The sequence below is a fragment of the Streptomyces araujoniae genome (assembly GCF_050871195.1).
Classification (GTDB): Bacteria; Actinomycetota; Actinomycetes; order Streptomycetales; family Streptomycetaceae; genus Streptomyces; species Streptomyces bacillaris.
Genome location: NZ_CP194070.1, coordinates 2689537 through 2746660, shown reverse-complemented (window position 1 = coordinate 2746660; position 57124 = coordinate 2689537). Strand labels below are relative to the sequence as shown.

At 73.4% G+C, this 57124-nt stretch carries 47 protein-coding genes, 1 tRNA gene, 1 other RNA gene and 1 pseudogene (1 of these 50 cut by a window edge); 36 read left to right on the top strand and 14 right to left on the bottom strand.

The window, feature by feature from the left end; translation table 11 throughout:
- On the bottom strand, positions 1-323 hold the start of the coding sequence (locus tag ACQ9ZG_RS11645) for an ABC transporter substrate-binding protein (RefSeq protein ID WP_018488547.1). The gene continues 1039 nt to the left of window position 1, outside the view; 323 of the gene's 1362 nt are visible here — the first part of the coding sequence; it begins with the start codon at positions 321-323; its stop codon lies off the left edge, out of view.
- Positions 324-713: 390 nt separating this feature from the next.
- On the bottom strand, positions 714-5036 hold the full coding sequence (locus tag ACQ9ZG_RS11640) for an FHA domain-containing protein (RefSeq protein WP_499280431.1): 4323 nt from the start codon (positions 5034-5036) through the stop codon (positions 714-716).
- A gap of 681 nt (positions 5037-5717) precedes the next feature.
- Between ACQ9ZG_RS11640 and ACQ9ZG_RS11635 the strand changes: the two genes are divergently transcribed.
- From ACQ9ZG_RS11635 to ACQ9ZG_RS11620, 4 genes are all read left to right on the top strand, one after another.
- Complete coding sequence (locus ACQ9ZG_RS11635; RefSeq protein ID WP_165273626.1) at positions 5718-7421, top strand: protein kinase domain-containing protein; 1704 nt, start codon at positions 5718-5720, stop codon at positions 7419-7421.
- A 158-nt stretch (positions 7422-7579) separates the two neighbouring features.
- Positions 7580-8830 (top strand): serine/threonine-protein kinase, encoded by a 1251-nt coding sequence (locus ACQ9ZG_RS11630; RefSeq protein WP_499280430.1) that lies wholly within the window; start codon positions 7580-7582, stop codon positions 8828-8830.
- 93 nt (positions 8831-8923) lie between these two features.
- Complete coding sequence (prfB, locus tag ACQ9ZG_RS11625; RefSeq protein ID WP_026237614.1) at positions 8924-10030, top strand: peptide chain release factor 2; 1107 nt, start codon at positions 8924-8926, stop codon at positions 10028-10030.
- 377 nt (positions 10031-10407) lie between these two features.
- A complete protein-coding gene (locus tag ACQ9ZG_RS11620) occupies positions 10408-11406 on the top strand; it encodes an LPXTG cell wall anchor domain-containing protein (RefSeq protein WP_109914430.1) in 999 nt (332 codons plus the stop codon).
- 207 nt (positions 11407-11613) lie between these two features.
- Here ACQ9ZG_RS11620 and ACQ9ZG_RS11615 read toward each other — a convergent pair whose 3' ends face one another.
- Positions 11614-11814: a hypothetical protein gene (locus ACQ9ZG_RS11615; protein WP_028418327.1), complete on the bottom strand. Its 201-nt coding sequence runs from the start codon at positions 11812-11814 to the stop codon at positions 11614-11616.
- A gap of 258 nt (positions 11815-12072) precedes the next feature.
- Here ACQ9ZG_RS11615 and ftsE point away from each other — a divergent pair, with 258 nt between their 5' ends.
- From ftsE to ssrA, 5 genes are all read left to right on the top strand, one after another.
- Positions 12073-12762 carry a cell division ATP-binding protein FtsE gene (gene ftsE / locus ACQ9ZG_RS11610; protein WP_018488554.1) on the top strand — a complete coding sequence of 230 codons (690 nt, stop codon included), beginning with the start codon at positions 12073-12075 and terminating at the stop codon, positions 12760-12762.
- 57 nt (positions 12763-12819) lie between these two features.
- Complete coding sequence (gene ftsX / locus ACQ9ZG_RS11605) at positions 12820-13740, top strand: permease-like cell division protein FtsX (protein WP_018488555.1); 921 nt, start codon at positions 12820-12822, stop codon at positions 13738-13740.
- Between the two features lie 69 nt (positions 13741-13809).
- Complete coding sequence (locus ACQ9ZG_RS11600; protein WP_109914431.1) at positions 13810-14997, top strand: S41 family peptidase; 1188 nt, start codon at positions 13810-13812, stop codon at positions 14995-14997.
- A gap of 18 nt (positions 14998-15015) precedes the next feature.
- The gene (gene smpB / locus ACQ9ZG_RS11595; RefSeq protein ID WP_026237616.1) at positions 15016-15504 is read left to right on the top strand and encodes an SsrA-binding protein SmpB; all 489 of its coding nucleotides are present in this window, start codon (positions 15016-15018) and stop codon (positions 15502-15504) included.
- Positions 15505-15657: 153 nt separating this feature from the next.
- Positions 15658-16044: a transfer-messenger RNA gene (ssrA, locus tag ACQ9ZG_RS11590) on the top strand.
- A 75-nt stretch (positions 16045-16119) separates the two neighbouring features.
- On the opposite strand, the gene ACQ9ZG_RS11585 is transcribed toward ssrA, so the two are convergent.
- From ACQ9ZG_RS11585 to ACQ9ZG_RS11570, 4 genes are all read right to left on the bottom strand, one after another.
- Positions 16120-16995, bottom strand: a complete 876-nt coding sequence (locus ACQ9ZG_RS11585) for a hypothetical protein (RefSeq protein ID WP_258311969.1) — start codon at positions 16993-16995, stop codon at positions 16120-16122.
- A gap of 90 nt (positions 16996-17085) precedes the next feature.
- Entirely contained in the window at positions 17086-17292 is a 207-nt protein-coding gene (locus ACQ9ZG_RS11580; RefSeq protein ID WP_109914432.1) for a DUF397 domain-containing protein, read from the bottom strand.
- A gap of 31 nt (positions 17293-17323) precedes the next feature.
- Entirely contained in the window at positions 17324-17524 is a 201-nt protein-coding gene (locus ACQ9ZG_RS11575) for a DUF397 domain-containing protein (RefSeq protein ID WP_109914433.1), read from the bottom strand.
- The gene (locus ACQ9ZG_RS11570; protein ID WP_109914434.1) at positions 17521-18390 is read right to left on the bottom strand and encodes a helix-turn-helix domain-containing protein; all 870 of its coding nucleotides are present in this window, start codon (positions 18388-18390) and stop codon (positions 17521-17523) included. Before ACQ9ZG_RS11570 ends, ACQ9ZG_RS11575 begins: the two co-directional genes overlap by 4 nt.
- A 226-nt stretch (positions 18391-18616) precedes the next feature.
- Here ACQ9ZG_RS11570 and ACQ9ZG_RS11565 point away from each other — a divergent pair.
- The 3 genes and pseudogenes from ACQ9ZG_RS11565 to ACQ9ZG_RS11555 all read left to right on the top strand — a co-directional run.
- A pseudogene (locus tag ACQ9ZG_RS11565) lies at positions 18617-18991 on the top strand (ATP-binding protein); the annotation flags it as partial.
- Between the two features lie 64 nt (positions 18992-19055).
- Positions 19056-19262 carry a hypothetical protein gene (locus ACQ9ZG_RS11560; protein WP_028418331.1) on the top strand — a complete coding sequence of 69 codons (207 nt, stop codon included), beginning with the start codon at positions 19056-19058 and terminating at the stop codon, positions 19260-19262.
- 56 nt (positions 19263-19318) lie between these two features.
- Entirely contained in the window at positions 19319-19531 is a 213-nt protein-coding gene (locus ACQ9ZG_RS11555) for a hypothetical protein (RefSeq protein WP_018488563.1), read from the top strand.
- Positions 19532-19547: 16 nt separating this feature from the next.
- Here ACQ9ZG_RS11555 and ACQ9ZG_RS11550 read toward each other — a convergent pair whose 3' ends face one another.
- Both ACQ9ZG_RS11550 and ACQ9ZG_RS11545 read right to left on the bottom strand, forming a co-directional pair.
- Positions 19548-21542 carry an ABC transporter ATP-binding protein gene (locus ACQ9ZG_RS11550; protein ID WP_499280428.1) on the bottom strand — a complete coding sequence of 665 codons (1995 nt, stop codon included), beginning with the start codon at positions 21540-21542 and terminating at the stop codon, positions 19548-19550.
- Positions 21539-23260, bottom strand: coding sequence for an ABC transporter transmembrane domain-containing protein (locus ACQ9ZG_RS11545; RefSeq protein WP_499280426.1), 1722 nt, complete (start codon positions 23258-23260; stop codon positions 21539-21541). The genes ACQ9ZG_RS11550 and ACQ9ZG_RS11545 overlap by 4 nt, the downstream gene beginning before the upstream one ends.
- Positions 23261-23315: 55 nt before the next feature.
- Between ACQ9ZG_RS11545 and ACQ9ZG_RS11540 the strand changes: the two genes are divergently transcribed.
- From ACQ9ZG_RS11540 to ACQ9ZG_RS11515, 6 genes are all read left to right on the top strand, one after another.
- A complete protein-coding gene (locus tag ACQ9ZG_RS11540; protein ID WP_258312383.1) occupies positions 23316-24221 on the top strand; it encodes a helix-turn-helix domain-containing protein in 906 nt (301 codons plus the stop codon).
- Between the two features lie 150 nt (positions 24222-24371).
- Positions 24372-25415: an ABC transporter substrate-binding protein gene (locus tag ACQ9ZG_RS11535; protein ID WP_109917168.1), complete on the top strand. Its 1044-nt coding sequence runs from the start codon at positions 24372-24374 to the stop codon at positions 25413-25415.
- Positions 25412-26293 (top strand): siderophore-interacting protein, encoded by an 882-nt coding sequence (locus ACQ9ZG_RS11530; RefSeq protein ID WP_109917167.1) that lies wholly within the window; start codon positions 25412-25414, stop codon positions 26291-26293. Before ACQ9ZG_RS11535 ends, ACQ9ZG_RS11530 begins: the two co-directional genes overlap by 4 nt.
- Positions 26294-26451: 158 nt before the next feature.
- Positions 26452-27528, top strand: coding sequence for a FecCD family ABC transporter permease (locus ACQ9ZG_RS11525; RefSeq protein ID WP_499280424.1), 1077 nt, complete (start codon positions 26452-26454; stop codon positions 27526-27528).
- Entirely contained in the window at positions 27525-28616 is a 1092-nt protein-coding gene (locus ACQ9ZG_RS11520) for a FecCD family ABC transporter permease (RefSeq protein ID WP_499280423.1), read from the top strand. Before ACQ9ZG_RS11525 ends, ACQ9ZG_RS11520 begins: the two co-directional genes overlap by 4 nt.
- A gap of 26 nt (positions 28617-28642) precedes the next feature.
- Complete coding sequence (locus ACQ9ZG_RS11515; RefSeq protein ID WP_146225376.1) at positions 28643-29512, top strand: ABC transporter ATP-binding protein; 870 nt, start codon at positions 28643-28645, stop codon at positions 29510-29512.
- Here ACQ9ZG_RS11515 and ACQ9ZG_RS11510 read toward each other — a convergent pair.
- A complete protein-coding gene (locus ACQ9ZG_RS11510) occupies positions 29457-30833 on the bottom strand; it encodes an MFS transporter (protein ID WP_499280422.1) in 1377 nt (458 codons plus the stop codon). The two genes, ACQ9ZG_RS11515 and ACQ9ZG_RS11510, sit on opposite strands and share 56 nt — an antisense overlap.
- A gap of 102 nt (positions 30834-30935) precedes the next feature.
- Here ACQ9ZG_RS11510 and ACQ9ZG_RS11505 point away from each other — a divergent pair, with 102 nt between their 5' ends.
- Entirely contained in the window at positions 30936-31904 is a 969-nt protein-coding gene (locus ACQ9ZG_RS11505) for a LysR family transcriptional regulator (protein WP_165273629.1), read from the top strand.
- Positions 31905-32320: 416 nt separating this feature from the next.
- Complete coding sequence (locus ACQ9ZG_RS11500) at positions 32321-33463, top strand: uroporphyrinogen-III synthase (RefSeq protein WP_499280419.1); 1143 nt, start codon at positions 32321-32323, stop codon at positions 33461-33463.
- 35 nt (positions 33464-33498) lie between these two features.
- Here the strand turns inward: ACQ9ZG_RS11500 and ACQ9ZG_RS11495 are convergent, their stop codons facing one another.
- The gene (locus ACQ9ZG_RS11495) at positions 33499-34131 is read right to left on the bottom strand and encodes a GNAT family N-acetyltransferase (protein ID WP_109914703.1); all 633 of its coding nucleotides are present in this window, start codon (positions 34129-34131) and stop codon (positions 33499-33501) included.
- A gap of 92 nt (positions 34132-34223) precedes the next feature.
- Here ACQ9ZG_RS11495 and ACQ9ZG_RS11490 point away from each other — a divergent pair, with 92 nt between their 5' ends.
- Together ACQ9ZG_RS11490 and ACQ9ZG_RS11485 are read left to right on the top strand one after the other, a co-directional pair.
- A complete protein-coding gene (locus tag ACQ9ZG_RS11490; RefSeq protein ID WP_499280418.1) occupies positions 34224-34913 on the top strand; it encodes a CGNR zinc finger domain-containing protein in 690 nt (229 codons plus the stop codon).
- Positions 34914-34994: 81 nt separating this feature from the next.
- Positions 34995-35582 carry a sigma-70 family RNA polymerase sigma factor gene (locus ACQ9ZG_RS11485; protein WP_026237617.1) on the top strand — a complete coding sequence of 196 codons (588 nt, stop codon included), beginning with the start codon at positions 34995-34997 and terminating at the stop codon, positions 35580-35582.
- Positions 35583-35700: 118 nt separating this feature from the next.
- On the opposite strand, the gene ACQ9ZG_RS11480 is transcribed toward ACQ9ZG_RS11485, so the two are convergent.
- Positions 35701-35952, bottom strand: a complete 252-nt coding sequence (locus tag ACQ9ZG_RS11480) for a hypothetical protein (RefSeq protein WP_181398053.1) — start codon at positions 35950-35952, stop codon at positions 35701-35703.
- A gap of 409 nt (positions 35953-36361) precedes the next feature.
- Here ACQ9ZG_RS11480 and ACQ9ZG_RS11475 point away from each other — a divergent pair, with 409 nt between their 5' ends.
- From ACQ9ZG_RS11475 to ACQ9ZG_RS11460, 4 genes are all read left to right on the top strand, one after another.
- Complete coding sequence (locus ACQ9ZG_RS11475; RefSeq protein ID WP_499281591.1) at positions 36362-37090, top strand: anti-sigma factor family protein; 729 nt, start codon at positions 36362-36364, stop codon at positions 37088-37090.
- 165 nt (positions 37091-37255) lie between these two features.
- The gene (locus ACQ9ZG_RS11470) at positions 37256-39631 is read left to right on the top strand and encodes a HelD family protein (protein ID WP_187330478.1); all 2376 of its coding nucleotides are present in this window, start codon (positions 37256-37258) and stop codon (positions 39629-39631) included.
- Between the two features lie 490 nt (positions 39632-40121).
- The gene (locus ACQ9ZG_RS11465; RefSeq protein ID WP_028418344.1) at positions 40122-41558 is read left to right on the top strand and encodes an NAD-dependent malic enzyme; all 1437 of its coding nucleotides are present in this window, start codon (positions 40122-40124) and stop codon (positions 41556-41558) included.
- A gap of 377 nt (positions 41559-41935) precedes the next feature.
- Positions 41936-42217: an HU family DNA-binding protein gene (locus tag ACQ9ZG_RS11460; RefSeq protein ID WP_003968811.1), complete on the top strand. Its 282-nt coding sequence runs from the start codon at positions 41936-41938 to the stop codon at positions 42215-42217.
- A 340-nt stretch (positions 42218-42557) separates the two neighbouring features.
- Here ACQ9ZG_RS11460 and murA read toward each other — a convergent pair whose 3' ends face one another.
- Complete coding sequence (gene murA, locus ACQ9ZG_RS11455; RefSeq protein ID WP_018488574.1) at positions 42558-43898, bottom strand: UDP-N-acetylglucosamine 1-carboxyvinyltransferase; 1341 nt, start codon at positions 43896-43898, stop codon at positions 42558-42560.
- Positions 43899-44184: 286 nt separating this feature from the next.
- Between murA and ACQ9ZG_RS11450 the strand changes: the two genes are divergently transcribed.
- From ACQ9ZG_RS11450 to ACQ9ZG_RS11405, 10 genes are all read left to right on the top strand, one after another.
- Complete coding sequence (locus tag ACQ9ZG_RS11450; RefSeq protein ID WP_018488575.1) at positions 44185-44745, top strand: YqgE/AlgH family protein; 561 nt, start codon at positions 44185-44187, stop codon at positions 44743-44745.
- A gap of 30 nt (positions 44746-44775) precedes the next feature.
- A complete protein-coding gene (locus tag ACQ9ZG_RS11445; RefSeq protein ID WP_003968816.1) occupies positions 44776-45069 on the top strand; it encodes a DUF3039 domain-containing protein in 294 nt (97 codons plus the stop codon).
- 271 nt (positions 45070-45340) lie between these two features.
- Positions 45341-46645: an extracellular solute-binding protein gene (locus ACQ9ZG_RS11440; protein WP_109916020.1), complete on the top strand. Its 1305-nt coding sequence runs from the start codon at positions 45341-45343 to the stop codon at positions 46643-46645.
- 2 nt (positions 46646-46647) lie between these two features.
- Entirely contained in the window at positions 46648-47634 is a 987-nt protein-coding gene (locus ACQ9ZG_RS11435; protein ID WP_028418347.1) for a carbohydrate ABC transporter permease, read from the top strand.
- Positions 47631-48479, top strand: a complete 849-nt coding sequence (locus tag ACQ9ZG_RS11430; protein WP_028418348.1) for a carbohydrate ABC transporter permease — start codon at positions 47631-47633, stop codon at positions 48477-48479. The genes ACQ9ZG_RS11435 and ACQ9ZG_RS11430 overlap by 4 nt, the downstream gene beginning before the upstream one ends.
- 4 nt (positions 48480-48483) lie before the next feature.
- Positions 48484-50211: a beta-N-acetylhexosaminidase gene (locus tag ACQ9ZG_RS11425; RefSeq protein WP_499280414.1), complete on the top strand. Its 1728-nt coding sequence runs from the start codon at positions 48484-48486 to the stop codon at positions 50209-50211.
- A gap of 283 nt (positions 50212-50494) precedes the next feature.
- On the top strand, positions 50495-51391 hold the full coding sequence (locus ACQ9ZG_RS11420; protein ID WP_028418350.1) for an FAD binding domain-containing protein: 897 nt from the start codon (positions 50495-50497) through the stop codon (positions 51389-51391).
- The gene (locus tag ACQ9ZG_RS11415; protein ID WP_499280413.1) at positions 51388-53493 is read left to right on the top strand and encodes a (2Fe-2S)-binding protein; all 2106 of its coding nucleotides are present in this window, start codon (positions 51388-51390) and stop codon (positions 53491-53493) included. The genes ACQ9ZG_RS11420 and ACQ9ZG_RS11415 overlap by 4 nt, the downstream gene beginning before the upstream one ends.
- Before the next feature lie 70 nt (positions 53494-53563).
- Positions 53564-55921 (top strand): xanthine dehydrogenase family protein molybdopterin-binding subunit, encoded by a 2358-nt coding sequence (locus ACQ9ZG_RS11410; protein WP_018488583.1) that lies wholly within the window; start codon positions 53564-53566, stop codon positions 55919-55921.
- Positions 55922-55969: 48 nt separating this feature from the next.
- Positions 55970-56731 (top strand): hypothetical protein, encoded by a 762-nt coding sequence (locus ACQ9ZG_RS11405; RefSeq protein ID WP_028418352.1) that lies wholly within the window; start codon positions 55970-55972, stop codon positions 56729-56731.
- Positions 56732-56815: 84 nt separating this feature from the next.
- Here the strand turns inward: ACQ9ZG_RS11405 and ACQ9ZG_RS11400 are convergent.
- A tRNA-Cys gene (locus ACQ9ZG_RS11400) sits at positions 56816-56887 on the bottom strand.
- Between the last annotated feature and the right edge of the window lie 237 nt (positions 56888-57124).

Below are 57124 nucleotides of genomic sequence, written 5' to 3'. Positions count from 1 at the left end.
TCGCCGCCCGCGATCTTCGTACCGAGGAAGTTGACGATCGGGTCCTGGGCCGGGACGAAGCTGACCTTCGCCCCCGTGCGCTTCTCGAACTCGCCCAGCACCTTGGTGAAGTTGGCCTGCTCGGGCCCTGTCCAGACCGCGGCGACGGAGATGTTCTCGCCGTCCAGCTTCGGCAGGGTGACGGTGGGGGCGCTGTCCGTGCCCTTGTCCGTCCCGCCGTCCGACTTCTTCGTATCGCCGCCGTCCCCACAGCCCGTCAGCGCCAGCGCGCCGACCGCCGTGAAGACGAGGGCCGCCCTGCGCAGGGAAAGGGTTGTCCGCATCACTGTCCCGTCTCTTCCGTACGCGCCCGACCACGCTGTCGTCGCCCCGGGCCCGCGCCGTCCGTGCGCACAGTCCTACGCCCGGCGCACGGGCCCCGCAATACCGCCGGAGGGCCCAACGCGAAGATCGTGATGGCCTCGTGACGTCACGTCAGCAAATGCCGGAGGATGTGGCGGAATGAGGTGAGGAAGGGGCGGGCAGGGGCAGGAGTGGCAGCTTGAGAGCCGGGCCGGGAGGGTGCGTGGCGAGGCCCGGGGCGAGTGTGATTCGCGGGGTTACTGGTTCCGTGGTGTACGGGCTTCCGGTTACGGGCTGTGGGTGTACGGGCTACGGGTGTGCGGGCTTCCGGCTATGGGTTACGGGGTGTACGGGCGCCGGGCCCCGGGCGGTCACGTCGGGAACGGGATCAGCGGGGGCAGCCGCTCGGCGTTCACCGAACGGGCCGCGCGCTCCAGGGCGCTGGCGAGCAGGGCCAGGTCCGTCGGGCCGTTGCCCAGCTCGCGGACCGGGCGGCGGGTCGGCGGATCGCCCATCCGCTCCCACTCCAGCGGCACGACGGTGGGCCGCAGCGTCGCCGTACGCGGGATGCGCCCCGTGACGCGGCCCCCCTGGAACGGGGTCACCCGGCCGTCCGGGTGGCCCAACCTGCCCCGGCCCGGGGCGGGTTCGTCCGGAGAGGGCGGCAGGACCGGCGCGTCGAGCACGATGCGCAGCCTCGCCCCCCGGGCCAGCTCGGTGTCCTCCGTGCGGTCCGGGCGCGCCGAGGTGGCCACCAGGTGCACCCCGAGCCGGCCGCCGTCCCGGGCCACGGCCTCCAGCGCCCGCACCACGGAACCGGCGGCGGGGCGGCCGGGGCTGCCGAGCCCCGGGGCGACCAGTGCGTCGAAGTCGTCGGCCAGCACCACCAGGCGCGGCAGCGGGGAGGGTCCCGGGTCCGACGCCCGGGCGGCGACCTGGCGCAGCCGCAGGGTGCCGCTGGCCGGGGAGTCCAGGTCGCCCCGGCGCTCGGCGCCGCTCGGCGGACGCTGGCCCACGACCCGCCGGGGCTCCGCCTGCTCGGCCGCCTCCGCGTGGCGGGCGTGCCAGGTGGCGAAGTCCAGCGGGCCCAGCAGTTCGGCCCGGCGCTTCAGCTCGCCGCCCAGGGCCTGCGCGAACTCCCGCATCCGGACCGGGTCGGAGGCGACGAGGTGGGTGAAGACGTGCGGCAGCTCCGTACAGGGGAGCAGCCCCTCGCCCCGCTCCTCGGGCTTCCCGCCCGCACCGTCGACCAGCAGGATGCCCAGCCGGTCGGGCCGGGCGGAGGCGGCGAGCGAGGCCGCGACGGCCCGCAGCAGCTCGGTGCGCCCGCTGCCCGCGGGGCCCTCGATGAGCAGGTGCGGCCCCTCGTCGGCGAGATCGACGCTGAGGGGTCCCCGGGGCCCGGCACCGAGCACGAGCACGGGCCGCCCGGAGTCACCCGCCTGCGGCACGGGCCCCGGAGCCTCCCCGCCCTGCGGGCCGCCCCGGGGCGTGCGGCTGGAGTCGCGCCCATCGGCACCCGGGTAGGGCGTGCGCTCCGGGTCCCGGCTGTGGCCGCCCGGATACGGGGTGCGGCTGGGGTCCCTGGCGTCGGCGCCCGGGTACGGGGTGCGGCTGGAGTCCCTGCCCTCCGTGCCCGGGGAGGACGTGCGGGCCGAATCGCGGCTGTCCGCCCCCGGGTACGGCGTCCGGCCGGAACCCCGGGGCTCGGAGGCCGGGTACGGGGTGTGCCCGTAGTCCAGGTCGTCCGTGTCCGGGTACAGCGTGCGGCTGGAGTCCCGGCTGCCGGCCCCGGGGTACGGGGTGCGGCCGGGGTCCCTTGCGTCCGCGCCCGGGTACGGCGTACGACCGGAGCCGCGGCTGTCCGTCCCGGGGTACGGCGTGCGCCCCGCACTCCGGCTCTCCGTACCCGGATACGGCGTGCGGCCGGAGTCCTGACGTGCGGCCGGGGGGTACGGCGTACGGCTGGAGTCCCGGGCGTCCGGCCCCGGGTACGAGGTCCGGCCGGTGTCGCGGTCGCCTGCCGCCGGGTACGGCGTACGGCCCGTATCGGGGTCACCCGGATACCGAGTGCGGCCGGTGTCCCGGTCGCCCGCCCCCGGATGCGGCGTACGCCCCGAAGCCGGGTCACCCGGGTACGCGGTGCGCCCCGAGCCCCGGTCCTCCGCGCCCGGGTACGGCGTACGGCCTGTGCCGGGGTCGGCCGGGTACGGGATGCGTCCCGACGCCGGGGTGTCCGGGGAGCGGCGGGGCTCGGCTGCCGTGCGCTGGGGGCCCACGCGGGGGCCGGCGCTCAGGGTGCGGCCCGAGCCGGGGGTCTCCAGGTCCGCCCGGGAGGGGGCGGTGGCGGGGCGGGGTACGGAGGCGCCCGGCTGGTCGTCCGCCGTGGAGGCCCAGCGGGCCATGAGGGAGGCCGGGGTGGCGCGGGCCAGGCCCAGCTCGTCCAGCAGCCGGGCCGAGGGCGGCAGGGCGGCCGTCGTCGGGCGGCCCGCCAGTGCGGCCGAGCCCTCGTCGCGCAGGGGTGCCAGCGCCCGCCCGAACCGCTCGGCCCAGGCCGCCGACACCGCGTCCACCGCCGCCACCGTGCCGTGGCCCGCCGCCTGGCCGCCCGCCGTGCGCAGCAGCCGCAGCGCCGTCGCCACATCGCCGCTCAGCATCGCGACCGCCCCGCACTCGCGGAAGGCGATCGAGGCCCGGCAGGCGGCGTCGTACGTCGCGGCCACCGGGGAGGTGGGGGAGGCCGCAGGGGTCTCGGCCAGACAGATCAGATGGATGCCGGACGCGGCCCCCGCACCGGCCAGCCGGGCCGTCGTCTCGCGCAGCGCCGCCGTACCGGGGTCGCCGTCCAGCACGACCACCGTGTGCGGGCCCTTGTGCGCGCGGGCGGCGTCGGCCACCTCGGTGCGGTCCAGGTTCGGCCAGCCGGGGCCGAGCGGCCCCTCGTCGAGGCGGCGGACCAGCTCGGCCGTCCGGGCGTCCGCCTGCTCACGGTCGTACGCGAGGAGGAGCCGGCAGTCCTGCCCGTGCAGGGGGCGCAGATGCGGCAGCCACCCCAGCCAGGACCACTCGCGCCGCCGCTCCTCCAGGGAGCGGGAGCGGTCCGTGGAGATGAGGACGATCTCCAGGTCGAAGGGGGAGTGCAGCGCGGCGAGCTGGGCCACCGTGGCACGGGCCAGCCCCGCCAGCCGGGCGCGCGGCCCGGCGAGCCCGAGCGAACCGGCCTCCCGCAGCCCCACCGTCACCGGCACCGACGGCACACCGGCCCGGTCGGTGGTCCCGAGCCGCACCACCAGCGCCTCCGGGTGCCCGTCGTGGCGCTCCCACAGGCGGGGCCCCGGGCCCAGCGCGGTCAGCAGCACCGCCGCCGGGTCCGGCCAGGTGCCCTCGGGCGCGGACGGCACGGCGGAGAAGGGGGAGAGCGGCGATACGGGCGTGGCCAGATGGCCGGAGTCGCCACCGGCACCGAAGGAGCCCGCGGAACCGGAGGAGTCGAAGGAGCCGGAAGCCCCGGCGGCACCGGCCGGGGAAGCGGCGTACGCACCCGCCCCCGGGGCCCCCGCCGGATGGCCGTGGCCGTGGGCATCGCCGTACGCGTGTCCGTACGGCTCTCCGTACGCGTGGCCGTCCGGCGAGGCCCCTGTCTCCGGCCGTCCCGCCCGACCCGGCCGCTCCGCCCCCTGCTCGCCGCCCCTGCCACCGCCCTTGAGCCGTCGGGCCCAGGCACCTATGCCCCCACGCCGGGGCGCCTCCCCGCCTTCGGGTGCGCGCCGGGCCGGGACCGTGCCGGGGACACCGTGACCGGGGCCGGGCTCCTGGGTCTCGTACCCGTACGCCACCGGCTCCGCGCTGGACGCTCCGGAGCCGGTGGCCCCCGTCTGCCCGCCGTACGCCTGCCCCGCCCCCTCGCCGGGCCCCGCAGGCCCACCGGACCCGTCGAACCCTCCGGACCCGGACCCGGGCCCGGACCCGGACCCGGAGCCGGAGTCGGTGCCGAGGGCCGTGGACGGCCCCGGACCCCCGTGCACCGGTCCGTGCGCGGCCTGGTCCGCGCGGCTCACCCGCAGGTGGCCCTCGCCGTCCGGGGCCGTCGGCAGGGCCCCCGGGCGCGGGCCCGCCGTGAGGCGCAGGGTCGATTCACCGAGCCGCAGCAGGGCGCCGGGCGGGAAGCGGACGGGCCGGTCGCGGACCTCCGTACCGTCCAGGGACGTGCCGTTGGTCGAGCCGAGGTCCGCGACCGAGACCCGGCCGTCCTCCGCCACCGTCACCGCGCAGTGCAGCCGGGACACGTCAGGGTCGTCCAGCGGGACGTCGGCCTCGGCGGAGCGGCCGATCCGGATCTGCCCGCCGTGCAGCAGGTGGACCCCGCCCGCGTCCGGCCCGGCGACCACGTGGAGCTGGGCCGGAACGGCGTCGTCCGTCGCCTCGTCCTCGCCGGGGACCTGGAGCGAGAGCACCGCCCCGTCCACCAGCGGCGGCTCACCGAGAGCGATCCGCTGGGCGTCCAGCCGCTCCCGGCCGGCGAAGAGGACCACCGCCCCGCCGCCCTGGGACCCCTCGGGCCCGGAGACCGCCTGGGCGAGGCCGGAGGCGACCGCGGCCAGCGCCGTCCCGGCGGGGGCGGTGACGAGCACATCGCAGGCGCGCGCCGGGGTCTGGCCGCTGCGCGGCGCGAGGACGGTCAGCCGGATCTGCATCGCCGTCGGCGGTCCCTTCTGCGCGGGGTGCCCGGCAGGGGAAACGCCCTGTGATTCCCCCCACCCGGCACGGACAGGTCGTCCGTACAGGTCGTCACGGACCCCGGGCTCCCGACCCGTCAGATCCGTGCTTGGAGGCATCCTCGCACCTGCCACTGACAACACGCCCGCCGGTCACCTTCAAATGATCTTGAATGGTCGGCTGTGGGCGCAAAAGTGCCTGCTTGCGTCCGGTTCCCGCCCCTCCGCCCGGCTCTTCCCGCCGCCCCGGAGCGCGAGCGCACCCCCGCGCTCCACCTCGCGCCGGTCGCGCTCCCGCCGCCCCCGGCAACCCGTCCCGCCCGCCCCGGCGATCCGCCCCGCCCGGCTCCGGCGCCCGGCTCCGCCCGCCCCGGCGATCCGCCCCGGCCGTCCGCGACACCTGGCTCCGGCTGTCGCGGCGATCCGCCCCGGCCGTCGCGGCGACCCGCCCGCGCCGTCGCGGCCAACCGCCCCGCCCGCCGTGGCAACCAACTGTCCGGTCTGCGCGTCTTCCCCCGAAACGCGACCCTCGGAACCCCTCCCCGAGAGCCATCCCGCCCCCTTGTCCAGCGGCATTAGAGTGGGCCGGAACATCGGGCCGGGAACATCCGGGCAGGCCCGGGGGACCGCGAGCACCACGATCAGCAGGGAGTGCAAGACGTGCGGCCTGTAGGCAGCAAGTACCTCCTGGAGGAGCCGCTCGGACGCGGCGCCACGGGCACCGTCTGGCGAGCCCGCCAGCGGGAGACCGCGGGCGCCGAGGCGGCCGTCGCCGGGCAGCCCGGCGAGACCGTGGCGATCAAGGTCCTCAAGGAGGAGCTGGCCAACGACGCGGACGTCGTGATGCGGTTCCTGCGGGAGCGCTCGGTCCTCCTGAGGCTCACGCACCCGAACATCGTGCGCACCCGCGACCTGGTCGTCGAGGGCGACCTCCTCGCCCTGGTGATGGACCTGATCGACGGTCCCGACCTGCACCGCTACCTCCGCGCTAACGGCCCGCTCACCCCGGTCGCCGCCGCCCTGCTCACCGCGCAGATCGCGGACGCGCTCGCCGCCAGCCACTCCGACGGCGTCGTCCACCGCGACCTCAAGCCCGCCAACGTGCTGCTCGACGAGCGCGACGGCGGGATGACCCCGATGCTCACCGACTTCGGCATCGCGCGGCTCGCGGACTCCCCGGGGCTGACCCGGACGCACGAGTTCGTCGGCACCCCCGCCTATGTGGCCCCGGAGTCCGCCGAAGGCCGCCCGCAGACCTCCGCCGTGGACATCTACGGCGCGGGCATCCTGCTGTACGAGCTGGTCACCGGCCGTCCGCCGTTCGCCGGGGGCACCGCCCTCGAAGTCCTGCACCGGCACCTCAGCGAGGAGCCCCGCCGCCCCTCCACCGTCCCCGAGCCGCTCTGGACGGTCATAGAGCGCTGCCTGAGCAAGGACCCCGACCGGCGGCCCAGCGCCGAGAACCTGGCCCGTGCGCTGCGTACGGTCGCCGCGGGCATCGGCGTCCACGCCAACTCGGCCCAGATCGCCGCCGCCGACGGGGTGGGCGCCCTGCTCGCCCCGGACCCGGCGCCCACGGCCGTCCCCGAGACCCCCGGCGCCGCCGACCCCACCCAGGTGCTGCCGAGCAACGCGGGCTCGTACGACCCGGCCGCCGCCACCAGCGTGCTCCCGCAGAGCGGGCCCGGCGGCAACCGGGGACCCGGCGGCAACCAGGGCCACGCCGACCCGACCGCCGTCCTGCCGCCCGTACCGCCGCAGCAGCCCGACGGGCAGCCGGACAGCCCGCACCCCTGGCAGTCCCAGCTCCAGGCCGCCCGCGACCGCAACGAGCAGACGCAGGTGCAGTACCTGGACCCGAGCCAGGACCCGCTGCGCCGCCGCCCCCAGCGCCAGGCGCCCCAGCAGCCTCCCCAGCGCCAGCAGCCCCAGCAGCCCCAGCAGCGGCCTCCGCAGCACCGGCAGCAGCCGCTCCAGCAGCAGTACCCGGCGTCCCAGCAGCAGCAACATCAGCCCCAGCGTTACCAGGCGCCCCCGCAGCCCCAGCGCCAGCAGTACGCGCCCCAGCCGCAGCAGCCCCAGCAGCCCGCCGCGCGCCCGCCGCGCGAACCGCGTCCCCCGAGGCAGCGCAGCGCCAACCCGATGCGCATCCCCGGACTCGGCTGCCTCAAGGGCTGTCTGTTCACCGTGGTGCTCCTCGTCATCGCCGGCTGGCTCATCTGGGAGCTGACCCCGCTCCAGGACTGGGTCGCCCAGGGCAAGGGGTACTGGGAAGCCATCGGTGACGCCATCGGCAAGGTCACCGACTGGGTCTCCCAGCTCGGTGAGGCCACCGGCGAATCCGGCGGCACGGGCGGAGCCTGACGGGGGCTGACCCCGCCCCTCCTTGTCCCTTTGTCGACTTCTCCGGGCGGATTACGCCCGGAGAAGTGCGGTTCGGCGCCATCCCTGGCACGCATCACCCCCGGCGCCGCGTAACTTTGTCGACCGGGGGTCCACCGCCAGCCGCTGAGGGAGCAGTCTTGGCACGGAATATCGGCAGCCGGTACACGGCCCACCAGATCCTGGGGCGCGGCAGCGCCGGCACGGTGTGGCTCGGCGAGGGCCCCGAGGGGCCGGTCGCCATCAAGCTGCTCCGTGAGGACCTCGCGTCCGACCAGGAGCTGGTGGGGCGGTTCGTGCAGGAGCGCACCGCCCTGCTCGGGCTCGACCACCCCAACGTGGTCGCCGTCCGGGACCTCGTGGTGGACGGCAACGACCTCGCCCTGGTCATGACCCTCGTACGCGGCACCGACCTGCGCACCCGCCTGGACCGCGAACGCCGCCTCGCCCCCGAGGCCGCCGTCGCGATCATCGCGGACGTCGCCGACGGCCTGGCCGCCGCCCACAAGGCCCAGATCGTCCACCGGGACGTCAAGCCGGAGAACATCCTCCTCGACATGGAGGGGCCCCTCGGCCCCGGCGGCTCCCACCCGGCCCTGCTCACCGACTTCGGTGTCGCCAAGCTCATCGACACCCCGCGCCGCACCAAGGCCACCAAGATCATCGGTACGCCTGACTATCTGGCCCCCGAGATCGTCGAGGGCCTCCCGCCGCGCGCCGCCGTGGACATCTACGCGCTCGCGACCGTGCTGTACGAGCTGCTCGCCGGGTTCACCCCCTTCGGCGGCGGCCACCCCGGCGCGGTCCTGCGCCGCCATGTCACCGAGACCGTCGTCCCGCTCCCCGGCATCCCCGAGGAGCTCTGGCGGCTCCTCGTCCAGTGCCTGGCCAAGGCCCCCGCCTCCCGGCTGCGCGCCTCCGAGCTGGCCGCCCGCCTCCGCGACCTGCTCCCGCTCCTGGCCGGTATCCCGCCGCTGGACGTGGACGAGCCCGGCGGCGACGGGGCGGAGCAGCAGCCGGCCGCGTACGACGAGCAGCAGTACACCCCCTCCGCCGAGGAGCCCCGCCGCCGCGGCGCGGTCCCCCTGGTGCCCGGCTCCGCACCGGACTCCAACCGGGACACCCACACGAGCATGCGCGTCCCCGCCCCCGACGAACTGGCCGGCGGTCCCCTCGGCACCGCCCGCGCCCCGCGCGCCCCCGGGAAGCCGCGCCCCGGCTCCGCCCGTAACAAGGCGGCGGCCGTCCGCAAGCGCCGGATCACCCTGGGCGCCGCGGCCGTCCTGCTCTGCGGGGCCGTGGCGGTCGGCGGCTGGCTGGCGGCGGGCGGTGGCGACGGGGACCCGGCGGGCCCCCAGGACAGCGAGAACTCGGCCCCGGCGACCCCGTAGGAGCCCGCCGCGGGGCCGGTGGGGACCGCCCGCGGAGCGCGGGGGTCCCCGGGGGAGGGCAAGCTTCTTCCGCCATGCCGTTACGCTGGACCCGTGGCAGTCGTCGATATTTCCGAAGAGCTGAAGTCCCTCTCCTCGACCATGGGGTCGATCGAGGCCGTCCTGGACCTGGATGCGCTGAGGGCGGACATCGCCGCGCTCGAGGAGCAGGCAGCGGCACCGTCTCTGTGGGACGACCCGGAGGCGGCCCAGAAGATCACCAGCAAGCTTTCGCACCTCCAGGCCGAGGTCCGCAAGGCCGAGGCCCTGCGCGGTCGCATCGACGACCTCGCGGTCCTCTTCGAGCTGGCCGAGGACGAGGGCGACGCCGACACGCTGGCCGAGGCCGAGGCCGAGCTGGAGTCGGTGAAGAAGGCGCTGGACGAGATGGAGGTGCGCACCCTCCTGTCCGGCGAGTACGACGCCCGCGAGGCGCTCGTCACCATCCGCGCCGAGGCCGGTGGCGTCGACGCCGCCGACTTCGCGGAGAAGCTCCAGCGCATGTACCTCCGCTGGGCCGAGCAGCACAGCTACAAGACCGAGGTCTACGAGACGGCCTACGCCGAAGAGGCCGGCATCAAGTCGACCACCTTCGCCGTCCAGGTCCCGTACGCCTACGGCACGCTCTCCGTCGAGCAGGGCACCCACCGCCTGGTCCGGATCTCGCCCTTCGACAACCAGGGCCGCCGCCAGACGTCCTTCGCGGGCGTCGAGGTGCTCCCGGTCGTCGAGCAGACCGACCACATCGAGATCGACGAGTCCGAGCTGCGCGTCGACGTGTACCGCTCCTCGGGCCCCGGCGGACAGGGCGTCAACACGACGGACTCCGCGGTCCGTCTCACCCACCTGCCCACCGGCATCGTCGTCTCCTGCCAGAACGAGCGCTCGCAGATCCAGAACAAGGCGTCCGCGATGAACGTCCTCCAGGCCAAGCTCCTCGAGCGCCGCCGTCAGGAGGAGCAGGCCAAGATGAACGCGCTCAAGGGCGACGGCGGCAACTCCTGGGGCAACCAGATGCGTTCGTACGTCCTCCACCCGTACCAGATGGTCAAGGACCTGCGTACGGAGTTCGAGATGGGCAACCCCGAGGCGGTCTTCAACGGCGAGATCGACGGTTTCGTCGAGGCCGGTATCCGCTGGCGCAAGCAGCGCGAGAAGTAGCCTCCGCCGTACGAAGGCCGGGCCCGGACAGGGAACTGTCCGGGCCCTTCCGCGTTCGGGGAGGGCCGGGGCGAGCCGAGGGGAAGGCGAGTTGGGGGGAACCTGTGCCCGATGCGTCACAGTCGGGCTGCCGAATACCCGTCAAGAACCCTCATATGGGTGGGTACTGCACGGAACGGCCTTGACTGAATCCTCAACTCTGGTCAGGGTGCTGGAGCAGCATGCGTATGTCTGGGACGGGTGTGAACCGGGGGCCGGCGGGGGTGACCACGACATGACGTGGCCTCAGCCGAAAGCGACGAGCGATTCCCCGAGGGCTGCCGTGGCCCGCATATGGCTGCTCCACTGACGAGATCGGCTACTGGGGGTAGCAACAGATGACGAAGAAGACGCGCGTTCGCGTCGCGCGGATAGCCGCTGGTGCGGTTATCGCGGCAGGTGCCTCGCTGACCGTCGCGGGTGCGGCGCAGGCGGTCGGTATCGGCGTCGACACCGGACTCGGCGACTCGGGCCTCAGCGCCGAGGTGTCGATCCAGAACGAGGAGGACAACCCGGCCGGCGGCGTCGACCAGGGTGGTGCCTCTGAGGGTGGCGAGCAGCAGGGCGGTGCTTCCGAGGGCAACCAGGGTGGTGCCTCTGAGGGTGGCGAGCAGCAGGGCGGCGCTTCCGAGGGCAACCAGGGTGGTGCCTCTGAGGGTGGCGAGCAGCAGGGCGGCGCTTCCGAAGGTAACCAGGGCGGCGCTTCCGAGGGCAACCAGGGTGGCGCTTCCGAGGGTGGCGAGCAGCAGGGCGGCGCTTCCGAAGGTAACCAGGGCGGTGCTTCCGAGGGCAACCAGGGTGGTGCCTCTGAGGGTGGCGAGCAGCAGGGCGGCGCTTCCGAGGGCAACCAGGGTGGCGCTTCCGAGGGTGGCGAGCAGCAGGGCGGCGCTTCCGAGGGCAACCAGGGTGGCGCTTCCGAGGGTGGCGAGCAGCAGGGCGGCGCCTCCGAGGGCAACCAGGGTGGTGCCTCCGAGGGTGGCAACCAGGGTGGCCAGCAGGGCGGCGCCTCCGAGGGCGGCAACGGCAACAACGGTGGCAACACCGGTGCCAGCGGCACCAACGGCAGCACCGGTAGCACCGGCACCAACGGCGGCACCGCCACCGGTGGCGACGACGCCTGCACCGTCGACTCCGGTGTCGTCGAGTGCGAGGACCGGACGGACACCGACAGCGTCGGCAACCAGCCGGTCGAGCAGAGCACGGGCAAGGAAGAACTGGCCGAGACCGGTGCGGCCGAGACCACCTTCCTGGTCATCGGCGCCGCGACGATGATCGCCGGCGGCATCGGCTTCCGCATCCTGCCGCGTCTGGTCGGCGGCGGCCGCACGGTCGCCTAGGGCCCGCTGAGGACCGGGTACGGAGGGCGCACCTGCCCCCTCCGTACCCGCTCCGGCGCCGCACGGCACAGCGAAGGGCCCGGAAGGCCGTAGAAGCCTTCCGGGCCCTTCTGTGCGTTCCGGCGCGCGTCGGTCTCTCCGGCGGCCGTACGCGGACGTTCCGAGGCGTCCCTCAGGGGGTTGTGCGCCCCCGGGGGCGGGCGGAGGTCAGGCGGTCTGATGGGCCAGCAGCGCCAGGCCCGCGAGCAGCACGACCATCAGCGCGATCAGCATGGCCGGATTCAGCCCGGCCAGCGGGCTCTGGCCCTGCTCCTCCAGCATCTGCTGCCGCACGGCACGGCAGACGCGGCAGCGCCCCTCGCTGACGGGGGCCGCGCAGTTCGCGCACACCAGTCGGTCATAGGTCATGCGCATTCCTCCTCCCGCGCGGCGGAGCTTGTCGACCGCTCTCTCCGTACAACGCTCCGGGAAACACAACCGTTCCCCCCACCACTGTGCCAGCTCCCGCCGCTTTCGGCGCGGCCCGCCGGACAAGGGACGGTCCGACCCGATGCGTTCCGTACGGCGATCCGCCATAAATCGCCCATTGCCGGACGCCGCCTGCACGCGTGAGCCCGGTTCGCGTATGGTCACGCTCACCTACTCCCGGCCGACCGTGGTGCATCCGTGATCCGATTCGACAACGTCTCCAAGACCTACCCGAAGCAGAACCGACCGGCTCTGCGCGATGTCTCGCTGGACATCGAGAAGGGTGAGTTCGTCTTCCTGGTGGGCTCCTCCGGCTCCGGCAAGTCGACCTTCATGCGGCTCATCCTGCGCGAGGAGCGCGCCAGCACGGGCATGGTCCATGTGCTCGGCAAGGACCTCGCGCGGCTGTCCAACTGGAAGGTGCCGCAGATGCGCCGCCAGCTGGGGACGGTCTTCCAGGACTTCCGCCTGCTCCCCAACAAGACCGTCGCGCAGAACGTGGCCTTCGCGCAGGAGGTCATCGGCAAGCCGCGCGGCGAGATCCGCAAGGCCGTGCCCCAGGTGCTCGACCTCGTCGGCCTCGGCGGCAAGGAGGAGCGGATGCCCGGTGAGCTGTCCGGTGGTGAGCAGCAGCGCGTGGCCATCGCGCGGGCCTTCGTCAACCGCCCGATGCTGCTGATCGCGGACGAGCCGACCGGCAACCTCGACCCCCAGACCTCCGTCGGGATCATGAAGCTGCTGGACCGGATCAACCGGACCGGCACCACCGTGATCATGGCGACCCACGACCAGAACATCGTCGACCAGATGCGCAAGCGCGTCATCGAGCTCGAACAGGGCCGTCTCGTACGCGACCAGGCACGCGGCGTCTACGGCTACCAGCACTGACCGAGGGGCCCGCGGGCCCCTCGCGCACTTCGAGCATCGAGTCACTGAAAGGACGCCATGCGCGCCCAGTTCGTCCTGTCGGAGATCGGCGTCGGTCTCCGTCGCAACCTCACGATGACCTTCGCCGTCGTGGTCTCCGTCGCCCTCTCGCTCGCCCTGTTCGGGGGCGCGCTGCTGATGCGCGAACAGGTCAGCACGATGAAGGACTACTGGTACGACAAGGTCAACGTCTCGATCTTCCTCTGCAACAAGAACGACGCCAAGGACATGCCCAAGTGCGCGAAGGGCGCGGTCACGGCGGAGCAGAAGGCCCAGATCAAGGCCGACCTGGAGAAGATGGAGGCGGTGCAGAAGCCGGTCCACTTCGAGACCGTCGACGAGGCGTACAAGCACTACCAGGAGCAGTTCGGCGACTCCCCGATGGCGGGCAACATCACGCCCGACCAGATGCAGGAGTCGTTCCGCGTCAAACTGAAGGACCCGCAGAAGTACAAGGTCGTCGCGACGGCCTTCGCGGGCCGGGACGGGGTGCAGTCCGTCCAGGACCAGCGGTCCATCCTGGACAACCTCTTCGAGCTGATGAACGGCATGAACGTCGTCGCGATCTACGTGATGATCCTCATGCTCGTCATCGCGGTGATCCTCATCGTCAACACCGTGCGCGTCTCCGCGTTCAGCCGGAGACGTGAGACGGGGATCATGCGCCTGGTGGGCGCCTCCGGCTTCTACATCCAGGCCCCCTTCATCATGGAGGCCGCCGTCGCCGGTCTCATCGGCGGTCTGCTGGCCTGCGCGATGCTGCTGGGCGGCCGGTACTTCCTGATCGACGGCGGACTCGCCCTCCAGGAGAAGCTGAACCTGATCAACTTCATCGGCTGGGACGCGGTCCTCACCAAGCTCCCGCTGGTGCTCGCGATCGGTCTGCTGATGCCGGCCGTCGCGGCCCTCTTCGCGCTCCGCAAGTACCTGAAGGTATGACATACGCCTCCCCGGGGCGCATGGGCGATCACCCGTGCGCCCCGGGGGGCTTGTCCTAGACTCGGCGCCATGTCGGGTTGTTCGCAACGCTTCCGGCCCCGCGGCCTCTGCCGCGGGGCGGCCCTGACATTGGTCTTCGGGTGTGTCCTCGCCACGGGCGCGGCGACCGGTTCGCTGCCCCAGGACCCCGACCCCCTGCCCGAACTCCCGGCCCGTACGGTCGCCTCCAGCCGCGCACCGGTGGACCGGGCGGAGATCGAGGACGCGGCGGCACGGGCCGAGGCGGACGGGAAGTCCGTGAAGGAGGCGGCCGGGGAGGTCGTCAGCCGGAGCGGTGACCGGTGGGGCGCGGTCTACGACGAGCGGGAGTACGAGGAGTTCGAGCAGGCCCTCGACGGCTCGTACCTGGGCGTCGGCCTCTCCGCCCGCCGCACCGAGGGCGGAGGCGTCGCCGTCTCCCGCGTCCAGCCCGGCGGGCCCGCCGACCGGGCCGGGATCCGCGAGGGCGACCTGCTCCGCACGGTCGACGGCCGCCGCATGGACCGCAGGCCCGTCCCCGAGGTCGTCGCGTTACTGCGCGGTGACGGTACGGGAGCCGGGGAAGGGACCCCCGTCGTCCTCGGTCTCGTACGGGACGGAAAACCCTCCACACGGACGCTGAAACGGGCCCGGCTGACCCCCGAGGCGGTCACCGTGAGCCGTCTGGGCACCGGCCCCTCGGCGGCCTATCTCCTCAAGGTCGCCGCGTTCACCAAGGGCAGCGGCCGGCAGGTCAGGGACGCGGTCCGCGAGGCCCCCGAGGACGCCGGCATACTCCTGGACCTCCGTGCCAACTCCGGGGGCCTGGTCACCGAGGCCGTCACCGCCGCCTCCGCCTTCCTGGACGGCGGCCTGGTCGCCACCTACGACGTACGCGGCGAGGAGCAGGCCCTCTACGCCGACCCCGGCGGCGACACCGAGCGCCCGGTGGTGGTCCTCGTCGACGGCGGCACGATGAGCGCCGCCGAACTGCTCACCGGCGCCCTCCAGGACCGGGGCCGGGCCGTCACCGTCGGTTCCCGCACCTTCGGCAAGGGCTCGGTGCAGATGCCCAGCGAGCTGGCGGACGGCGCGGTGGCCGAGCTGACCGTGGGCCACTACCGCACCCCGGCCGGCCGCACCGTCGAGGGCACGGGCATCACCCCCGACCTGGTGGCCCCCGATCGGGCCCAGCAGCGGGCCGAGACGGTATTGAGTGGCCTCGGGGGTGGGTCGTAGTGCGAAAATGACCGCACTATGGCGAAGGAAAAAGACACCGGGCGCAAGATGATCGCGCAGAACAAGAAGGCGCGGCACGACTACACCATCCTCGACACCTACGAGTGCGGCCTCGTGCTCATGGGCACCGAGGTGAAGTCCCTGCGCATGGGACGGGCCTCCCTGGTCGACGGGTTCGTCCAGATCGACGACCACGAGGCGTGGCTCCACAACATCCACGTCCCCGAGTACGTCCAGGGCACCTGGACCAACCACGCGGCCAAGCGCAAGCGCAAGCTGCTCCTCCACCGGGCCGAGATCGACAAGCTGGAGTCCAAGTCCTCGGAGACCGGCCACACCATCGTGCCGCTCGCCCTGTACTTCAAGGACGGCCGAGTGAAGGTGGAGATCGCGCTCGCCAAGGGCAAGAAGGAGTACGACAAGCGCCAGACCCTCCGCGAGAAGCAGGACACCCGCGAGACCAACCGCGCCATCGCGGCCGCCCGCCGCCGGCAGCGCAGCGCCTGAGCAGCCCTGTCCGGGCCCGCCCAGGCGTGCATCCGGGTCCGCCCAGACCCGCCCCGGGCCCGCCCGGGAGGAATACGCTGGCATCGTCCCGCGTTGGTCACGTACGATGGGCCGTGCACCTCACCGAAGGTGCGCGTTTTGAAAAATCAACATGGGGATGATCGGTTTCGACAGCGGATGTCGAAGCAGGGGAAGCGAGTCGAGGAAGCGGCAATGATCTCGTAAACCATATGTCGCAAACAATAATCGCCAATTCCAAGCGCGATTCCTCCGCCTTCGCCCTCGCTGCCTAATTAGCAGCTAGCGAAGACTCTGCGGAGTGTCAGCCCGGGGGTGATCCCGACCCGGATCCTGGCATCAACTAGGGATCTAAACTTCTCGGCCCGGCCACGGGGCCGAGGAGGAAATCAAACAGTGGCTGGGCCTGTCGGAGGCTTGTTCGCGTGACCTCCGGGGCCGAGAAAAGCGTAGCGAACTGCACTCGGAGAAGCCCTGGTTCCGCACCGTTGGACGCGGGTTCGATTCCCGCCATCTCCACAATTCCCATGTAGGCCGCTGCCCCGTGAGTTCGCTCACGGGGCAGCGGCTTTTCTCATGCTCTCCGGCTCCGGGCGTTCACCACTCGCGCCAGTCGTCGACCTCCATGACGAGCGACGGGTGTCCGGCGACATGCGCCAGCTCTTCGAGCACGAAGCAGATGCACTCGCGCTCCTCCGTCTCGATGACCCAGCCCGCCGCCTGGTCGGCCGTGTTGAACCACAGCACCAGCGACTTCAGCACCTTCCGCACGGCGGGCTTCCGGGGCTTCGGTCCCAGGTCCCGCAGCTCCCGGCAGGCCTGGTGCACCCGCCGCGCGGCCGCCCGCCGGAACGCGGCCGGGGGAAACGGCGGCGACGGCGTCCACCGCTCGAACGGGGTCTCCGCCAGAAGCTGCTCCCACGTGAGCGCCGCCAGCCGCGCCGCGTACCGCTCCTTCTCCGCCTCCGCCGCGAGCCGCCGCCGCTCCTCCACCGCCTCCTGCTCCCGCAGCAGCGCCTCCCGGTCGTGCGCCCACCGCCACTCGCCCTCCACGTCGGCATCGGCCAGGGCGAGCGTGGAGAACGACGTGCCGACGCTCCGGGGGGAGAGGTAGGGGGCGGCCAGCTTCGTCTGCTCGGCGGTGAGCGGGGCGGTCCCCAGCGCGGTGAGATCACTCAGCCCGGTCGTGTCCTCCACCCCGCACGCGAACACCGCCGGCCTCCCCGTGTGCGCGAACCGCCGGCGCCGCAGCACCCGGTGTTCCCGTACCTCCGCCGACGTGGGCAGCCGGTCCCACACCCCGTCGAACACCGCCACGACGATCACCTCCGGCGCCCGCCCGACCACCGCGAGAGCGCCGAAGCGTCCGGTCCCGGGCGGGGAGTCGGGGTGGAGCGGCGACGTACGGAACGCGAATATCGCGCCGGGGTCGACGTCGAGCGGGTTCTTCGGGCTTCTCTTCGCTGCGGCCATCGGCTCACCCTAAGGGCCGCCTATGACAAGGGCCGGGCCGCACGGATCTGCGCTCCGTGCGGCCCGGCCCGGTCAGGGGGCGGGGTCGGTTCAGCTCCCGTACGCCTCGCCCTTCACACCGTCGGTGAAGGCGGTCCACTGGGTGGGGCCGAAGTGGAGGCGGGGGCCGTGCTGGTTCTTGCTGTCGCGGACTGCCCGGCCGCCGTCGGAGAGGGGGGCCACCTCCACGCACGCGTCCAACTGTCCACTTGCGGTGGCTTTGGCGAACGGGCCGACTACGACGGGGATGTTGGGCATGGTGACTCCCTCGGGTCTGATCGCGGGTAGGTCAGACGCCAGTCTTCACGCTGTCAGTGAAGGCGGTCCACTGGGCGGGGCCGAAGTGGAGGCGCGGGCCGTGCTGGTTCTTGCTGTCGCGGACTGCCCGGCCGCCGTCGGAGAGAGGGGCCACCTCCACGCAGTTGTCCTGCTGGCCGCTGGCAGTGGCCTTGACGAACGGGCCGACGACGGTGGGGGTGGCGGTGGTCATGATGGGTTCCTCTTGTCTCGTTCTCGGCGCATCAGATCCATGATGTCGGTGATGCGCGTCAGTGAATCTGCCGGGCTCAGCGCGCTGGCCCGGAGGTTGTCGAACGCGTCGGAGAACGCGTTGAGCTGTCCGGTCTGGTCCATGAACAGCGTCCCGGTCAGGTTCGCCACGCAGGCGATGCTGGGGTCTGCCGGGAAGTCGAAGAGTACGAAGGGACTTTGGACGCCCGCGTGCGCACCCGCCTCGAACGGCAGCACCTGCAACGTGATGTTGCTCCGCTCGGTGAGGCGCACCAAGTGGTTGAGCTGGTCCAGCATCACCGCATAGCCGCCGACCACTTGGCGCAGCGCGCCCTCCGTCACGATCGCCCAGATCTTCGGGGGATTTTCGCTTTCCAGGATCGACTGGCGCTCCATTCGCACCGTGATCAGCGAGTCCACATGGCCGGGCGGCAGCACCGCCGGGCCCGCCGTGATGATGTGGCGCGTGTAGTCCGGCGTCTGCATCAGGCCCGGCACGATCATGCCCTCGAACGTCCGGATCCCGGCCGCCGAGCCCTCCAGCGCGATGAAGTCCCGGTACTCGCGCGGCAGCGCGTCCTCGTAAGCGATCCACCAGCCACGGGACTTGGCGTCCTTCGCCGCCTCCACGAACGCGGTGATCTGCTTCTCGTCGGTGACGTCGTAGAGCGCGAGCAGGGCCTTCAGGTCGGTGCGCGAGACGCGGACGTCGCCGCTCTCTATCCGGCTCATCTTCGACTGGGAGAAGCCGAGTTCGGTGCCGACCGCCTCAGCCGTCAGGTTGGCCTTGCGGCGCAGTTGCCGCAGGTCCGAACCGAGTCGGCGGCTCCTGATCGTCTGGCCCATCACGCTCCTCGAATGTGTCGGTGGACAGTCTGCCCGCTGCTCCGGCGGGAGCGCCAGCAAGTAGATATGCATACATGCGAAAGGGTAGTTGCAGAACGGGAGTATGCAGCGCTACGGTGTTCCCGTCGGTCACGCAATGTCATTCCATGATGGCGAAGCGTGGCAACGCCCGTGGTGTGGTCGGTGATTTCGCCGGTCCGCGCCACATGCCGAGAGGTGAACTCTGGTGGACAGCGAAGAGCCGACCTTTACCTTTCCCGCCGCCGAGGGGTCCGTCCGGGCGGCCAGAAAATCCGTGCGAGGGGTGATGGAGGGCTGGGGGATCGGCGGCGAGCTGTCGGAGACCGCCGAGCTTCTCGTCAGTGAACTCGTCACCAACGCCGTGCTGCACGCCGCGGGCAGCCCCTCCTGCCGTGTGACGTGTACGCGGACCGCAAGTGCCTTCACCGTCACTGTCGTCGACCACGGAAGTGGCCTCCCGGCCGTACGGGACGCGGGGCCGGGGGCCACCTCGGGGCGCGGGCTGCTCCTGGTGGAGAGCCTCGCCGACGACTGGGGCGTACGCGTCCTGCCCCGCGGCAAGGCCACGTACTTCGTCCTCTCCGTGCCGCCGTCACCGGACGGTGTTCCGTCGGCCGGAGGCCCCCGCGCTCTGGAGGAGCCGCGTGACAGACAGGTCCGAGCCGACGCCGGGCACCACCCCGGGGCTCCGGGTGCCGCTGGTGCGGGGCGAGCCGGCGGCGTACGTCCTGCTCTTCGGCCCGCACGGGGAGCGGCGCGAGGCCCTGACCACCGCACAGCTCATGTCACTGGTCGTGGACGCCGCCGGAGAGCTGGGGTTCGTACTCTCGGCGCCCCCGCGCGACGCATGACCCGTCAGTTCCCTTACTCCGCGCTCCACTTAGCCGCGACGAAAGGCTGATCCCCCATGTACTACCAGCGACCCGCCCAGGATGCCGCGCTCGTCGAGGGCAACCTCGCCGCCAAGGACCTCGCCGAGGCACTCCGGTCGGCGGGCTTCTCCCTGCCCTCCCTCTACGGCGACTTCCCCACCATCACCGACGGGGCCCTGGTCCACCTCGGCGGCGCCTCCGCCGAGGTCGTCCGTGAACTGGCCGCATGGATCCGCGAACGCGTCTGACCGCGTCGGCCCCGATTCACCGTTCGCGGGTCCAGCTCGCCCAGAGGCGGGCGTACGGTCCGCCCGCCCCCGCCAGCTCCGCATGGGTGCCCAGCTCCACGATCCGGCCCGCGTCCATGACCACGACCCGGTCCGCGCGGGCCGCCTGGCCGAGGCGGTGGGCGATCACCAGGCCCGTACGTCCGGTGAGGGCGGCCGTCGCCGCGTGTTCCAGGAGGTCCGCGTCGGCCGTGCCCGCCTCCGCCGTCGCCTCGTCCAGCAGGGCCACCGCCGGGGCCGCCAGGGCGAGCCGGAGCAGGGCGAGGTGCTGAGCCCGGGCGGCGGTGAGGGGTTCACCGGCCGCGCCGACACGGGTGTCCAGGCCGTGGGCGAGCGCGTCCAGCCAGGCCGTGGCGCCGAGGCGGTCGGCCGCGGCCCGGATCCCGGCGTCCGTGGCCCCCGGGGCGAAGAGGCGCAGGTCCTCCGCGACCGTGCCGTCGAAGACATGGACCTCCTGGCTCACCAGGACGGCCCGGCGGCGGAGTTCGGCCGTGGGGATGTGGTCCAGCGGGGTGCCGTCCAGGAGGACCCGGCCCGTGTCGGGGACCAGGACCCCGGCCGCGATCTTGGCGAGCGTCGTCTTGCCCGCGCCGCTCGCCCCGACCACCGCCACCGTCTCGCCCGGCTCCACGGTGAGCGTCACCCCGTGGAGCGTACGGCGGCCGGGAGCGTAGCCGTACGAGACGTTCTCCAGGGCGAGCCGGCCGGGGAGGATGGGTTGTCCGGCCGGGGTGGGGTGTCCGGCACGGGCCGGGTCTCCGGCCGGGGTGATCGTTCCCCGTGGTTCCGGCCCGGTCTCCGCCTTCGCCTCCGGTGCCGGTGCCGGGAGCGTGAGCACCCCCACCAGTCGGGCCAGCCCCGCCGCCGCGTTCTGGAGTTCGTCCACGTTGGAGAGCAGGACGCCGATGGGGCCGAAGAGCTGGTGGAAGTAGAGCGCCGCCGCCGTGGCCGCGCCCAGCGTCACCGCCCCGGCGCCCACCAGGTGGTAGCCCACGGCCAGGACGGCGGCCAGGCCGATGAACTCCGCGAGGTTGAGGAGCCCGTAGAACGTGGTGCGCAGCCGTACCGCCCGCAGTTCGTGGCCGATCGCCCGCTCCGACGTGGCGGCGACGGCGGCCCGGTGCCGGGGCTGGTCGCGCAGGGCGGTGACGGTGTCGGCCCCCGCCAGCGTCTCGATGAGCTGCTGTCCGCGTGCCGCCTCCGCCTCGCGCACGGACCGGTAGACCGGGCCCGAGCGGGCCAGGAAGCGGCGCAGCGCCAGGTACTGCACCGGGGTCGCCAGCAGCACCGCGAGCGCGAAGCGGGGGTCGATCACGCCGATGCCGACCAGCGTCAGGGCGATGGTGAACAGGGCGCCCACGAAGGCCGGGAGCACCCGCCCGATCACCGTGTTGACCGCTTCCGCGTCCCCGGCGACCCGGGACACCAGGTCCCCGCTGCCCGCCCGCTCCAGGACGGCGGACGGCTGGGCCACCGCTGTGGCGAACACGTCCTCGCGCAGCCCCGCCAGGGTGTGCTGAGCGGTACGGGCCAGCAGCAACTGGCCCCACCAGCCCAGCCCGACGCCCGCCGCCGTCGCCGCGACGATCCCCCCGGCGGGAGTCAGCAGCGCGGACCAGGGGCGGCCGTCCGCCACCGCGTCGACCATCGTGCCGAGCAGGGCCGGTACGGCGAGGGCCGAGGCGGTCGCCGCCAGCAGGACCAGGACCGTCGCGGCCAGGCGCAGGCGGTGGCGGGTGAGCAGGCGGAGGGTGGTGCGGGCGGTCTCGCGCGGTGTGGCGGTGGGGAGTCGGGCGCCGGCAGCGGCGGGGTCGCTCTCTGTGCTGACGGTCGTCTCTGCACTCGGGCCCGCGTCTGGTTCTGTTCCCGTGCCCGCGTCCGTGCCTGCCCCCGCGTGCGTGCCTGCCCCCGCGTGCGTGCCTGCGCCTGCTCCCGCGCCCGCGTCTGCGCCTGTTCCCGTGGTCGTCGTCATCGTGCGGCCTCCGTGGTGACGGTCTCCGCCGTCAGGTCGTACACCCGGTCGCAGGCGCCGAGCAGGGTCGGGCTGGTGGTGACCAGGACGATCGCCCGGGCCTCCTCGCCGTGCGGGTTCCGGGCGGCTCCCCGCAGGTTCCGGGCGATCCGGTCCTCGGTCACCGTGTCCACCGACGTCGTCGGTTCGTGCAGGACCAGCACGGGCTGGGGCTGGTGCAACGCCCTTGCCAGCAGCAGGCGTTGGCGCTGTCCACCGGAGAGGAAGCGGCCCTGCTCGCCCACTGGGGAGTCGAGCCCGTCCTGGAGGTGGGTGAGCACGTCGTCCAGGCCGGAGGCGGTGACCGCCGCCGCGCGCACGGTCTCCGTGACCAGGTTCTCCGCGACCGTGCCGGTGAAGACGGCCGCGCCGTGCGGGGGCGCGTGGACCGTCCGGCGTACGTCGTCGGGGGAGAGGCCGTACGCGTCCCGGCCCGCCACCGTGTACTGCCCCGGTGCAGGTTCCCGGCGGCAGGCGGCCAGGGCCGTCACCTCCTCGGCCACCGCCCCGCAGGCCCGTACGCCGATCAGCTCGCCGGGGCGGGCGGTGACGGTCACCGAACCGTGGCGCATCGCGAACAGGGCTTCAAGGGAGGCGGCTTGGGAATCCTGGGGGTGTTCCCGCACCGCGTACGGCTCCGCCAGCAGCTCTGCCAGCCGGTGTGCCGAGCCCCGCTTCGCGGCCACCGAGGCACCGAAGAAGCCCAGCGTCTGCATCGGGCCCGCCACCACCTGGGCCAGCCCCACCGCCGTGACGAACTCGCCCACGGTGATGCGCCCTTCGAGCGCGTGCCAGGCGGCCAGCAGGGCGATTCCGGCCAGGAACGCCCCGGATACCGCCGAGTTGAGCGCCGTGAGCCCGGCCAGCGCGTGGACCCGGCGCAACGCGGCCCGCATCGAACTCCGGCTCGCCTCCCGGTAGCGCCGCGCCGCCGCCCCCTCCGCGCCGAACCCCTTGAGCGCCCGGAACCCGGCCGTGAAGTCGGTGGCCAGGGCGCCCGCGCGGGCCGCCTCGCGCTGTTCGGCGTAGGCCCGGCGCTCCAGCGGGCCGCTCAGCAGGTGCAGCACGACCGGTTGGGCCGCCGTCGCGGCGAGGACCACGGCGGCCAGCTGCCAGGAGATGAGGAAGAGGGAGAGCGCGGCGGTGAGCAACCCGGCCAGGGCCGCGCCCTGTTCGGCGATCAGCCAGGAGACCCCGGAGACGTTGGAGGCGTCCGAGGTGGCGATGGTGAGCGCCTCGCCGGGCGGTCGCCGCCCCGCCAGGCCCGCCGGGTGCAGGACCCGGTCCGCCGCCAGCAGGCGCAGATCGTGCTCCCCGTACACGTACACCCCGGTCGTCAGGCGCGAGCCCGTACGCCAGCAGACGATCAGCACCGCGAACAGCCCGCCCAGCGCCGCCAGCAGGCCCACCAGGGCCCCCGGTTCGCCCCGGCCGATCGCGCGGTCGACGACCACGCCCAGCAGTACCGGGACGAGGGCCTCGGCCACCTGGTGGCCCGCGAACCCGGCCCCGGCCACCGCGAGCCGCCGCCCGCGCCCCGCCCCGAACGAACCCCGGCGCACCAGGGCGTCGGCGGACGGAGGCGCGGCGGACGGAGGCGCGGTGGGCGGAGGGGAAGGGGAGGGGGAGGAAGGGGGCGGGGAGTCGGCGGGCGAGGGGTCGGCGGGGGGAGCGATCACCGTTCCACGCTAGGAACGGACCGTCTCTGTTCACAAGCAGGTATCGTGACAGGCTATGCCGGTAAAGCGACAAGAAGACGTCCAGCAGAGCCACGCGCGGGACCGGGTGGCCGCGCCGCAGGGATCCGCCGTACGCCTCTGGGGTGCCCCGACCCTGGAGCGCGACGAGTGGACCGCGTCCGTGGCGACCGACGGGCCCAAGGTCGAGCCCCGCTGGCTGCTGACCACCGGCACCTTCGCCACCCCCGAGCCGACCGAGTGGGCCGAGACCGCGCACCAGGAGCACGAGCTGCTCTGGTCCACCACCGGCAACGTCACCGTCGAGGCCGCCGGGCATCTGTGGCTCGTGCCGCCGACCCTCGGGATCTGGCTGCCCGCCGGGATGCCGCACCGGGTCCGGGCGAGCGCGGGCGCCGTCACGTACGCCACCTTCCTCAGCCCGGAGCTGGTGACCGTCGCCTGGTCCACCGTCGTCGGCATCCCGATGAGCCGGCTCCTGCGCGAGCTGCTGCTCCACAACCAGAACGAGGAGATGGGCACCGACGAGCGGCTGCGCCTCCAGCAGGTGGGGGTGGACCTCATCCGGCCGGTCCGGGCCGCCTCGCTGGACATCCCGCTCCCCAAGACCCCGGAGCTGCTCACCATCGCGGAACGGATCATCGCCGACCCGGCCGACGACCGGACGACGGAGGAGTGGGCGCGGATGATCGGGCTCAGCGGGCGGACGCTGATGCGCTGGTTCCAGCGGGACACGGGGGTGAGTCTCACGCAGTGGCGCATTCTCGTCCGTGTGCGGTCGGCGCTGATCGACATCGCGGCCGGTAAGCCGGTCGTGGCCGTCTCGCGGCGGCTCGGCTATGCCAACCCCAGTACGTTCATCGATCTCTTCCGGCAGGTCACCGGCCATACGCCCGCCGCCTACTTCCGCTCGGTCAACGGGGTGCCCGAGGCCTCGCTCTGAGGGGCCCCTGGCGGGGGCGTGTCGTAAAACCGGGACAGGGTGTCGCCATACCCTCATGGGAACTGCGATAGCGTCCTTAGGTAAGCCTCCCCTAACCGGTCTGTTTCGGCCATGCATCGGCCGTCGGACAGGGGTCCCCGAAGGAGTCCCATGACCACCCGCCGCCCGTCCGCCCTGCCGCCGTCCCGGTCCCGCAGACGCCTCCTCGCCGCTCTCGCCCTGAGCGCCGCCGCCGTTCTGGGGGCCTCCTCCTGCTCCGCGAGCGGCGAGGGCGCGCAGGGCGGCGGCGGATCGGCGGGCAAGGGGGCCGCCACCCGTACGGTCACCGACATCGCGGGCAAGGTCGAGGTCCCCGCCGAGCCGAAGCGGATCGTCTCCGTCGACTTCTACTCGCCCGCCACCCTGGTCGACCTCGGGGTGAAGCCGGTCGGCGTCGTCGAAGGGTTCGACAGCGACGACCCCGACCTGAGGCCCAAGCGCTACCACGACGCGCTCAAGGACACCGCCACCATCGGGACGTACTACGAGCTGAACATCGAGGCCGTCGCCCAGCAGAACCCCGACCTGATCTTCGCCGAGACCCGCTTCCTCCGTAAGGGCGAGCTGAAGCGGCTCCAGGGCATCGCCCCCGTCGTCCAGCTCGACGCGGCGGGCGTCGGCGCCTGGAAGGACCGGACCCTGATGATCGGGGCGGCCGTCGGCAAGTCCGCCGAGATCGAGAAGCAGGCCGCCGTCTTCGAGAAGCGGGCAGACGAGCTGAAGAAGAAGTACGCGGACGTCCTGGAGAAGAACCGGATCGCCGTCTTCGCCTACGGCCAGGACCACTCCACCTGGGGCACCTACCCGGCCGGCCACTTCTACGTGCCGGTGTGGGACGCGGTCGGCGCCACGTTCCGGCCCTTCACCGAGGGCGAGCACAAGGGCGTCGAGGGCTCGGTCAGCGAGTGGCTCTCGCTGGAGCAGATCGGCAAGCTCGACAACGCCGACATCCTCCTCTACGCCTACGGGGCAGGGGACTTCGTCGACAAGACGCTCGCCAGGAACACCGTCTGGAAGAACCTCCCCGCCGTGAAGAACGGCATGGTCTTCCGCAACATCCCCGCCTCCGTCGTCTCCTCCTTCGAGTGGGGCACCGAGAGCCTGGACGCGCTGGACGGCGTCCTCGCCGAGATCAGTGAGAAGGCCAAGGCGTGACCACCTCCGCCCCTGTCGTCGCCGAGGTCGTCCGGGCGGTGCCCCTCTCGCCCGGCATGGTCCGCCTCACCCTCCACGGCGAGAGCCTGCGCGACTACCCCTCGACCCGGGTGGGCGACGAGTACGTACGCGTCCACTTCCCGCCGGAGGACGGCGAGTTGGTCCTCCCCGAGGTGGACGAGGACGGCGACTGGCACTACCCGGACGGGCAGTACCCGCACATCCAGCCCTACACCCTGCGCCGCTTCGACCCCGAAACCGCCGAGGTCGACATCGACTTCGTGCTCCACGGCCACGGCCGGGCCGGGAGCTGGGCGGCCCGGGCGGTCCCCGGCGACCGGCTGCTCTTCGGCGCGCCGCGCTCGCTGTACGAAGCGCCCGGCTCGGCCGCCCGCCAGGTCTTCGTCACCGACGCCACCGGACTCCCCGCCCTGGGAAGGCTGTTGGAGCAGCTCGACCCGGCCGCGCACGCCGTCGCCGTCGTCGAGATCGCCGACGCCTCCCACCGCATCGAGCTGACCGGTCCCGACCGGCTGGAGGTGCGCTGGGTGCCCGGTCGCGGCAACGGCGTGGCCCCCAGCGCCATCACCGAGATCCTGCGCGGCCTCGACCTCCCGCCCGACACCTACGTGTGGGTGGCCGGCGAGTCCGGCGAACTGCGCCACGCCCGCCGCCATCTGCGCCACGAGCGGAAGCTCCCGCCCGCCTGGTACGACGTCATCGGCTACTGGCGCCACCGGCAGGAGGAGTGGCTGGAGAAGTACGAGGCCGTCGACGCCGCCACCCTGGCCGAGCTGAACGCCCTCTGGGAGCGGACCGAGGACGAGGAACTGCGCCGGGACCTCTACGAAGCGGGACTGGAGAAGCTCGGGCTGTGACCACCGACCTGTACGAAGCGGGACTGGAGAAGCTCGGGCTGTGACCACCGACCTGTACGGAGCCGAACCGGGGTGGCTCGGCGCATGACCACCGACCTGTACGCGGCAGAGCCGGCGCGGCCCGGGCCGCCCGGAGCGGGACCGGGGTGGCTCGGGCCATGACCACCACCACCGTCGCCCCCGCGCCCCCGGTGCGGACCGGGGCGGCCGGGGCGGAGGCGCGCCCCGGGCTCGTCCGCAGCAACTCCGGGCGGACCCTCGGGCTCCTCCTCGCCCTCGCCGTCCTCGTCCTGGCCCTCGCCGCCTCCCTGGCCGTCGGCGCCCGGTCCGTCCCCCTCGCCGACGTGTGGCGGGCGCTGACCGCGTACGACGGGTCCGAACACGCCTTCATCGTGCGCGAACTCCGGCTGCCACGAGCCCTGCTGGGGCTGGCCGCCGGGGCGGCGCTCGGGGTCTCCGGGGCGCTGATCCAGGCGCTGACCCGCAACCCGCTGGCCGACCCGGGCATCCTCGGCGTCAACGCGGGCGCCGGGTTCGCCGTCACCCTCGGCGTCGGCTTCCTCGGCCTCTCCTCGATCGGGGCCTACCTCTGGCTCTCGTTCGCGGGGGCCGTCGTCGTCACCGCGCTCGTCTACGTCATCGGCTCGGCCGGGCGGGGCGGCGGAACGCCCGTCCGGCTGACGCTGGTCGGGGTCGCGCTCGGGGCCGTACTCGCCGGGATCTCCTCCGGGATCACGCTGCTCAACCCGGACGCGTTCGTCAAACTCGTGGGCTGGTCCGCCGGTTCGCTCGCGGGGCGCGACTGGCACATCCTGTTCACCGTCCTGCCCTTCATCGGCGCCGGGCTGCTGCTCGCCCTCCTGACCGCCCGCCCGCTCAACGCGGTGGCCCTCGGGGACGACCTCGCGCGGTCGCTGGGCGCGGACATCGCCCGCACCCGCCTCCTGGTGATCGTCGCGGTCACCCTGCTCGCCGGGTCCGCGACCGCCGCCGCCGGGCCGATCGGCTTCGTCGGGCTGATGGTCCCGCACGTGGCCCGCTGGTTCATCGGGCCCGACCAGCGCTGGATCATCCCGTACACCGCCGTCTGCTCGCCCCTGCTGCTGATCGCCGCCGACGTCATCGGCCGGGTGGTGCTCTCCCCGCAGGAACTCCAGGCGGGCATCGTCACCGCCTTCGTCGGGGCGCCCGTCCTGATCCTGCTCGTCCGCCGCAAGAAGGTGAGCGGCCTGTGAGCCCGACACCGACTCCCGTACCGGGCAAGGTCACCGACCGCACCGCCGTCGACTCCGGGCGGTCCGTCCTCGTCACGCGAGGCCGCCGCTGGTCGTTCCGGATCGACGTGCGCACGGCCGTCGGCTGTGCGGTGTTCCTCCTGCTCACCCTCGCCGTCGTGGTGGTGACCCTGGCCTACGGGACGTACGAGATCCCGCTCGCCGACGTCGTCCGCGCCCTGTTCGGCGAAGGCCCGGCGGCCACCCGCACGGTCGTCGTGGAGTGGCGGCTGCCCCGGGTGCTGCTCGCCGTGCTGCTCGGCGCGGCCCTCGCCGTCTCCGGGGCGATCTTCCAGTCCATCACCCGCAACCCGCTGGGCTCGCCCGACATCATCGGCTTCTCCTCCGGCTCGTACACCGGGGCCCTCGTGGTGATGCTGCTCACCGGCGGCGGCTACTACCAGGTGGCCGCCGGGTCGCTGGCCGGGGGCGTCCTCACCGCGTTCGTGGTCTTCGTGCTCGCCTACCGCCGGGGCGCCGCCCAGGGGTTCCGGCTGATCATCGTCGGGATCGCGGTCTCCGCCATGCTCGGGGCGTTCAACACCTGGCTGGTGCTCCGGGCGAGCATCGAGGAGGCCATGCTCTCGGCGGTCTGGGGCGCGGGCTCCCTCAACAGCCTCGGCTACGACCAGCTGTGGCCCGTCCTCGGTCTGCTCCTGCTGCTCGTCCCGCTCGCCGCCGCCTGCGGGCCGGCGCTGCGCACCCTGGAGCTGGGCGACGACGCGGCCGCCGCGCTCGGCACCCGGACGGAGGCGGTGCGGCTGGTCCCCCTGGTGCTCGGGGTCGCGCTGATCGCCCTGGTCACCGCCGCCGCCGGGCCGATCGCCTTCATCGCGCTGGCCGCCCCGCAGATCGCCCGCCGGATCACCCGGGGTCCCTCGGTCGCCCTGCTGCCCTCGGCGGTGCTCGGCGCGTTCCTGCTGGCCCTGGCCGATCTGGTGGGCCAGCGGCTGTTCGCCCCCGTCCAACTGCCCGTCGGCATCGTGACCGTGTCGATCGGCGGCCTGTACTTCATCTGGCTGCTCGTGCGGGAAGCCCGCCGGACATGAACCCCCTGACACCCGAGAGAGACCCCATGACCACCCGGCTCCCCGACGCCCCCACCGCAGCCGCAGCCGCAGCCGCGCCCGCCCAAGTGCGCTTGTACGCACAGGACATCACCATCGGCTACGACCGCCGCACCATCTCGGCGAACCTCTCCGTGGCGATCCCCGACGGCTCCTTCACCGTGATCGTCGGCCCCAACGCCTGCGGCAAGTCCACGCTCCTGCGCGGCCTCGCGAAGCTGCTGCGGCCCAGCACCGGCCAGGTGGTCCTGGACGGGCGCGCCATCACCTCGTACAAGGCGAAGGAAGTCGCCCGCACGCTCGGCCTGTTGCCGCAGACCTCGCTCGCCCCGGACGGCATCACCGTCGCCGACCTCGTCGCGCGAGGCCGCCATCCGCACCAGAAGCTCATCAAGCAGTGGTCGCGCGCGGACGAGGCGGCCGTCGTGCGGGCCCTGGCCGAGACCGGCACCACCGAACTCTCCGGCCGCCTCGTCGACGAGCTGTCCGGCGGGCAGCGCCAGCGGGTCTGGGTGGCGATGGTGCTGGCCCAGGAGACCCCGCTGCTGCTGCTCGACGAACCGACGACCTTCCTCGACATCGCCCACCAGATCGAGCTCCTGGAGCTGTTCCGGCGGCTCAACCGGGAGGGCCGCACGCTCGTCGCCGTCCTCCACGACCTCAACCAGGCGGCCCGGTACGGCACCCACGTCATCGCCATGAAGGACGGGGCGGTCGTGGCGGAGGGGCCCCCGGCCGAGCTGATCACCGAGGCCCTGGTGGAGGAGGTCTTCGCGCTGCCCTGCCGGGTCATCGAGGACCCCGTGGCGCACAGCCCGCTCGTCATCCCGCTGGGATCGGCCGCCGATGCCACCCGTACGCCCCCGCCGCCGCGATGACCAGGGCGAGGGCCGCCGCCCCCGTCGGGGCCGCGTAGCCGGAGACCGTACCGGCGTGCTCCACCAGCCAGCCGCCCGTCGCCGCGCCCGCCGCCACCCCGCCCAGCAGGGCCGTCACCGAGAGCGTCATGCCCTCGTTCAACTGGCCGGGGGGCGTGGAGCGTTGGACCAGCGTCATGCCCGTCACCATGGTGGGCGCCGTCGCCGCGCCCGCCAGCAGCAGGCAGAGCGCCAGGACGGGCAGCGAGGCCGTGGAGGCGGCGGCCAGCAGGGGCAGGGACATCAGGGCGGTCATGGCGGCCAGGCAGAGCAGCAGCCTGCGGCGCACGTTCCGGGCCGGGCGCAGGGAGCCGTAGAGCAGCCCCGCCGCGCATGAGCCTGCCGCCTGGAGCGCCAGGATCGCGCCCCCGGCATGGGCGATGGAGACCACCTCCAGCGCCCCGAACACCGCACCCGTCGCCAGGAAGACCGCCAGCAGCGCGGGCATCCCCGGGGTGCGGAGAGGTGAAGTGGTCCTGTGCGTACGGGGGTTGGGCGGCGGTTCCGTCGCGCGCTGGGCCGCGAAGATCAGCACCCCGGTCATCAGCAGGAACGCCCCCACCAGCGTCCCCGCCTCCGGGAACAGCGCCCCGCAGAGGGTGGCCGCGAGGACCGGGCCCAGCATGAAGCACAGCTCGTCCGCCGCCTGTTCGAAGGAGTTCGCGGTGTGCAGGGCCGCCGGGTCGCCCCGGTGGAGGTGCGCCCAGCGGGCCCGGGACATCCCGCCGGTGTTGGGGGTGGTCGCGGTGGCGGCGTACGCCACGAAGAGCGTCCAGGCCGGGGCCCCGTACCGGACGCAGAGCACCAGCGCGAGCGAGCCCAGCACGGCGAGCGCGGTCGCGGGCACGGCGATCCTGGCCTGGCCGTGGCGGTCCACCAGCCGGGCCGTGAAGGGGGCGACGACCGCCGTGGCGGCGAGGCCGGTCGCGGTGACGGCCCCGGCGAGCGCGTACGAGCCCCGGGACCCGGCGATCATGATCACCGCGCTGACGCTGAGCATCCCCATCGGGAGCCGGGCGATCAGGTTGCCCGCCGTGAAGGCGCGGGCGCCGGGGGTGGCGAGCAGCCGGAGGTAGGGGTTCCGGGGCGTCGGGCGCTCCCGTACCCGGACGGCCTGCTCCGGCGATGGGCGCGGGGCCGCCACCAGCTGGCCCCCGGCGACGGTCAGCAGCGGGGCGGAGGGCGTACGGGCGGGGGGCGCGGAGGCGGGGGACGTACGGGCGCGGAGGGCGGAGGCGGGGGACGTGCGGGCAGGGGGAGCGGGGGCGGGGGACTTCGGCATGGGACCAGGCTCGCCGTGCCCGGCCGTCCCGGTCCAACACCTTCTGGCGACCCATTCACGCACTGTTGTTGTCAATCGCCCGTCGCGTTGTAGATTCGCCGTGTGCCCGCCCCCGACACCGACCCCCGGCTCCTCCGCGCCTTCCTCGCCGTCGCCGGGGAGCTGCACTTCACCCGCGCCGCCGCTCGCCTCTTCGTCGCCCAGCAGGCGCTGAGCCGCGACATCCGGCGGCTGGAGCGCGAACTCGGCGCGGAGCTGTTCGTCCGCACCACCCGGCAGGTCTCCCTCACCCCGGACGGCGAGCGGCTGCTGCCGTACGCGCGCCGGGTGCTCGACGCGCACGCCGAACTCGCCGGGGCCTTCGGCGGCGGGTCCGCCCGGCCGCTGCTGGTCGACCTGAACACGGACGGGATGACCGCCGCCCGGGTGCTGGCGCGGGCCCGGGAGATCGCCCCGGAGTGCGAGCTGATGGCCCGGTTCGAGTCCGGGCTCACCTGGGCCGCCTCCGAGATCCTGGCCGGGCGGCTCGACGTCTCCTTCGGCCGGGCCGCCGGGCTGGCCCCCGGGGTGCGGGCCGGACTCTCCGTGCAGCCGGTGCGGTACGAGCCGATGGCCCTGATGCTGCCCACCGCCCACCCCCTCGCCGGACGCGCGGCCATCCCCCTGGCCGAACTGTCCGGGACGACCGTCTACGCGGGGGCGGGCAACGAGCGGACCCGGGAGTGGACCGAGCTGGCGGCGCTGCTCTTCGCCGCCTGGGGGATCGGCATGGCCCCGCCCGTGCCGCTCGCCGTGGGGGTGGCCGAATTCCAGCGGGTCATGGCGAAGGGCGGGCACCCCGTCCTCGCGGTGACGGACTTCCCGCCGCTGCCGGGGACCGTGCTGCGCCCGCTCGTCGACCCCGTTCCGCTGTCGCCCCTGACGATGGTCTGGCGCAAGGGCCTGCGGCACCCCGGCCTGGACGCCCTCCGCGCCGCCGCCGAGCGGCTGGGCAGGGAGGAAGGGTGGCTGGAGCGCCCTTCCGGCTCCTGGCTGCCCGAGGGGGACCTGTCCGTGATGCGCGGCCTCTAGGGGCGCTCTCCCTGGTGTCGGTCGCGCGGCCTCCAGGGTGCGCGCCTGGTCTGGGTCGCGCGGCCACCAGAGGTGCGCGCCTGGTGTCGGTCGAGCGCGGCCTCCAGAGGTGCGCCACCTGGCGTCGGGCGCTGGTCCGCATCCCGTATACCTTCGCCGCCCCGCGTCCGTCACCCCGAAAGCACAGGTCGGTTACGCACAGGTGTGGGGGAGGCGTGCCCCCGGCGGCCCATGACGTAACGGCCGGGAAATACGGGAGTACCGGTGCTGTCACGCAGGGTTGGCAGTCTCGGGCCTCCGCAGCCGCGCAGCCGCGCACCGCACACGAGTCAGCAGGACCCGCGATCGGGCACCCGGCCCCACCAGGACCACGGTCGCCGCACCAGCCAGCAGGACCACGAGAGCCGGGACACGCCATGCAGGACGACGACACCACCCACGGCCCTCTCGCGGGCTTCACGGTCGGAGTGACCGCCGCGCGCCGCGGCGAGGAGCAGGCCACCCTCCTCAAGCGGCGCGGCGCCGCCGTCCAGCACGCCCCCGCCCTGCGGATCGTCCCGCCCGCCGAGGACAACGAACTCCGCGACACGACACAGGAGTTGATCGATCACGCTCCCGACGTGGTGGTCGCCACCACCGCGATCGGCTTCCGGGGCTGGGTGGAGGCCGCCCACGGCTGGGGCCTCGGGGACGCGCTCCTGGAGCGGCTGCGCGGCGCCGAACTCCTCGCCCGGGGCCCCGAGGCCGAGGCCGCCGTCCGGGCCGCCGGACTCGCCGGGGCCTGGTCGCCCGGGTCCGCATCCCCGGCCGAGGTCCTCGACCGGCTCCTGGCCGAGGGGGTCGCGGGCCGCCGCATCGCCGTCCAGCTGCACGGCGAACCGCCCCCCGGCTTCACCGAGTCCCTCCGGGCGGCGGGCGCCGGGACCGTCCGCGTCCCCGTCCACCGCTGGACGCCCCCGAGGGACATCGCCCCGCTCGACCGGCTGCTCGACGCCACCGCCGCCCGCGCCCTGGACGCCGTCACCTTCACCAGCGCCCCCGCCGCCGCCTCGTTCCTGGGCCGGGCCGAGGAGCGCGGGCTGCTCCCGGAACTGCTGGGGGCGTTGCGCGACGACGTGCTGGCCGCCTGCGTCGGACCGGTCGCCGCCCTCCCGCTCCAGGCCCGCGCCATCCCCACCGTCCAGCCCGAACGCTTCCGCCTGGGCCCCCTCGTCCAGCTCGTCTGTGCCCAACTCCCCACCCGGACACGGGTCCTGCCCATCGCCGGCCACCGCGTCGAGGTCCGGGGCCACGCCGTCCTGGTCGACGGCGAACCGCGCGCGGTGCCCCCCGCGGGCATGGCCCTCCTGCACGCCCTGGCGCGCCGCCCCGGCTGGGTGGTGGCCCGCGCCGACCTGCTGCGGGCCCTGCCCGGCAGCGGCACCGACGAGCACGCGGTGGAGACCGCGATGGCCCGGCTGCGCTCGGCGCTGGGGGTACCGAAGCTGATCCAGACCGTCGTGAAACGCGGCTACCGGCTGTCGCTGGACCCGGCGGGGGACACTCCGGGGGCGTCCTGAGCGGCACCACCCCCGAACGCCGTCGTGAAACGCGGCTACCGGGTGTCGTTGGCTCCGGCGGGCGACGCTCCGGGGGCGTCCTGAGCGGCACCACCCCCGTACGCCTCCGACGGCGCCCCGCGCACATGCAGATGGCCGTCGAGCGGGAACTCCGGCGGCAGCGCGTCCAGCAGCTGCGCGAACGCGTAACCGGACTTCTCCGCCACCCGGCAGGACGCCACGTTGTCCACCTGGTGCAGCAACTCCAGCCGGACCAGCCCCTCTTCGGCGAACGCCGCGAACGCCCAGGCGGTCAGCGCCTCCAGCGCCCGGGGCGCCACGCCCCGCCCGCGCGCCCACGCCGCCGTCCAGTACCCCACCTCGGCCCGCTCCGGGTCCGGCCCCGGCCGCTTCAGCGCCAGGTTGCCGACCAGCTCCCCGCCCCGCGCGGCATCCGTCACGGCGAAGCTGAACCGGGTCCCGGACGCCCACCCCGCACGCTGCGACTCCAGCCAGCGGGCGGCCTCTTCGGGCGAGGACACGGGCCGCCGCACCCACTGCCGCATCACCGGATCGTCGTACGCCTTCAGCAGCGCCGGTACGTCCGTCTCGCCCCAGGGCCGCAGCAGCAGCCCGTCTGCCGCGAGAGCGAACTCCGCCCCGGCGGCCCCTCCGCCACGTCCGTTCATGGCCGTCACCGTAGCGGGGGTGACGCGCGGGTCCGGCGGGGGCACTCTGGAGGGTGGCATCCGACCGGTGACCCCGAGGCGGTGACAGGCTCATGGCGGCGGGCAGGGGCGCGTACGTGTGGCGGTTCGACTCCGGCCGGATCTGCCTCGACCTGGTGGCCACCGGGCCCGGGGGCGGGACGCCCCGCGCCCGGGAGCAGCTCGAAGGACCGGCCCGGCTGGCCGGCTGGCTGACCGCCGCCCGGCTCGTCCCGCCGGGCACCGCGCTGACCGCCCTGGACACCGCCTGGCTGACCCGCTTCCGGGAATTGCGGGCGGACGTGGAACGGCTGATGGCAGCCCAACTGGCCTTGCGGGAGACGGACGTCGAACCGGCCGCCTCCCAACCCGGCTGCCCAGGTGAGGGATACGCCCTGGAGCGGGTCAACTCCCTTGCCGCGCATGCCCCTCCGAGTCCGCGCGCGGTGCGCGGCGAGGGCGGCGCGCTGGTACGGACCCTGAGCACCGAACCCGACTGCGCGGGGCTCCTCGCGGTCGTGGCCCGGGACGCGGTGGACCTGCTCACCGACCCGGTGGCGCGCTCCGCCCTGCGCCGCTGCGCGGGCGACGCCTGCCACCGGCTCTACCTGGACACCTCGCGCGGGGGCCGGCGCCGCTGGTGCTCCGGCGAGGTCTGCGGCAACCGGGAACGGGTCGCCCGGCACCGGCGCCGCACGGCCGCCGCGGCGGCCGTGCCGACGGCCGGTGCCGCCCCTTCCGACCCCTCCGCGGAAGAAATATGACCCGGCGTTGAATGATCCCGCGCCCCCCTCCGTAACTCTGTCCGAAGGACTCCATCCAGGGTCTCGACCAGGAGGTTTCGGGTGCGCAAGGATGCGGCCGTGGCCGATGACCGTCCGCACAGGGCTCGCCATCGCGGTGAGCCGCCCACGCCCCCGGCCGGGATACCCGACGAGGAGCTGATGCGGGCCCTCTACCGCGAACACGCCGGGCCGCTGCTCGCGTACGTCCTCCGCCTGGTGGCGGGCGACCGCCAGCGGGCCGAGGACGTCGTGCAGGAGACGCTCATCCGTGCCTGGAAGAACGCCGGCCGGCTCAACCGGGCCACCGGCTCCGTCCGCCCCTGGCTGGTGACGGTCGCCCGGCGCATCGTCATCGACGGCCACCGCAGCCGGCAGGCCCGGCCGCGCGAGGTCGATCCGTCGCCGCTGGAGGTCATTCCCGCGGAGGACGAGATCGACAAGGCGCTGTGGCTGATGACGCTGTCGGACGCGCTCGACGATTTGACGCCCGCGCACCGGGAAGCATTGGTCGAGACCTACTTCAGGGGACGTACGGTGAACGAGGCGGCCGAGGTACTCGGCATTCCCAGCGGCACCGTGCGGTCCCGGGTCTTCTACGCACTCCGTTCGATGAAGCTCGCACTCGAAGAGAGGGGGATCACGGCATGAGCGACCAGCAGTGGCAGCCGTTCGGGCCCCGGCCTCCCGGTCCCCGCAGGCCCACCGGTCCCTCGAACTCCCCGTCCCCCACGGGTTCCGGCCGTCCCTCCCACGCCTCGGCCCCCTCTCACCGCTCGGGCTCCCCGGGCTCCTTGGGCTCCCCGGGCTCCTTGGGGTTCCCGGACCCCTCGGGTTCCACCGGCCCTTCGGGCTCCCCGGGCTCCTCAGGCTCCACCGGCCCCTTGGGCTCCCCGGGCTTCTTGGGGTCCACAGGCCCCTCCGGCTCCTCGGGCTCGTCGGGTTCCACCGGCCCTTCGGGCTCCCCGGGCTCCTCAGGCTCCACCGGCCCCTTGGGCTCCCCGGGCTTCTTGGGGTCCACAGGCCCCTCCGGCTCGTCGGGCCCTTCGGGCTCCCCGGGCCCCTCGGGTTCCACCGGCCCCTCGGGTTTCCCGGGTTCGTCGGGCTCCCCGGGCCGCTCTGGTTCCTCCCCCTCCTCGGGCCGCTCTGGTTTCGCCCACCCCTCGGGTTCCTCGAATCCCCCGTATCCCGCGGGTCCTGCACACCCCTCAGGGCCCGCGTATCTCTCCACCCCCGGGCACTCCGCCGGCCCCACCGGCCCCGGGCATTCCGTCGGCGGAACCGGACCCTGGCACTCCTCCGGTCCCACCGGCCCCGGGTATCCCTCCGGCGGCCCCGGACCCGTCGGTCCCGGCCATCCCTCCGGCCCCGGGCCGTCGTTCGGCGGGGAGCCCGAGGGGTCCGAGCACGACGCGGCCGCCGCCTATGTCCTGGGCATCCTGGACGACGCCCAGGCGAGCGCCTTCGAGGCCCATCTCGCCGGGTGCGCCCGGTGCTCGGCGCATCTCGACGAGTTCGCCGGGATGGAGCCCATGCTCGCGATGCTGGCCGAGGCGCCGACGGCGGTGCCCGGGGCCCGTCCCCTACCGCGGGTTCCCGAGCCGCCCGCGCCCAAGGTGCTCGGCGGGCTGATGGACGAGGTCGCGCACCGGCGCCACCGCCGTACGAAGCGCAGCCGGTATCTCGTGGCCGCCGCCGCGCTGATCATCGGCGGCCCGGTCGCGGCCGTCGCCGTCACCGGGGGCGACGAGGGCGGCGGACGCCCAGCCGCCACCGGGGAGCCGCACCCCACCAGCCCGGCCGAGGACTCCTTCTTCGAGCACCTCCCGGAGAAGGTCTCCGGGACCGACCCCACCACCCGGGTCGGCGCGACGATCGGCATGGAGAAGAAGGCGTGGGGCACGCACACGGTCCTGGAGCTGAAGAACGTCAAGGGGCCGCAGAAGTGCGTGCTCGTCGCCGTCTCCAAGACCGGTGAGGAGGAGGTCGTCACCTCCTGGTCGGTCCCGAAGTGGGGGTACGGCATCGAGGGTTCGTCGCACGCGTCGGCGAAGGCCCCGCTGTACGTGCACGGGGGCGCCGCGATGTCCCGCGAGGACATCGCCCGGTTCGAGGTGCGGACCTTCGACGGGGAGCGGCTGGTGGAGATCGGCGCCTGAGCGGACGGTTCCGGACCGTTCCGGGCCGGGGCGTCCCCCGAGGCGGCCTCCGGGACGCCCTTCCGACGCGCAATCGCAACACTCGCGGCGTGGACGGCAGGTGCGCGCGGGTCCCCCTTCGCATAGGGTTGACGGCTGCCCAATGCACGTCAGAAGGGGGCCTCGGTGGCCGCGCAGGATGCCGCTGTCGATTCGCTGCGGGACCGGGAGATCGGTGTCGAGCAGGAACATCTGGACCGGGTTTACCACCGCCTCGAAGAGAAGATCGACGAGGCGGAATTTCTCATGCACGACGCCGTCAAACGCGGGCAGGTCGGCACGCCCGGCGCCCTCGCCGAGCGGGACGCCCAGGTCTTCCGGGCGGGCGTCCACCTCAACCGGCTCAACAGCGAGTTCGAGGACTTCCTCTTCGGCCGGATCGACCTGCTGCTCGGCAAGGACGGTGAGCGCGGCCCGGACGGCGCGTACACCTCCGTCGAGCCGGCCGACGACGCGGTACGCGAGGACGCCACCGCCGACATCGCGGAGACGCTCCACATCGGCCGGATCGGGGTCCTGGACGCCGACTACGCGCCGCTGGTGATCGACTGGCGGGCCCCGGCCGCCGCCCCGTTCTACCGCTCCACGCCCAAGGACCCGGGCCGGGTCGTGCGCCGCCGGGTCATCCGCTCCAAGGGGCGCAAGGTCCTCGGGGTCGAGGACGACCTGATGCGCCCGGAGCTGACGGCGTATCTGGGCGGCGAGAAGCTGCCGGTGATCGGGGACGGGGCCCTGATGGCCGCCCTCGGTCAGGCCCGCAGCCACACCATGCGGGACATCGTCGCCTCCATCCAGGCCGAACAGGACCTGGTCATCCGGGCCCCCGCCGCCTCGGTCACCGAGGTCACCGGCGGCCCCGGCACCGGCAAGACGGCCGTCGCCCTGCACCGGGCCGCGTACCTCCTCTACCAGGACCGGCGGCGGTACGCGGGCGGCATCCTGATCGTCTCGCCCACCCCGCTCCTGGTCGCCTACACCGAGGGCGTGCTGCCCTCCCTCGGGGAGGAGGGGCAGGTCGCGATCCGCGCGATCGGCTCGCTCACCGAGGAGGCGACCGGGCCGGAGGGCGCCACCGCCTACGACGAACCGGCCATCGCCCGGATCAAGGGCTCCTCCCGGATGCTCGCGGTGCTGCGCAAGGCGGCCCGGGGCGCGCTGGAGGTGCCGGCGCCGGCCGGCGCGGGCGGCCAGCTGGCCTTCGGGGACGAGCCCGAGCGGGCTGCCGCCCCGGCCACCCCCACCCGGCTCCGGGTCGTCGCCTTCGGAGCCCGTATCGAGCTGGAGGCCGACGAACTCCGCCGCATCCGGCACAACGTCCTCGGCGGCACCGCCCCCGTCAACCTGCTGCGCCCGCGCGCCCGCAAGCTGCTCCTCGACGCCCTGTGGAGCAGATCCTCGGGGCGCGGCCGCTACACCGACCCGCAGCTGGTGGCGGAGCTGCGCTCCTCCTTCGACGAGGACGTCTCCACCGAGGCCCCGTTCCTGGAGTTCCTGGACGCCTGGTGGCCCGAGCTGACCCCGCGCCGGGTGCTGGCCGCGATGGCCGACGAGAAGCGGCTCGCCCGCTGGTCCCGGCGCGTCCTCAACCAGGGCGAGGCGCGCCGGCTGGCCCGCTCCCTGAAGCGGCTGGACACGGCGGACGGCAGCGGCCCCCTCTCCGTCCACGACGTGGCGCTCCTGGACGAGCTCCAGGCGCTGCTGGGCACCCCGGCCCGCCCGAAGCGCAGGCGCGAGATGGACCCGCTGGACCAGCTCTCCGGCCTGGAGGAGCTGATGCCGCAGCGCGAGGAGACCCAGTGGGAGCGGGCCGAGCGGCTGGCGGCGGAGCGCACGGAGTACGCGCACGTCATCGTCGACGAGGCCCAGGACCTGACGCCCATGCAGTGGCGGATGGTGGGCCGCCGGGGCCGCCACGCGACCTGGACGATCGTCGGCGACCCGGCCCAGTCCTCCTGGTCCGACCCGGACGAGGCGGCCGCCGCCCGGGACGAGGCGCTCGGCTCCCGGCCGCGCCGCCGCTTCACCCTCACCGTCAACTACCGCAACCCGGCCGAGATCGCGGAGCTGGCCGCGAAGGTGCTGGCGCTCGCCATGCCCGGCATGGAGTCCCCGTCGGCGGTCCGCTCGACCGGGGTGGTGCCGCGCTTCGAGCCCGTACGGGACGGGGACCTGGCCGCCACGGTCCGCGCGGAGGCGCGCCGGCTGCTGGCGGAGGTGGACGGCACGGTGGGCGTGGTCGTGGCGATGGACCGGCGCGCCGAGGCCCGCGCGTGGCTGGCGGAGCTGGGCGAGCGGGTGGTGGCGCTGGGCAGCCTGGAGGCGAAGGGCCTGGAGTACGACGCCACGGTGGTCGTCTCGCCCGCGGAGATCGCGGACGAGTCCCCGGCGGGGCTGCGGGTGCTGTACGTGGCGCTGACCCGGGCCACGCAGCAGCTCACGGTGGTGTCGGGGGAGCGGGACATGCCGGACGCGGACGGGGTGCCGGACCTGCTGCGGGACTGACCTGGCGGGCCGGGGGAGCGGGTCCTGCCGGGCCGGGGGAGCGGATGCCCCGGCCCGGGGGCCGAGCACCTTTCGTCAACACGGCGCACGGGGAATCACTTCTCCGGGGTCTTTGTTACCGTGGTACTGGCACCGGCTCGATCCAAGCCCCCGGGCCCAACCTTCGTCGCTTCGAGCGACCACTTGCCGCGAGGCGAGCATGGCGGGTCGGTGCCACCTAACGTGAAGGACAGACCCGCGTCACCTGTCGGTGGCGCGGGTCTGTTGTCGTTTCGGAGCCGTTCGGAGCCCGTTCGGGGGCGGCTGGAGTGTTCGGAGGCGGTTGGGGGTTCCGCCGAACGGGTGACTTCTCGTATGGTGGAAAACACTTTCCGAAAGATGGCAGTCATTAACGGCTACCAGTCGGTAGGTGCGACGATCGGGAAGCGTTACCGGAACGAGGGTTCCGGATGCGAAGCAATGAAGCTTGAGGAAAGCGAAGGACTCGGCCATGGCAACGGCGCCCAGCGTCTCGTACTCGATGACGGTCAGGCTGGAGGTGCCCGCGAGCGGCACCGCGGTCTCCCAGCTCACCACGGCCGTGGAGTCGTCGGGAGGGTCGGTCACCGGCCTCGACGTGACGGCGTCCGGCCACGAGAAGCTGCGGATCGACGTCACGATCGCGGCCACCTCCACCTCGCACGCGGACGAGATCGTCGAGGGCCTGCGCGGCATCGAGGGCGTCGTGCTGGGCAAGGTCTCCGACCGTACGTTCCTCATGCACCTCGGCGGCAAGATCGAGATGGCGTCCAAGCACCCCATCCGCAACCGTGACGACCTCTCGATGATCTACACCCCCGGCGTCGCCCGGGTCTGCATGGCGATCGCCGAGAACCCCGAGGACGCCCGCCGCCTCACGATCAAGCGCAACTCCGTCGCGGTCGTGACGGACGGGTCCGCGGTGCTCGGCCTCGGCAACATCGGCCCGATGGCCTCGCTGCCCGTCATGGAGGGCAAGGCGGCCCTCTTCAAGCGCTTCGCCGGCATCGACGCCTGGCCGATCTGCCTGGACACCCAGGACACCGACGCCATCGTCGAGATCGTCAAGGCGATCGCCCCCGGCTTCGCGGGCATCAACCTGGAGGACATCTCCGCCCCCCGCTGCTTCGAGATCGAGGCCCGGCTCCGCGAGGCCCTGGACATCCCCGTCTTCCACGACGACCAGCACGGCACCGCCATCGTCGTGCTCGCCGCGCTGACCAACGCCCTGCGCGTGGTGGGCAAGAACATCGGGGACGTACGGGTCGTCATGTCCGGTGCCGGCGCCGCCGGTACGGCCATCCTGAAGCTGCTGATCGCCGCCGGTGTCAAGCACGCCGTCGTCGCCGACATCCACGGCGTCGTGCACGCCGGGCGCGAGGACCTGGTCGCCGCCGACCCCGACTCGCCGCTGCGCTGGATCGCGGACAACACCAACCCCGAGGGCGTCACCGGCACCCTCAAGCAGGCCGTGGTCGGCGCCGACGTCTTCATCGGCGTCTCCGCCCCCAACGTCCTCAACGGGGACGACGTCGCGGCGATGGCCGAGGGCGCGATCGTGTTCGCGCTCGCGAACCCGGACCCCGAGGTCGACCCCGCGGTCGCCCGCGAGACCGCCGCCGTCGTCGCCACCGGCCGCTCCGACTTCCCCAACCAGATCAACAACGTGCTGGTCTTCCCGGGTGTCTTCCGCGGTCTGCTGGACGCTCAGTCCCGCACCGTCAACACGGAGATGATGCTCGCCGCCGCCGGAGCCCTCGCCGATGTGGTCGGCGAGGACGAGGTCAACGCGAACTACATCATCCCCTCGGTCTTCAACGACAAGGTGGCCGGTGCGGTCGCCGGAGCCGTCCGGGCGGCCGCGAAGGCGGCCGCGGGCACCGGTGAGGCCCCCGCCTCCGCCGTCTAGGCCACGCGGTTTCGCTGGGCCGTTCAGGGGTACGCGCGGGACACTCCGGGCCGCACCCGCCCGTGCCGTACGGCGCGTCGCGGGTCGCGGCGCCCCAAACGCCCCTTTAGGGTGGGCGGGCAGCGGGCCCCGTAGGGCCCGGCATCCGCTGCGGACCGCTAAGGGAAGCCGACGGAACGTCACCACGAGCAGACAGTGGCGCTTTTCGTTGACCCCGAAGGGTTCCGGATTGGCTTTCCCGCCGCAGGTGGGGGCAGGATGCGTAATCGGGCGCGAGGGTCTGACATCAGACCCGGGTCCGGGGACTGTCAGAGGGCCCTGGCAGCATCGGCTTCGATCTCACGCCTCACAGGCAAGAAGAACACGGGAGTAACAACATGAACCGCAGTGAGCTGGTGGCCGCCCTGGCCGACCGTGCCGAGGTGACCCGCAAGGACGCCGACGCCGTGCTGGCCGCGCTCGCCGAGACCGTCGGTGAGATCGTCGCCAAGGGCGACGAGAAGGTCACCATCCCCGGCTTCCTGACCTTCGAGCGCACCCACCGTGCCGCTCGCACCGCGCGCAACCCGCAGACCGGCGACCCGATCAACATCCCGGCCGGCTACAGCGTGAAGGTCTCCGCGGGCTCGAAGCTCAAGGAAGCCGCCAAGGGCAAGTAACCCCCGAGGCGCACGATGAGGGCGGCCACTTCCCACGGGGAGTGGCCGCCCTCGCGCATGCCAGAGGCACATGCGGGCCGCTCATGCCCCCGTAGGCCGTACGGGCCGCCGGGGGTGCCGCCCGGGTGCCACCGCCGTACGGGAGGGGCGTCCGGGGGCCGCTGAGGGCCGCCTCGGGCGGCTGTGGGCTCCGGGCGGGCGGCCGCCTCGCCGAGGGGCGTACCCGGGCCGACCTGCCGCCTCGCCGAGGGGCCCGGGAAAAGGCCGGTGCCCCGCCCCCCTCGGCGAGGGGACCGGGGCACCGGGTGCGCAGTGCTGTGTGCGGCAGCGCTGTGCGGGGTCAGACCAGGGAACCGCCCGGCAGCTCCACCTTCGCGCCGAGCTTCTCCAGCTTCTCCATGAAGTTCTCGTAACCGCGGTTGATCAGGTCGATGCCGTGCACCCGGGAGGTCCCCTGGGCCGCCAGCGCCGCGATCAGGTACGAGAAGCCGCCGCGCAGGTCGGGGATGACCAGATCGGCGCCCTGGAGCTTCGTCGGTCCGGAGACGACCGCCGAGTGCAGGAAGTTGCGCTGGCCGAAGCGGCAGTCCGAACCGCCCAGGCACTCGCGGTACAGCTGGATGTGCGCACCCATCTGGTTGAGCGCGGAGGTGAAGCCGAGCCGCGACTCGTACACCGTCTCGTGGACGATGGAGAGCCCCGCGGCCTGCGTCAGCGCCACCACCAGGGGCTGCTGCCAGTCGGTCTGGAAGCCGGGGTGGACGTCCGTCTCCAGCGCGATCGCGTTGAGCGCGCCGCCCGGGTGCCAGAAGCGGATGCCCTCGTCGTCGATCTCGAAGGCACCGCCGACCTTGCGGTAGGTGTTGAGGAAGGTCATCATCGAGCGCTGCTGGGCCCCGCGCACATAGATGTTGCCCTCGGTCGCCAGCGCGGCCGACGCCCAGGAGGCCGCCTCCAGGCGGTCCGGGATCGCCCGGTGGGTGTAGCCGTCCAGCCGGTCGACACCGGTGATCCGGATGGTCCGGTCGGTGTCCATGGAGATGATCGCGCCCATCTTCTGCAGCACGCAGATGAGGTCCTCGATCTCCGGCTCGACCGCCGCGTTGGACAGCTCGGTGACGCCCTCGGCGAGGACGGCGGTGAGCAGCACCTGCTCGGTGGAGCCCACCGAGGGGTACGGCAGCCGGATCTTGGTGCCGCGCAGCCGCTGCGGGGCCTCCAGGTACTGGCCGTCGGCCCGCTTCTCGATGGTCGCGCCGAACTGGCGGAGCACCTCGAAGTGGAAGTCGATCGGCCGGCCGCCGATGTCGCAGCCGCCCAGGCCCGGGATGAAGGCGTGGCCGAGGCGGTGCAGCAGGGGGCCGCAGAAGAGGATCGGGATGCGCGACGAACCCGCGTGGGCATCGATGTCGGCGACGTTGGCCGACTCGACGTGCGAGGGGTCGAGGATCAGTTCGCCCGGCTCGTCACCGGGGCGGACCGTGACGCCGTGCAGCTGGAGGAGCCCCCGGACCACCCGTACGTCACGGATGTCGGGAACGTTGCGGAGGCGGCTGGGCCCGCTGCCGAGCAGCGCGGCGACCATGGCCTTCGGCACCAGGTTCTTGGCGCCTCGGACGCGGATCTCGCCCTCCAGCGGGGTGCCGCCGTGGACAAGCAGGACATCGTCTGTGCCGGTCATGTATCTCGCGTTCCGGAGTGGTCGGGCAGGGGGCCAACGAAAAGGGTAATGGCCTCCTACCCCCCTTCCGTAAGGCGAAGGGGGGTGTACGAACGTCATGAATCCGCCACAACACCCTCCGCGCATCCGATCTTGCGGAGGGTCACCGTCCGGATGGCCCCCCGATCCCGCCCGCGCGGTGCGCTCCCCGTGCCCCCGTGCGCCCTGAGCTGCGCTCGCTCTCCTGAGGTGGTCACCGCGGTCGCCCGGTGTCCGTGGAGGGTGAAGATGCGGGATCATCTCTGCCATGACGGAGGTGTCCTCGCTCACAGGGCGACTGCTCGTGGCCGCACCCGCCCTCGCGGACCCGAATTTCGACCGCGCGGTGGTGCTCCTCCTCGACCACGACGAGGAGGGCTCCCTCGGTGTGGTCCTCAACCGTCCGACCCCGGTCGGCGTCGGGGACATCCTCGGCTCCTGGGCCGGACTGACCGGCGAGCCGGACGTCGTCTTCCAGGGCGGCCCGGTCTCGCTCGACTCGGCGCTCGGCGTGGCGGTGATCCCGGGCGACGAGGGGCCGCTCGGCTGGCGCCGGGTGCACGGGGCGATCGGCCTGGTCGACCTGGAGACCCCGCCGGAGCTGCTGGGGCCGGCGCTCGGCTCGCTGCGGATCTTCGCCGGGTACGCGGGGTGGGGGCCCGGCCAGCTGGAGGGCGAGCTGACCGAGGGCGCCTGGTACGTGGTCGAGTCGGAGCCCGGTGACGTCTCCTCCCCGCGCCCGGAGAACCTCTGGCGCGCGGTGCTCCGGAGGCAGCGCAGCGAGCTGGCGATGATCGCCACGTATCCGGACGACCCTTCGCTCAACTGAAGGCCGTTCTCTTCAGTACCCTTGGCGGCTATGAGCACTCTTGAGCCCGATCGCGGGGCAGGTACGGGGACCCTCGTAGAGCCGACGCCACAGGTGTCGAGGGGCGACGGCGACCACGAGCGCTACGCCCATTACGTCCAGAAGGACAAGATCATGGCGAGCGCCCTGGAGGGCACTCCCGTGGTCGCGCTGTGCGGCAAGGTCTGGGTGCCGGGGCGCGACCCCAAGAAGTACCCGGTCTGTCCCATGTGCAAGGAGATCTACGAGTCCATGGGCGCCGGTGGCGACAAGGACAAGGGCAAGGGCGGCAAGGACAAGAAGTAGCCCCTCCCGGCTGTAACGGGCCTCGGGCCCGGGACCCCCGGCCCGCGCGGTGACGCGCGGGCCGGGGGTCCTCTGCGTTTCCGGGCGGTGTCGCCCGCGTGACCCTCACGGAGGGTGACCGAACGCTCGCGTTGCACGGGCTGCACCGCCGGGTCACAGAGTGGTGGAGACCACTTGTCGGGCGCCGGAACCGGACTTACTCTCCTGCCAGTTGTGCAGAACGAAACGCACGTTGCACATGATGCAACGCATGACCGGTAGGGGTTCCCGGATGAAGCTTTCTGCCCGAATTGCCGCCCCGGTGGCGGCGCTTGTGCTGGCGGGCCTCACCGCCACCGCCTGCGCCCCCCAGACCTCCGACACCAGTGCGAAGGGTGACGAGAAGAGCGGGACCCTCCGTGTCTGGCTCTTCCAGGAGGTCGGCAACAAGCCCAAGGAGAAGGTCGTCGACGACGCAGTCGCCGCGTTCGAGAAGAGCCACAAGGGCACCGAGGTCGAGATCGAGTACATACCCGTCGACACCCGCGCCCAGCGCATCAAGGCCGCCTTCAACGATCCCAAGAGCGCCCCCGACCTCATCGAGTACGGCAACAGCGACACCGCCGGCTACGTCAAGGACGGCGGGCTCGCGGACGTGACCACCGAGTTCGGCGCCTGGGAGGAGGCCAAGGACACCGACCCGATCGCCAAGCAGTCCGTCACCGTCGGGGACAAGGTCTACGGCGCCCCGTTCTTCGTCGGCGTCCGGGCCCTCTACTACCGCACCGACGTCTTCGAGGAGCTCGGCATCGAGCCCCCCAAGTCCCAGGCCGAGCTGATCTCCACCGCCAAGAAGGTCCGCAAGGCCAAGCCCGACCTCTACGGCCTCGCGGTCGGCGGCGCCTACACCTACGGCGCGATGCCCTTCATCTGGTCCCACGGCGGCGAGATCGCGGGCGAGACCGGCGGCACCTACAAGTCCGGCATCAACAGCGAGAAGGCCCGCAAGGGCATCGAGGCCTACACCTCCCTCTTCGGCGAGGACAACTGCCCGGCCGCCAAGTGCGCCTCCATGGGCGGCAACGCCACCGTGACCGCCTTCGCCTCCGGCAAGGCCGCCATGGCCATCGGCGGCGACTTCAGCCACGCGGCCGTCGAGGCGGGCTCGGTCAAGGGCAAGTACGCCGTCGTCCCGCTGCCCGGCGTCGCCCCGAACTCCATCGCCCCCGCCTTCGCGGGCGGCAACAACATCGGCGTCCTCAAGAGCAGTTCGCACCGCACCCTCGCCGTCGAGCTGATGAAGTCGCTGACGAGCAAGAAGACCCAGGCCGAGATGTTCGACGCGATGGGCTTCCTGCCCACCTACACCGACGTCCTGGACAACGCGGCCAAGAAGCAGCCGTTCGTCGCCCCGTTCGTCCAGACCCTCGGCGCCGGCGCCAAGTTCGTCCCCGCCTCGCCCGCCTGGGGCCAGATCGACGCCTCCCTGGTCCTGCCGACGATGTTCCAGGAGATCGTCTCCGGCCGTAAGGACGTGGCCCAAGCCTCGGACGACGCGGCGAAGAAGATGGACGCGGCCTTCACCGACGCGGGCTGACCATGACCACCCCCACCACCGCTCTCCAGGCCCCGGCCCCCGGCACGGCCGGGGCGGGCGCCGGCACCCCCGCCGGCCGCCCGCCCCGGCGCGGCCGGTCCGTGTCCCCCAAGGGGCACTCCGGCTGGACCCCCTGGCTCTATCTGCTGCCCGCCCTCGTCCTGCTCGCCGGACTGCTGGTCTACCCGATCTACCAGCTCGGCCTGATCTCGTTCCTGGAGTACACCCAGGCCCAGGTCAGCGGCGGCGAACCCACCACCTTCAAGGGCTTCGACAACTACGCCACCCTCTTCAACGACAGCCAGTTCTGGCAGGTCCTCCTCGCCACCGTCCTCTTCGCCGCCGCGTGCGTGGTCTCCACGCTCGTCGTCGGCTGCGCCATGGCCGTCCTGCTCACCCGCATCCGCGCGCTGCCCCGGCTCGCGCTGATGATGGCCGCGCTCGGCGCCTGGGCCACCCCCGCGATCACCGGCTCGACGGTCTGGGTCTTCCTCTTCGACCCCGACTTCGGACCCGTGAACAAGGTGCTCGGGCTCGGCGACTTCTCCTGGACGTACGGGCGCTACAGCGCCTTCGCGCTCGTACTCCTCGAAGTCCTGTGGTGCTCGTTCCCGTTCGTCATGGTCACCGTGTACGCGGGCATCCGGGCCATCCCCACCGAGGTGCTGGAGGCCGCCTCGCTGGACGGCGCGTCCCAGTGGCGCATCTGGCGCACCATCATGGCGCCGATGCTCAAGCCCATCCTGATCGTCGTCACCATCCAGTCGATCATCTGGGACTTCAAGGTCTTCACCCAGATCTACGTCATGACCAACGGCGGCGGCATCGCCGGCCAGAACCTGGTGCTCAACGTGTACGCGTACCAGAAGGCGTTCGCGTCCTCGCAGTACAGCCTCGGCTCGGCGATCGGCGTCGTGATGCTGGTGATCCTGCTGGCCGTCACGCTCGTCTATCTGCGCCTGGTGCGGCGCCAGGGGGAGGAACTGTGAGTGTGACCAAGCTGCTGCGGGTCAAGCGGCCCGGCCGGCTGCTGGCCGAGACCGCGGCCCTGCTGATCGCCGTGGCCGTCGCCTTCCCGCTCTACTGGATGGTGCTCTCCGCCTTCAAACCGGCCGGCGAGATCCAGTCCACCGAGGCACGCCCCTGGACGCTCGCCCCCTCGCTCGACTCGTTCCGCCGGGTCTTCGAACAGCAGGACTTCGGCCGCTACTTCCTCAACAGCCTGCTGGTCGCGGGCACGGTCGTCATCCTCTCGGCGCTGATCGCCTTCCTGGCCGCCACCGCCGTGACCCGCTTCCGCTTCAAGTTCCGCACCACGCTGCTCATCATGTTCCTGGTGGCGCAGATGGTGCCGGTGGAGGCGCTGACCATCCCGCTCTTCTTCCTGATGCGGGACTTCGGCCAGCTCAACACGCTCGGCTCGCTGATCCTGCCGCACCTGGCGTTCTCGCTGCCGTTCGCCATCTGGATGCTGCGCGGCTTCGTCCGGGCCGTCCCCGAGGCCCTGGAGGAGGCCGCCTACATCGACGGGGCCAGCCGCACCCGCTTCCTGTGGCAGATCCTCTTCCCGCTGGTCTTCCCCGGCCTCGTGGCCACCAGCGTCTTCTCGTTCATCACCACCTGGAACGACTTCCTCTTCGCGAAGTCCTTCATCATCAGCGACACCTCCCAGTCGACCCTGCCGATGGCCCTTCTGGTCTTCTTCAAACCGGACGAGAACGACTGGGGCGGGATCATGGCGGCCTCGACCGTGATGACCATCCCCGTGCTCGTCTTCTTCGTACTCGTACAGCGACGCCTGGTCTCCGGACTGGGCGGAGCGGTTAAGGACTGACGCCATGACATCCGACGACACGACGGCCCCGAGCGGTACGACGGCGGGCCCGGGCGACACGACGACGGCCCCGGGCGGCCCGGCGGCCCCCGGGCTGATCCCCGCGCCGCGCACCCTCACCCGGGGAGCGCCGGGAGCGGAGCCGTTCCGGCTGGACGCGGCGACCGTGCTCGACGCGGCCCCGGGCACCGAGGGCGTGGCCCGGCTGCTGCGCGCCACCGTCGGCGCCGCCACCGGAGCGCCGCTGGCCGACGGCGCGGGCTCCACCGGAGGGCCCGGCGCGTCCCGCGTGGTGCTGGCGCTCGACGCGGCGCTGGCCCCGGAGGCGTACGGACTCGTCGTCGACGCCGACGCCGTACGCATCACGGGCGGCACCCCGGCCGGGCTCCTCCACGGGGCGCAGACCTTCCGTCAGCTGCTGGGCCCGGACGCCTTCCGGCGCGCGCCCCTCGCGCCCGGGCGCACCTGGCAGGTCCCGGCGGTGGAGATCGCGGACGAGCCCCGCTTCGGCTGGCGCGGCATGCTGCTCGACGTCTGCCGGCACTTCCTGCCCAAGGACGACATCCTCCGCTACCTCGACCTCCTCTCCGCCCACAAGCTGAACGTCTTCCACTTCCACCTCAACGACGACCAGGGCTGGCGCGTCGAGATCAAGCGCCACCCGCGCCTGACCGAGGTCGGCGCCTGGCGCTCCCGTACGCGCTACGGCCACCGGGACTCGGACCTGTGGGACGAGACCCCGCACGGCGGTTACTACACCCAGGACGACATCCGCGAGATCGTCGCCTACGCCGCCGAGCGGCACATCCGGGTCGTCCCCGAGATCGACATCCCGGGCCACGCCCAGGCAGCCATCGCCGCCTACCCCGAGCTGGGCAACGCCGACGTCGTCGACACCGCCGCGCTCACCGTCTGGGACTCCTGGGGCATCAACCCGAACGTGCTCGCCCCCACCGAGCACACCCTCCGCTTCTACGAGGGCGTGCTGGAGGAGATCCTGGAGCTCTTCCCGGCCGAGACCTCGCCGTTCGTCCACATCGGCGGCGACGAGTGCCCCAAGGACCAGTGGAAGCAGTCCCCGCTCGCCCAGGCGCGGATCGCCGAACTCGGCCTCAAGGACGAGGAGGAGCTGCAGTCCTGGTTCATCCGACACTTCGACACCTGGCTCTCTGCCCGCGGCCGCCGCCTCATCGGCTGGGACGAGATCCTCGAAGGCGGGCTCGCCGAAGGAGCGGCGGTCTCCTCCTGGCGCGGATACGCCGGAGGCATCGCCGCCGCCGAGGCCGGGCACGACGTGGTGATGTGCCCCGAGCAGCAGGTGTATCTGGACCACCGTCAGGACGGCGGCCCGGACGAGCCGATGCCCATCGGGTACGTCCGCACCCTGGAGGACGTCTACCGCTTCGAGCCCGTTCCCCCGGGGCTGAGCGAGGAGGCGGTCCGTCACATCCTGGGCACCCAGGCCAACGTCTGGACCGAGGTCATGCAGAACCGGGCCCGCGTCGACTACCAGGTCTTCCCGCGCCTCGCAGCCTTCGCCGAGGTCGCCTGGTCCGTCCTCCCGGCCCCGGCCGACCGGGACTTCACCGGCTTCGCGGCCCGTATGACCGACCACTACGCCCGGCTCGACGCCCTGGGCGTCGACTACCGCAGGCCGGGCGGCCCGCTGCCCTGGCAGCGGCGGCCCGGCGTCCTCGGTCGCCCGATCGAGGGAGCGCCACCGGTGGTGTGAGCCCGGGAACGGTCCGCGCCGCACCAGCCGCGGCGCGGACCGAACAGCCCCCGGAACGAACGGAATAAGTCGTACAAGCATCGCTGAAGAGTGGCAATTCGCCCTCCACTCCGAAGAGGTGCGAAACCGGACCATCCCCCAGGTCAGGGGTGGAACCACCCTTCATGGACCCTAGCGTCGGTCCGCTCGGAAGATGTGCCAGAGTTGCCACGTCCGGCCTGTGAACACGTACCGTACGGCGGAACAGGCGGACCAGCCGGGAGACCGGGAAGGGGCAGCTGGGTTGACCACGCACGCACCGCAGGCGCTGCAGTCGGTGACGCTGCCGGCCTCGCTCGACGAGGCCGTGGCAGCGCTGGAAGCCATGCCCGCCGCCGTCCCCGTGGCGGGGGGGACGGACCTGATGGCGGCCGTGAACAAGGGGCTCCTGCGCCCCTCGGGACTGGTCGGCCTCGGCCGGATCAGCGAGCTGCGCGGCTGGCACTACCAGGACGGCCACGCCCTGCTCGGCGCCGGTCTCACCCACGCCCGCATGGGACGCCCCGACTTCGCCGCCCTGATCCCCGCCCTCGCCGCCTCCGCCCGCGCGGCGGGCCCGCCCCAGATCCGCAACGCCGGAACCCTCGGCGGCAACATCGCCACCTCCGCGCCCACCGGCGACGCGCTGCCGGTGCTGGCCGCCCTGGAGGCCGAACTCGTCGTCGCCGGACCCGGCGGCACCCGCCGCGAGGTCCCCGTCTCGCACCTGCTGGCCGGCCGCGAGATGCTCGGCCCGGCCGAGCTGATCGGCTTCGTCCGGGTCCCGCTGCTGCACGCCCCCCAGGTCTTCCTGAAGGCCACCGGCCGCACCGGCCCCGGCCGCGCCACCGCCTCGGTCGCCATCGTGCTCGACCCGGCCCGGCGCGGGGTGCGCTGCGCGGTCGGCGCCATCGCCCCGATGCCGCTGCGCCCGCTGGAGGCCGAGCGCTGGATCGCCTCGCTGATCGACTGGGACGGCGAACGCGGCCTGGCCCCCGACGCGCTGGCCGCCTTCGGCGAGTACGTCGCCGCCGCCTGCATCCCGGACCACGCACCCCCGGCCGACGGGTCAGAGGCCCCGCCGCTGTCCCCGGCCGTACTCCACCTGCGGCGCACCGTCGCCGCGCTCGCCCGACGCGCACTGGGGAGGGCACTGTCGTGAGCAATGAGGAACACCCCGACCCCCGGTACGGGGGCTGGGAACCCACGCCGCAGAGCGGTGAGTACGACGTCGACGCCACGGCGTTCGTCCAGCTGCCGCCGGAGGACCTGGACGGCGTCCCGCTGGCCGCCCCCGGCCACGGCTACGTACCGCCGATGATCCTGCCGCTCACCCCGGCCGCCGGTCCGGACCCGGCCGCGACGGGCGGCTGGGCCGTGCGGACGCAGGACCGGCAGGAGACCGGGGCCGAGGGGCACGGCCAGGAGGCGGCCCCGGGCGCGGTGCACTGGCCGGACCCGAACGGTCAGGGTGGCTACGCGCGGCCGTACCAGGACGGCCCGCACTCCACGGCCCAGTGGAACTTCACCGAGGCGCTGGGGGAGCGGCCGGGCGCCGCGGACCAGACGGGTCAGGGCCGGGCGGAGTACGCGGGTCACGGTGACTACCCGGGCGCCGGCGGCCACATGGGCCCCGGTGGCCACATGGGCCCCGACGGCTACACCGACCACTCCGGCCCCGCGGACCGCACCGGCCACCCGGAGCGGAACGACCACGCGGATCACGCGGATCAGGCGAACTACGCGGGTCACACGGGGCAGGCGGACCACGCGGGCCACGCCGGTCACCCGGACGGCACCGGTCACGCCGGTCACCCGGACGGCACCGGTCACGCCGGTCACCCGGACGGCACCGGTCACGCCGGTCACCTGGACGACGCGGGTCACGCCGGTCGCCTGGACGACGCGGGTCACACCGTTCACACCGGTCACCCGGACCACACCGGTCAGATCAGCCAGATCAGCCACACCGACTACTCCGCCCATCAGGAGCACACCGGTCACGGCACACCCGCCGAGCCCACGGCCCCCTCCGCGCCCGCGGGGCACACCGGCCAGTGGACGATCCCGGTCGCGGACGGGGATCTTCCGGACGAGTCGGGCGAGTTCCCGGCCTCGGCGGCGGCTTCGCAGCAGTGGTACGCGGACGACGCGCGCCCGGCCACGCTCCCCGGCGGCGCCCCCGCGCCCTGGGCGACCCAGCCGCAGCCCGAGGAGCGGCACCAGGAGCAGGCGGCGCCCCGCCCGCTCCCCGGCGCGGCCCCCGGAGCGGGCGTGGACGCGGCTGCGGAACCGGCGCCCGGACCGGCGTCCGAGGTAGCGGCGGAACCCCAGGCGGAACCCGAAGCGGAATTCGAAGCGGAGCCGGAAGCGGAGTCCCCGACCGCCGACGGGCCCGCCCCCGAACCGACCTCTCCGGATGCCTCGCCGGCCACTCCCTCGGCTGACCCCGAGCCCGGTACCGCTCCCGATTCCGCCGCCGAGCCGTCGGCTGCGGACGGGCAGACGGAGGACGCGGCGCCCGCCCCCGTCCCCGAGGGCCCCGCAGCGGACGCCCAGGACCCGGCCCCGGAAGCGGAACCCGAACCGGACCCGTCCCACGACATCGCGCACGACCCGGTCGCCGCCCCCCTCGACGTACCGAGCGAGCACCCCGCCGCCTCCTACGTGCTGCACGTGAACGGCGTGGACCGCCCGGTCTCCGACGCCTGGATCGGGGAGTCCCTGCTCTACGTGCTCCGCGAGCGCCTCGGCCTCGCCGGCGCCAAGGACGGCTGCTCGCAGGGCGAGTGCGGGGCGTGCAACGTCCAGGTGGACGGCCGGCTGGTCGCCTCCTGCCTGGTGCCCGCCGCCACCACCGCGGGCAGCGAGGTCCGTACGGTCGAAGGGCTGGCCGTCGACGGCGAACCCTCCGATGTCCAGCGCGCGCTCGCCGCCTGCGGGGCCGTCCAGTGCGGCTTCTGCATCCCCGGCATGGCGATGACCGTCCACGACCTGCTGGAGGGCAACCACGCCCCCAGCGAGCTGGAGACCCGCCAGGCCCTCTGCGGCAACCTCTGCCGCTGCTCCGGCTACCGGGGCGTGCTCGACGCGGTCGCGGACGTCGTGGCGTCCCGCGAGGCGACCGCGGAGGCCGCCACCGCGCAGACGGCCTCCGCCCGGGCGGCCACCGCCCAGGACGAGCCCCGCGTCCCGCACCAGGCCGAACCGGGCGCGGGCGGCGTCCAGCAGCAGCCCCACCCGCACGAGGGAGGCGCGCAGTGACGGACGCGGGCGCACCCATGGCTCCGGCGCACCACCCCATGGCCCCTGCGAGCGACAAGGAGGCGGCGGCGTGAGCGGCGACGCGGCCAACGCGACCAGCACCACCCTGCCCAGGATCGACGCCGCCGCGGGCGGTCCGGCCGGCGGTGGTCCGGGCCCGGACGGGGAGCCTCCGCTGACCGGCCTGGGCGCCTCGCTGCCCGCCGCCGACACCCGGGCGAAGTCCGAGGGCACCTTCCCGTACGCCGCCGACCTCTGGGCCGAGGGGCTGCTCTGGGCCTCCGTGCTCCGCTCGCCCCACCCGCACGCCCGCATCCTCTCCATCGACACCTCGGCCGCCGCCGCGATGCCCGGGGTGCGCGCGGTCGTCACGCACGAGGACGTCCCCGGGGACAGCAACTACGGCCGCCGGGTCGTCGACCGCCCCGTCTTCGCCGCCGAGCTGGTCCGCCACCACGGCGAGCCGATCGCCGCCGTCGCCGCCGACCACCCGGACACCGCGCGGCTGGCCGCCGCCGCCATCGCGGTCGAGTACGAGGTGCTGGAGCCGGTCACGGACCCGGAGAAGGCGTTCGCGGCGGAGCCCCTGCACCCCGACGGCAACCTGATCCGGCACATCCCCCTCCGCTACGGGGACCCCGAGGCGGCCGGCGAGGTCGTCGTCGAGGGCCTGTACCGCATCGGCCGCCAGGACCCGGCCCCCATCGGCGCCGAGGCCGGTCTCGCCGTGCCCCGGCCCGACGGCGGCGTCGAGATCTACACCGCCTCCACCGACCCGCACACCGACCGCGACCTGGCCGCCGCCTGCTTCGGCCTGGAGCCGGACCGGGTCAAGGTCGTCGTCACCGGTGTCCCCGGCGCGACCGGCGACCGCGAGGACCCGGGCTTCCAGATCCCGCTGGGCCTGCTCGCCCTGCGCACCGGCTGCCCGGTCAAGCTGGCCGCCACCCGCGAGGAGTCCTTCCTCGGCCACGCCCACCGCCACCCGACCCTGCTGCGCTACCGCCACCACGCGGACGCGGACGGCCGGCTGGTCAAGGTGGAGGCGCAGATCCTGCTGGACGCGGGCGCGTACGCCGACGCCTCCTCGGAATCGCTCGCGGCGGCCGTGGCGTTCGCCTGCGGCCCGTACGTCGTCCCGCACGCCTTCATCGAGGGCTGGGCGGTCCGGACGAACAACCCGCCCTCCGGTCACGTACGCGGGGAAGGCGCGATGCAGGTGTGCGCGGCGTACGAGGGCCAGATGGACAAGCTGGCCGCCAGGCTCGGCATCGACCCGGCCGAACTCCGCCTGCGCAACGCGCTCTCGACGGGCGACATCCTGCCCACCGGCCAGACGGTGACCTGCCCGGCCCCCGTGGCCGAGCTCCTCCAGGCGGTCCGTGACCACCCCCTCCCCGCGCTCCCCAAGGACTCCCCGGAGGACGACTGGCTGCTGCCCGGCGGCCCCGAGGGCGCGGGCGAACCCGGGGCGGTGCGCCGGGGCGTGGGATACGGCGTGGGCATGGTCCACATGCTCGGCGCCGAGGGCACGGACGAGGTCTCCACGGCCACGGTCCGGGTCCACGACGGCGTGGCGACGGTGATCTGCGCGGCGGTGGAGACGGGCCAGGGCTTCGCCACCCTCGCCCGCCAGATCGTCCAGGAGGTCCTGGGCGTGGACGAGGTCCATGTGGCCCCGGTCGACACCGACCAGCCCCCCGCGGGCCCGGCCACGCACGGCCGCCACACCTGGGTGTCGGGCGGGGCGGTGGAGCGGGCGGCGAAGATGGTCCGCACCCAGCTCCTCCAGCCGCTGGCCCACAAGTTCGGCATGTCCACGGAGCTGCTCCAGATCGCGGACGGCAAGATCACCTCGTACGACGGCGTCCTCTCCACCACCGTCATGGAGGCGATGGACGGCAAGGAGCTGTGGGCCACCGCCCAGTGCCGCCCCCACCCCACCGAACCGCTGGACGAGTCCGGCCAGGGCGACGCGTTCGTGGGGCTGGCGTTCTGCGCGGTCCGGGCGGTCGTCGACGTCGACATCGAGCTGGGCTCGATCCGGGTGGTCGAGATGGCGGTGGCCCAGGACGTCGGCCGCGTCCTGAACCCGAAGCAGCTCGCCACCCGGATCGAGGCGGGCGTCACCCAGGGCATCGGCGCGGCCCTCACCGAGAACCTCCGCACCGCCCGCGGCCTGATCCGCCACCCCGACCTGACCGGCTACGCCCTCCCCACCTCGCTGGACGCCCCCGACATCCGCATCGTCAAACTGGTCGAGGAACGCGACGTGGTGGCCCCCTTCGGCGCCAAACCGGCCTCCGCCGTCCCGGTCGTCACGGCCCCGGCGGCTGTGGCCTCGGCGGTCCGCTCGGCGACGGGCCGCCCGGTGAACCGCCTGCCGATCAGGCCGCAGGCCGCGGTGGTGACGGCTCCGAAGGGCTGAGAACAGGGGCGACGAGCCCGACGACGCAGGACCACGGGGGGTACCGGCATGATTTCCGAGCCGGAGCTGATAGGCGCGTTCGGACCCGACCGCACCGCAGAGGCGGTGGGCGGCTTCGACTCCGACCGGAAGCCGCCGACGGGGACGGGGCGCGGACGCGGACGCGGCCTGCTCTGGGCCGCGGCCGGAGCGCTGACGGCCTCCGCGCTCTGGGCGGCGGCCGTCTTCGCGTACGGCATCGGCCCCGCCCCCAGGCCGGACACCCACGGCTACCACCTGGACGCCCGCTCCTGCTCCACGATGCGCATGACGGCGCTCACCGCGTCGGTGGGGGAGCGCGCCGACGCCCCGGGCCTCGTACCCGGCAGCATCGAACACCCGGCGCTCGACACCATCGAGTGCTCCATGACCCTCACCGCCCCCAAGTCCTCCGAGGACGGCTACGGGTGGCGGTACGGGCTCCACGTGGGGCTGGAGGCCGAACTCCACAAGGAGACCGACCCCCTCCCCGAGTTCGAGGCCCGCAAGGAGGAGACGCGCTGGGGGGACGGGGCGGACCGCGTCGAACCGGTGCCCGGCCTGGGCGACCGCGCCTATCTCCTGGCCGTGGACGAGAGCTCCTCCGAGCTGAGGGTGGTGGAGGGCGGCGCCGTCATCACGCTCACGCTCTCCACCACCATGGACTACGCGGGCTCCGACGAGGGCAGGGAGCCACCCCCGGTGGAGCCCGAGACCCCGGCTGCGGAGCCGTACCACGCCGACCTGATCACCGACATGCGTGAGGTGATGGCGCAGCTGAAGGCGGGCTGATCGCGGCGGCGACCGCTCACCCGGCAAGCGTGAGGGCCGCCCCCGTCCGACGGGGGCGGCCCTCACCGCGTTCGCTTCTTCCGGAGGCCGTGACCGGAATCGAACCGGTGTAACTCGAGTTGCAGTCGAGCCCCTGAGCCTCTCGGGCACACGGCCAAGCGTTTGCTGCTTCGTGAACGACGTTAGGGGGCGCGGGGAGCGGGCGACAAGGGAAAGGGCCGGTACGCAACACGACCGCCATACGCCGTTCACGCCCGGCCCTCCGGCCTACGACCAAGGGACGATCCCGACCGGGCACAGCGACAGGTCTCAAACCGCGCCACGCCCCTTACTCTGGGGAAATGACCGCCCCCGAACAGCGCGACGGCACCGATGCCCCGCGCCCCGCGCCGA

Excerpts from the sequence above, each read along its gene's own strand:
- ACQ9ZG_RS11640 (WP_499280431.1), bottom strand. The coding sequence starts at position 5,036 with ATGCAGATCCGGCTGACCGTCCTCGCGCCGCGCAGCGGCCAGACCCCG.
- ACQ9ZG_RS11620 (WP_109914430.1), top strand. The coding sequence starts at position 10,408 with ATGACGAAGAAGACGCGCGTTCGCGTCGCGCGGATAGCCGCTGGTGCG.
- ACQ9ZG_RS11615 (WP_028418327.1), bottom strand. The coding sequence starts at position 11,814 with ATGACCTATGACCGACTGGTGTGCGCGAACTGCGCGGCCCCCGTCAGC.
- ftsX (WP_018488555.1), top strand. The coding sequence starts at position 12,820 with ATGCGCGCCCAGTTCGTCCTGTCGGAGATCGGCGTCGGTCTCCGTCGC.
- ACQ9ZG_RS11600 (WP_109914431.1), top strand. The coding sequence starts at position 13,810 with ATGTCGGGTTGTTCGCAACGCTTCCGGCCCCGCGGCCTCTGCCGCGGG.
- smpB (WP_026237616.1), top strand. The coding sequence starts at position 15,016 with ATGGCGAAGGAAAAAGACACCGGGCGCAAGATGATCGCGCAGAACAAG.
- ACQ9ZG_RS11585 (WP_258311969.1), bottom strand. The coding sequence starts at position 16,995 with ATGGCCGCAGCGAAGAGAAGCCCGAAGAACCCGCTCGACGTCGACCCC.
- ACQ9ZG_RS11580 (WP_109914432.1), bottom strand. The coding sequence starts at position 17,292 with ATGCCCAACATCCCCGTCGTAGTCGGCCCGTTCGCCAAAGCCACCGCA.
- ACQ9ZG_RS11575 (WP_109914433.1), bottom strand. The coding sequence starts at position 17,524 with ATGACCACCGCCACCCCCACCGTCGTCGGCCCGTTCGTCAAGGCCACT.
- ACQ9ZG_RS11570 (WP_109914434.1), bottom strand. The coding sequence starts at position 18,390 with ATGGGCCAGACGATCAGGAGCCGCCGACTCGGTTCGGACCTGCGGCAA.
- ACQ9ZG_RS11555 (WP_018488563.1), top strand. The coding sequence starts at position 19,319 with ATGTACTACCAGCGACCCGCCCAGGATGCCGCGCTCGTCGAGGGCAAC.
- ACQ9ZG_RS11550 (WP_499280428.1), bottom strand. The coding sequence starts at position 21,542 with ATGACGACGACCACGGGAACAGGCGCAGACGCGGGCGCGGGAGCAGGC.
- ACQ9ZG_RS11540 (WP_258312383.1), top strand. The coding sequence starts at position 23,316 with ATGCCGGTAAAGCGACAAGAAGACGTCCAGCAGAGCCACGCGCGGGAC.
- ACQ9ZG_RS11535 (WP_109917168.1), top strand. The coding sequence starts at position 24,372 with ATGACCACCCGCCGCCCGTCCGCCCTGCCGCCGTCCCGGTCCCGCAGA.
- ACQ9ZG_RS11525 (WP_499280424.1), top strand. The coding sequence starts at position 26,452 with ATGACCACCACCACCGTCGCCCCCGCGCCCCCGGTGCGGACCGGGGCG.
- ACQ9ZG_RS11515 (WP_146225376.1), top strand. The coding sequence starts at position 28,643 with ATGACCACCCGGCTCCCCGACGCCCCCACCGCAGCCGCAGCCGCAGCC.
- ACQ9ZG_RS11510 (WP_499280422.1), bottom strand. The coding sequence starts at position 30,833 with ATGCCGAAGTCCCCCGCCCCCGCTCCCCCTGCCCGCACGTCCCCCGCC.
- ACQ9ZG_RS11500 (WP_499280419.1), top strand. The coding sequence starts at position 32,321 with ATGCAGGACGACGACACCACCCACGGCCCTCTCGCGGGCTTCACGGTC.
- ACQ9ZG_RS11495 (WP_109914703.1), bottom strand. The coding sequence starts at position 34,131 with ATGAACGGACGTGGCGGAGGGGCCGCCGGGGCGGAGTTCGCTCTCGCG.
- ACQ9ZG_RS11490 (WP_499280418.1), top strand. The coding sequence starts at position 34,224 with ATGGCGGCGGGCAGGGGCGCGTACGTGTGGCGGTTCGACTCCGGCCGG.
- ACQ9ZG_RS11465 (WP_028418344.1), top strand. The coding sequence starts at position 40,122 with ATGGCAACGGCGCCCAGCGTCTCGTACTCGATGACGGTCAGGCTGGAG.
- ACQ9ZG_RS11460 (WP_003968811.1), top strand. The coding sequence starts at position 41,936 with ATGAACCGCAGTGAGCTGGTGGCCGCCCTGGCCGACCGTGCCGAGGTG.
- murA (WP_018488574.1), bottom strand. The coding sequence starts at position 43,898 with ATGACCGGCACAGACGATGTCCTGCTTGTCCACGGCGGCACCCCGCTG.
- ACQ9ZG_RS11450 (WP_018488575.1), top strand. The coding sequence starts at position 44,185 with ATGACGGAGGTGTCCTCGCTCACAGGGCGACTGCTCGTGGCCGCACCC.
- ACQ9ZG_RS11445 (WP_003968816.1), top strand. The coding sequence starts at position 44,776 with ATGAGCACTCTTGAGCCCGATCGCGGGGCAGGTACGGGGACCCTCGTA.
- ACQ9ZG_RS11440 (WP_109916020.1), top strand. The coding sequence starts at position 45,341 with ATGAAGCTTTCTGCCCGAATTGCCGCCCCGGTGGCGGCGCTTGTGCTG.
- ACQ9ZG_RS11435 (WP_028418347.1), top strand. The coding sequence starts at position 46,648 with ATGACCACCCCCACCACCGCTCTCCAGGCCCCGGCCCCCGGCACGGCC.
- ACQ9ZG_RS11425 (WP_499280414.1), top strand. The coding sequence starts at position 48,484 with ATGACATCCGACGACACGACGGCCCCGAGCGGTACGACGGCGGGCCCG.
- ACQ9ZG_RS11405 (WP_028418352.1), top strand. The coding sequence starts at position 55,970 with ATGATTTCCGAGCCGGAGCTGATAGGCGCGTTCGGACCCGACCGCACC.